This is a genomic window from Sporomusa malonica, assembly GCF_900176355.1.
GTDB lineage: Bacteria > Bacillota > Negativicutes > Sporomusales > Sporomusaceae > Sporomusa > Sporomusa malonica.
Genome location: NZ_FWXI01000002.1, coordinates 115,343 through 173,013, shown reverse-complemented (window position 1 = coordinate 173,013; position 57,671 = coordinate 115,343). Strand labels below are relative to the sequence as shown.

Sequence of the window (57,671 nt, the reverse complement as noted above, 5' to 3'; positions counted from 1 at the left end):
ATACTAACTATGTTTTCGTTTGTAATTTCACCGCAAACTTTTTTTGCATTATCAAGAGATTCTTCTGAAACGTCAACTGCCTGAATTGAAATTGGCACCGAGATGTTTTGTAATGCTTGTAAATGCCTAGCACCCAAGCCTCCCACTCCAATTATGGCAACATTATAATAATTCATAATTTTGACTCCTATAAATTGTATATTTCCGGTTTGTATTTATCCATATTCTTTTTCAAAAAATCAATCGTTTCAGCAATACCTTCACTGAAAGTATACTTAGGCGACCAGTCAGTTAATTGCTTGATTTTCTCGTTAGATCCCAGAAGCCGATTGACCTCGCTCTTTTCAGGCCGTAATCGCTGTTCCTCACATTTAATTCTAGCATTAGGATTAATTTGACGAATGAGCTCGTTTGCTAAATCACCGATTGATATTTCATGTTGAGTAGCAATATTGATTTCTTCTCCGACTGTTTTGTCAGATTTCAACATAGAGATAAATCCCAATGCAGTATCCTTAACATAGTTAAAATCTCTTGTCGGAGTTAGAGCTCCAAGTTTTAATTCTTCCTGACCACACAATAATTGCGTAATAATCGTTGGAATTACTGCTCTTGCCGACTGTCTTGGACCGTATGTGTTGAAAGGTCTTACGATCGTTACTGGCAGTCCAAAACTTCGATAAAAGCTCTCCGCTAGACGGTCTGCTCCTATTTTCGTGGCAGAGTACGGAGATTGCCCTTGGAATGGATGTTGCTCATCAATAGGTACATACTGTGCAGTGCCATAAACTTCTGATGTAGAAGTTACTAAAACCCGGCTTGTATTTAAGTCACGTGCTGCCTGAAGCACGTTCAGAGTTCCCTTGATATTAGTATCCACATAAGAATCAGGCGAGTGATAGCTGAAGGGGATAGCTATAAGAGCGGCAAGATGGAAAATAACGTCAGCACCTTTCATCGCTTCACGTACGCCATTCGGATCACGAATGTCACCTGCGAACACATCAATCTGAGACAACTTATCCTTCGGTAAGGTATCAAGCCATCCCCACGAATTAAATGAATTATAATAGACAAATGCTTTTACATTATATCCTTGCTCTAACAAGGTTTCTGTTAAATGACTGCCGATAAAACCGTCAGCACCTGTTACTAATACCTTCATAATATATCCCCTTTTTTTGATATATCTGTATTAACTAATCGAACATTACCACTCTGTGCGTAAGGTGAGCTTAAATAGAAATATGTTAGTGAAACTAGAAATAGCAGATATCCCGAAGATAACTCCCCCTTCAGGCTAACTACTCCCACTCCTTCAAAAACGACGTACGTAAAAAACGTAAAATACGTAAATTTATATCTTGATCTCCTTGTAATATTTAACATCATGAAGAATATGCTAAGAAAAAATAGAAAACCAGCAGTAAAGATTGCATCTACCAAAGTATTGTGAGGATCTGAATAATTCCATGGATTAATATATCTGAACTGGTCAAGTCCCAGTCCATAAAACAGCACATCTATATTTTGGGGTTGTTGCAAATAATCATAAGAAAACGCAAAAATCATTGATCTATTATCCTCAGAATATAATGTTCCAGCTTGAATCTCTTCGAAGGTACTCGATAATCTATTTAATACCATTGGGTTATTGAGCAAAATACTACCAGCAACAAATGCAGCTATTAGGATAAAAAGAAATTTCTTTATCCCACCTTTATTGTATAATAATTCTGTCGCAATAAGTAAAATGGCAATGGCAAAGCCGCCTCTACTAACATATATGACTGACATTATCGAACCTGCTATTAGAAAAAAATAATATTCTTTTATTTTGCCCATAGTTTTTAGTAACAAGCAAAAACAAAAAATATATGCAATAAAAGAGTTAGTCCCGAACAAACTAAGACCATCTCTTAATGTCATAAGATCTACTATATAATTGTTTTCACTAATTTTATATATATAAAATACAAAAGCAATAAGTACATAATTAAACATCATTACCGTAATGGTATCTATTTTTTCATTTATTCTTTTTCCATAGTATATTATCAAATAAAAAATAAATATTAAACTGATATACCTATCTATTGAGTGAATTAATAGATATTCTGTTTGCAGTAACGATGTGAATAGCGTTGGAATTAATAATGCTAAGCCCATAAAACCTATCAATCCTGGTGTCCTAATTGTTGCTTTATTACTCCGTTTCAACAATAAGGTATAAAATAAAACAATTACATACAATCCAAATGTGAACAAAGGTATGGGGCAGTCCCATCGATTCATGAAAGCATAGTCTAAAAATTGAGTTATAGGCCAATAAACGATAGGATCCTTATATTGTCTTCTATATTTCATTACCGAAATACTCCTTTGATTAATAAAACTACCGCAATACCTTATTTTCGCTTTTCAATTTATAGTAATGTTCTTTGTTTCTGTATTTGAAAACTCGTGCAGGGTGTCCCCCAGCAATTGCGCAGGCAGGAATATCATTTACAACAGTGCTGCCTGCTTGAATTATTGCACCTTCACCAATTGTAACCCCGCCAAGTATATTTACTTTTGACCCTATCCATACATTATCCTCAATTACAACATCCTTATAAATATATGTTTTATCATATGGAATCGTTTCACCACTATCAAAATTGTGATTTTGAGATATTATCATACAATCAACCCCTGAATGGAAATTATTTCCAATGACAATTTGTCCTCCACCAAACATTTTCATCCCATTAAAACTTACATTATCACCTAAAATTGTAGTTGGTGTTACAAGTGTATATCCATTAACTATTAAATCCTTACCAACTTTTTTTGCGATAGCTTTCACTATCTTAGTAAAAATGAATCTTTTGATTATTTTTCTAAGCTTATTAACTAGTTTTAATGTTTTATACATAGCTGCTCCCTTTCCTTTACTATAAATAGGCTTTAAAGTGTTCCAAATATCTTCTTTTATAATCATCTGGATAAAAACTTATAATATCATTTTGCTGACAACGTTTGTTAACTAAATAATCTTTTATGTTTTGAGGATTATCAATCCAAACACCTAAGTTCTTATCAATTTCCGATGAGGAACAAGCATCGTTTATAATGAAAACAATTCGCCCATAACTAATAGCTTCATATATTACGTTAGAATGTATTGTAACTACATATTTACACATCTCTAAATAATAGTATATATTGTTTTCTTCACCAATAACTATATTTGCATCTCTTAATTTGTTTCGCTGTGATAATAATAAATTCTCGCGAGGGTGTGGACGATAAATAATATTAGCTTCATTTCCCATTATTCTTTTTAACTCAATAACAAATGAAATACCAAAATCATTATCAACCCATTGAGAAACATACAAAAAGTTACTATGTATATCACTATATGTTGCTATGGATCTACTCTTTTCCTTTTCTTTGCTAAAAAAGGGGAATCCTAATACTGGGGTATCAACCGATAACGAAACATATTGCTTGTAATATTCACTTAATAAGCCGATTTCATCTGGCAAATATTCACTATATCTAGTCCGATTTAAATCTTTTTCTTGTATACGATATTGAATATTATCTATTGATATGTTGCCATGCTGTAATTCGATAACTTTAATACCACGTTTTTTTGCAATATTTATCAAATAGCTATTCATTTCACCATATACAGCACAGTGGACAAATATTATTTTAGGATTGTATATATTTAGCAACTTGTTTATCTGTAAAGAAAAAGCTTTAATTCTACCACATATGCTCTCAACTTTTCTTTTTAAAAAAGAGATTTCACTGGAAGAAAGATTAAATACTTCGCCAACATAAAGGCAAAACTCATTTATCATTTTTCGATTAGCATTGACATCAATTCGACCAAAAGTTTTATAATATAATTCTTCATTAATTCTAATTAAATCATAGAATTTAAACCCATTAAATTTTCGTGGCATGCATAAATTCGCAGTCGTTGAACTTTCGATTGAAATGATTTGATCATTAAATAATTCAAAAGTATAGTCATAAATAGGATTTATATAAACATTATCTGCTTTTACAAAATTATTCGTTGAAATGAATGCAAGCGCATTTACATTTTTATGTGTCTTATAGGGATTGTACTTTATAATATAGGGAATCTTATTTAAAATCGTTTTAATCTTTTTGGAAAATGAAATTGTCTGTTTTGCTTTTAAAAATTTTTTATTCTTTTTAGATAATAAAAGCAATACTTCGCATCTAACTGCTGGCCACACTTTACTTTTATTAAACGAAAATTCATAAGACATTAATATCTCAAAATGCTTCTCTTCAATATTTAATATAACATCATTGATAGACATGATTTTTCTCCTCACAATGTACATATAAAACCACAGTATTCTTTAGATTCTGCTTAATTTACTGGTATGCATTTTATTTATTACATTTTTAACATAGACCTTGTATTTGTAAATAAGTATACATATGATGACGAATAGGTATAATATTTTATAACCTATTGGCAGATACACTCCAATAAAATGAGATAAACCGACAGCCAAAACAACCTGTAAATTAATTGATAAATAATTAATTTTTAATTTAAAGTATTTCCGACTTTGCCAATATGCAATAATGGATAAAGAAAAATAGGCTAGTATACATGTTATACTTGGCCCATATATTCCAAGCAATGGTGTCAACAGAAAGTTCATCGACAATGAAACTATAGCACTTATCCAACTAGCAACTGCGATAAACTTTGTTGCTGCTTTATAATAGTAGAGGATATTTGTATAAATATAATATATTCCCTGAAAAATAAATCCTATTGAAATCAGCGAAATGATATCAGTTGCTTTATAATATTCAGGATTTATAAACAAATAGAAAGCTTCTTTGCTAAACAGACAAATGCTTACCGATATTAACATCAAAAAATAAACTATCATTTTTGAAGATTCCGATAGTCTATTTATGGACTGCTTATCATTTCTTTCGTACTGTGCACATGCCCAGGGAAAATACGCATGATTTATTGTTGCTGCAATAATACTAACAATCCCTGCTATTTGGATACCGACATTATAAATACCGACCGTGGATAAAGATGCATATCTATTTAATACTAATCTGTCAGTCATTGACATAGTCCAAGTAGCAAGCGTATGTGGAAGTATAGGCAATCCATATTTTAGACTGTCTTTTAACAATGAAGTATCTAGGCATAAGATTATTTCCTTTCTTAATCCTATAATTGAAATTATGAAAAAAAGAATACTTACTGCAGCTTGGATTCCAATTACAGCAACCGCACCTTTGTTAAATACTACAACAAACAGTATGTTTAATGATAATAAAATAATCGTGTTTGCGATAATATTTGCGCTTCTTCTAAATGCATTGTTTTGCATCTGCAATACTTGTTGATAAACAACATAGATTGGAGTAAACACAATATTGATTATCCCTAATAAAATAAAAGGATAGAATGGAACGCTTTTAGCCAAAGGCTCAATTAGATATTTGTTAAACATAATTAATATAGCAGTAAAAACGACACTAACAATCAGAAGAAAACAAATAATTGTTCCAATAAAGCGTTTACGTTTTATCTCATCATCTTTATATTCAAAGTAAAACCTACCGGCAGAAGCAGTCTGCCCTAAAGCATAAAAGGCAGTATAAAAACCACATATTGTCGTTACAATTCCAACTATCCCATATTCCTCACTTGACATATGTTGTGTATACACTGGCAACAATAAAAATACTATACCTTTTTGTATAACAGATGCAATAGTATATACAAATGACTGCTTAAATAAATTTGATATAGACAACGAAGTAGTATTCTTCATAGCTTCTCCTTATACAAAATTCATCGTTATTTGAATGACCCTGCCGCGATTTATGCACATACAGAACGTACGGAGGTGTCCTGTATGAAAAGATTTGTACGGTTATGGCGGTCAATCGTGTAAGGAGAGAGCCGAAAGCCCTTCACTGGGCAAGTCCACTCACACTAGGCTTGATACTCTAACTACCTCTTCGCCTCATTAAGTAGCGATGATACAAATCGAGATATGCAGGAATATTTATACCTACTTTAGTTAAATGGTTAAACGCTTCTCCGATTTTTTTCTCTTTTATTGCTACAAATACTATTTCAAAATAGTGTGCAGAATATAATCTCTTTCTTATATGTCTGTCATACAAATCAAAATGCTTCTTTGTGCTATCAAAAAAAGCTTGTTTAACTTGAATAATTTTCTCTGTATTTGGTCTATTTTGAGCATCATCTCTATGAATTTTGATTAAGTATTGTGATATTAACTTAATCTTATAGTTGATTAAAAAATCTAAAAATAATTGTATCTCCTGATGTCGCAATAATGTTTCATCAAAACCACCTGAACCGCTGAGAGCTTCTTGTCTAAATAACACTGTATCCGTATGAATAGATACTGAACGCTCCAAAACCTGTTTGTGAAGATTGTCATCATTATATATAGTACTATGCTTTTGTAAAACATCGTTATAATAGTACATAGCCAGACAAGACACAGCCCCATATTCTGCTGGCAGCGTATCCAAAATTTTTTTTTGTATTTCAATTTTTTCTAAGAGCCATTCGTCATCATCATCTAAGAAAGCTATATATTCGCCATTTGCAGCAGCTATTCCAATGTTTCTAGCTACTGCACCATTTCTATGGGTTTCCTGTTGAATATATCTTAAGCGATTGTCTTCTATGGAATTAATTTTTCTTTGTACTTCCATACTAAATTCATCATTTGGGTAATTGTCATCTACAACAATTAATTCTATATTCGTATATGTTTGATTCAATACACTATGTATAGCTCTTAATAGCAAGTCGCTTCTTTTATATGTTGGAATAATACAACTTACTAGTCCATGATTCATACTTTTTAATCCCTTCTAGCATTTAATTAAATTATAATTAAATCATTATGTTAAAGTCAGGATCGTAATTGATTAACGCTTTTGCCGTAGAAATCATAATCATCTAGTGTTTTTACTATTCTAGGCATCTGCACTCAACAATTTTTTGAAAAATTTCTTCTCAACGGCATAAATACGCCTACCAACGATCCTATACCATACGAACCATGTAACATTAAAAATAAAAACGGTATCGCAAGTCTATGTGACATTTCTTTTGATCTCTCAAAAGCAAAATAGCAACCAACTGATAAGTGTAATACTATGCCAAGTAACATAAGAACCAAAAACGATTTAGAAAAAAAACCCAATGCAAAACACCCTAGAAGAGATAATACAAAACCAAAAGGAACGAAATGTCTTATTGCCATTTTTCCCGGATGACGTCTAAAATTAATCATTGTCCACTTTCCGTTCATAAAACCCTGTTTCATCATTTTACTCATTGAGTCACGTGAATAATAAGTGGTTTTTATTTCGGGATTTAAATAAAACTTACCTCCATCCGCTCTTATACGTCTATGCATATCATTATCCTGCGTTCGCTCAAGTTGTTCATCAAAGTACCCTAATCTTTCAAACACTTCTTTTTTGTACAACCCAAATGCGACAGTATCAACATATCCCGCTTCTTTCATATATCTAAATTTCGATCCGCCCACTCCAAATGGGGAAGACAGGACTTCTTTTATGATCTCACCCTTTTCAGTCAATGTTTCAGTATTCATAGCTCCACCAACACAGACTGCATCTTTTACTGACAGCATAGTTCTCATACTATTAAATAGATAATCTTTATCAGCATAAGCATGTGCATCAATTCGTATAACATAGTCACCTTGAGCATTCCTGATACCTAAATTCCAACCTGCCGCTAAGGATAACTTGGGATTTGAGAAATATCTTATTTGAACTTTGGTTTCAGTCTTAATAGACGTATCTGTATTATTTTCATCTATACATTTAGCGTACTTCGCCTCTGTCTCTTTCGCAATATCTAATGTCTTATCCGTTGAAAAACCATCTATAATTAACACTTCATAGCAGTCGGCAGGATAGCTCTGCTCCAACAATGATCTAAAACACTGCTCAATATAACATTCTTCATTTCGTGCTACTATCATTGCAGAAATAAAAGGCAACGCCGTCATAACCAATGCCCCTTTGGGTATTATTTTTACATTTCTACTGATAAATTTTGTTGTCTATTTTGTTACCGTTTCCTTCTTCAATACTCCTGAGCTCCCCTCAACAATCCCCTCGGCCCTCAAAACGCTAATGATGGTCCTATAAAAACACTTAACATCCATGGAAAAGCTCATATTCTGAACATACTCTCCATCCAATTTAGCTTTAACTTCTATGGTCAGCTCATCCCTACCATTAATCTGGGCCCAACCGGTTAACCCTGGTCTGATATCATTTGCGCCATATTTGTCACGTTCAACAATCAGGTCATACTGATTCCAAAGTGCCGGCCGGGGGCCAATTATACTCATTTCTCCCCTTAATATATTAATAATTTGTGGTAGTTCATCCAAGCTTGATTTCCTAAGAAAATTACCAATTCCAGTTATAAATTGGTCAGGATTTTGCAGCATGTGGGAAGGCATATCTTTAGGAGTATCAGTTCTCATGGTTCTGAACTTTAATATATAAAATTCGATTTTATTTTTACCTATGCGTTTCTGTTGAAAAAATACAGGTCCCTTAGAGTCTATTTTTATAATAACTGCGATAAATAGAAAAATAGGCCAAAGTATAACGATTGCTATAAGAGATAATATAACATCTAAAACACGCTTAAGTGTTAGGCAAAAACTCATTAAAACACCACACTTCAGTAAATTTTATTTTCTGTGTTCATGACTTGGTACGGAAAAAATCAAAATACGAGGAATCCGGCATGAATCGCCAAAATCATCCAATTTAATGAAAACAGACAGTATTACTGATGCTAACTGTCTGCACGTTTTCTTTCTGCAACATGATTATCAGCTTATATTCGTTGCGACTTAATACTTCCGCTTGTAATCGTTGTAGCTGCTGATGTAAATATTCAGGGACTGTTATTGTGACACTAACATCAGACGAAAGTTTAGCAATCTGCCGGCAACCGCAACCACTAGCTCCGGTAACCTACAGCCCCTACAACCTGCTCCTGATCAAGCTTAACCTCTCACGCCGCAGCGAAAACTTTCAGTCCACACACCCCGTAATTGCGGTACAGTCACCTTGCCGTAGATGCCCGTAACAAACTGACCGTACAGCCTGTCGTACGAGACTGATAAGCATATCGCTAAAAAATACCTACAAGTGTCCAAACGGGACGGTTCTCACCGACAAGAAATCTAAAAAATTTAGAATGAGTAAAGAAACCTTAATTCCTAACTAGCAAAAGTATGTTCTGCTTGTTGTTGCACAGGAACACCCGTAGGATCAACCTTTACATCACTCTTGGCAGTGTTAATACACACATCACAGTATTTTTCTCTAGCTTTATAATAACTCGGGACTAACTTACCAAGTATTGAGATTATTTCTTCTGAACTACTTGCCCTTCTTAAATCCTCTAAACCCATTTGAAATTGCTGCACATCTACCGACTTAAGATTCGCTACAAAGATCTTCTCATGCTTAGTTGAGGTTGTACCTTCCTCTGCAGTAAGCAGTTCCTCAAAGAGTTTCTCACCAGGTCTTAAACCGGTAAACTTGATTTCAATATCCTGACCACGCTCCAATCCTGAAAGCTCAATCAGGTCAGATGCCATGTCAACGATTTTTACCGGCTCACCCATATCAAGAACAAATACCTCGCCACCACTCGCTAACGTACCAGCCTGTAAGACCAGCTGTGTCGCTTCAGGAATTGTCATAAAATACCGCTTCATATCTGGATGCGTTATAGTAATCGGCCCACCCTTAGCAATCTGTTTTTTAAATAGCGGGACAACACTACCGCGACTACCCAGGACATTGCCAAACCGTACTGCAGCAAACCTAGTATTACTTACACTGTTGATGTTCTGAATAACTAGTTCAGCAACTCGTTTTGTCGCGCCCATTACACTGGTGGGATTTACTGCCTTATCAGTAGATATCATAATAAATATACCCGTACCGGCTTTATCGGCTGCTTCAGCAACAGTTTTTGTCCCGAATATATTATTGCGAACAGCTTCTACTGGTTGTGATTCCATTAAAGGAACATGCTTATGGGCAGCCGCATGGAAAATTACCTCTGGTTTTAAGCGGGTAAAAATATCATTAATTCTGTTTTTATCCCGAACGTCTGCGATGATAGGCTTGATGGTAAGTCCACTATATTTTTCACGAAGCTCTCTGTCAATTTCGTAGATACTGTTTTCGCCCTTACCTAATAGTGCGAGCTCACTTGGTGATAACTTGGCAATTTGCCGGCAGAGCTCAGAACCAATCGATCCACCTGCCCCAGTGATTAAAACGCGTTTTCCTGTGAGACAACTAGCAATTTGTTCCAAGTCGAGTGTAACAGGTTCTCGGCGTAACAAATCTTCCAGATCAACATCCCGCAACTGGTTTACAGTTACTTTCCCTTCCATGAGCTCGTAGATACCAGGCACGATCTTAACCGTACAACCTGTTTTTTTACATCCCCGAATAATTTCACGCAACTGAGATCCGCTCAGCGAGGGAATAGCAATTATTATCTCATTTACCTTGTATTTAGCCGCTATGGGAGTAATATCCTGAGAATCCCCCAAAATCTTCACACCAAACAACATCTGATTATGTTTATATTTATCATCATCAATAAAGCCAATCAGTTTTTTCGTATCACAGTAACGCTGGTTGATTTCCCGGGCAATCATAGCACCGGCGTCCCCAGCGCCAACAATAAGAATATGTGAGGACTCCTCTTGTTGCTTTTGACGAATAAAATGTAGAATGCGGATAAATAGCCTGCTGGCACCGACAAGGATAATAACTAGTAGCCAGCTGATAATCGAGATACTTCTCGGAATATTTGCACTGATAATATTCATATACACGCTTATAACTAAGCTGCTTATTGTTACTGCAAATATAATTCCTAACAATTCATGAATACTAGCATAACGCCATAATCTCTGATATAAACCGAAAAGATAGAAGATAGCTAACCTTATCAGAACGATCTCAGGCAGATATTTAAAAATAAGTTCAAAGTAGCGATTATCCACTGTACCTTCAAAACGAAGGTACAGTGCAATAAACGGCACAAATGCGACAATTGCTGCATCTACCAGCAATAAGCACAAGGAGACCATTCTACGTCGCATAAGACCACTCCTCAGTCTTACTTAGCATTTTTTCCCTCATTACCGTAATAATAATAGTAATATGCATGTTCTTCCTCAATTTCGACCTTGTTTAAGATAACGCCAAGGATATGACCATTAGCTTTGAGTAAAAGTTCTTTGGCTTTTTGTGCCATCTCCGGCCTGATTACCCCAGCGCTCAGCACCAACAGGATACCATCTACACTGGAGGCTAATACACAGGCATCGGTAACAGCAACCGTTGGAGGCGCATCAATAATTACAACATCTGCCAATTCTTTCAGACAGCCAATGAGTTCACGCATTTTGGCTGATCCAAGCAGTTCCGAAGGATTAGGCGGAATCGGCCCACTGGTCAACACCTGCAGATTATCAATACCAGTATCCTGGATCAATTCTGTTACCGGGCGTTCCTCCACAAGAATATTGGTCACACCCCTGTTTTTCTTGCCGAAAATTTTATGCTGGACCGGCTTACGTAAGTCACAGTCTACAATAATTACCTTCTTGCCAGACTGCGCCATAGCGACTGCTGTGTTGGCAGTCGTAGTTGATTTACCCTCACCTGGCCCGGCACTAGTAAACATGATGACCCGCAGGTCACTATCAACTTTTGCAAACTGAATATTCGTCCTCATTGTACGATAAGCTTCGGCGATCGGGGACTTCGCGTCCTCATGGACAATGAGCTGTCGTTTCTGAACCATAGTTCACCTCTTCATACGTGTTAGTGCACTTTTAGGCTTGGTGCCCAATCTTAGCTTTAATTAATTCCATTACTCGCGCAAACCAGCTTGTACTGCGTGATGTTGTATCACTATCGAAGTCAGGTATACTCCCAATTACCGGTAAATCCAGGTATTCCTTGACATCTTCAGGTGTTTTGATGGTTTTATTAACAAATTCAGTAATGAAGGCTGTACCGACTCCAACAAAAAGACCGAGAATAGCTGCAATTATTATATTAAGAGCCTTTCTAGGTTTGATTGGGTTATCTGGTGAAATAGCTTTGTCAATGATCTGGACATCTGTTGGTTCCATTACTTCACTTATACGGGCCTCTTCATAACGTTTAGCCAGCATGATATAAATTTCCTGGGCTACATTGGCATCACGGGCCACCTTGATCAACCCTTGTTCCTTCGCCGGCAATTTGCTAATATCCCGACTGCCTTCCGTGATAATCTGGTCAATAGCCTGCTTTTGGGCAGATGCGACTGCAATCTCAGTTTGTGCTAGTATTTTAGTCTCCAAAAGGCCTTGGTAAATCGGGTTAACAGAAGTCGATTCATGATTAACAACTCGGGTGATCTCAGCGTTCAGCATAGACCGCGTTTCAGTAATAGCCGCTTGTATTGCTGCTACTTTCGGATGCTTTTCAGTGTAGTTTGGGACTAGGCTTACTAGTTGGATCTCTAAATCTGACAGTTTCGCCTTATATTGCTGAATCAGCGGATTGTCAGCTACAGTTCCTGGGCTTTGATTGCCAAGTTGCTGTTGAGCACTGGCAAGTTTAGCTTGAGAGGAGGCCATGGTAACTTTATTGTCAGCATCAAGTTTGTCGATAGTAGCAAGCCGATCCAATAATACTTTGGATTCTTGAGAAGGATCTACTATTTTTTGCTCTTGTTTGTATTTTAGCAATAGGGATTCCGCTTGTTCCAGTTCAGCCTTGGACTCTTTAAGCCTCATCCCAATGAAGTCTTTGACTGTTGACTGCTCGGTTCTAACGAGTTCGGTCATTCTCCCCAGAAATACCTCAACAAGTGTATTAGCAACCAACTGAGCTTCCTCCGGCGAGCCAGCCTGTACCCTAATGTCTAATATCTCAGTATCTTTTACTGGCTGAGTTGTAATCCTTTTTAGCATGCCTTCATATGTAGGTATTTGTTCCTTACCGGCCTGCGTTTTGTCAATAACAGTCTCAACCACAGTTCGGCTTTTGAGTATCTCCGCATAAGTAGACATTAATTGCTTGGTCCCAGCAGGACTGCCCATAGGCAGGTCGGACAACAAAGAGCTTGCCAGCCCTTTTGGCTGCTTAACCCTGATTGAGGTTTCCGCCTCATAAGTCGGGGAAATAAGAAAGCTGACTACGGCGGCTATGATTGTAAAGAGCATTAACGTACCAAAAATTAGTTTTCGTTTCTTTTTTAAAGTCTTAATTATATCTCTTAGATCCAGTGTGGTTTCGTCCACTGCGCTACCTCCAAATATGATTTTAAATATAATTAATTATTCATTTATTTCATTAACCTGATAAACGGCCGAAATCCACGGAAGGATATCTTTGGCGAATTCAATTCGATTGTTTTTCGTCAGGTAAACAATATCGCCGTCATTTAAGGTAACGTTTTGCGATATATCTCCTTTTTCCAACAGATTAAGCAAATTGACTTTTAAAGGAGTACTGGTCTGCTCTTTGCGAATAACATATACTTTCTTCTTAGCAGCGTCTCTGGTATAGCTGCCTGCGCTGCCAAGCGCATCAATCAAGTTATGTTGTTTCTCAATCTCATACATGCCAGGTTTTAAAACCTCGCCCAACACGTACACGCGGGTAGTCCTAAACTTGATCACATTTACACTGACAATTGGGTCTTTTAGGTATTGGCCTAGTTTAGTTGTTATTGTGTTTGCCAGTTCACCAGGGGTTATACCAGCTGCCTGTAGTTCGCCAGACAAAGGAATCGCAATCTTACCGTCTGGTCTAATTGGCAATTGCTCAATCTTGAGTTCCTCAAATCCCCACACATCGATGGACAGAACATCTCCAGCCCCTAGTTGATAGTCTTGGGCCACTATGTGTTGCGGCAAAATCATTACTAAAAATAAAATAATTAATACATATACCGATCGTCGCATCTGTTTCCTCCTTGGTAGTCTTTTGTTCTGTGTAAGCCTAAGTAGTCTTATAACATACTTCTGTATTATTAGACATTATTCCCCTAAATCCTGCTATGGCAATCTTGTAAAGATCTTACATCAAAAAATGAAAAAGCAACCTGGATTCATTGTCCAGTTGCTTTTATTGCTGATTTACCCTCGATTATTCTAACATCCTTTTATCAGCTTACTTTTAATCAATTACAACTGCTATTACAAATATATTGTTTTGAAAAGAGTGGTACCTCTAAGAAGTTTTGAGGCTTTTGTCCTAAAATGTTGGACTATAGCTATATACCACAGAAAAGTTAGAAATTCCTTTTAAAACAATGTATTTTATAAACATTTTATTTCGACACTATTTTACAGGACTTATGCATTTGCTGTCAGATGATACCAGAGTGGAGCTTTTGTTTACAGCGAAAACTCTTTTTGTCCATCCCACATATCTCCTCCATTAAGAAAAGTAGCAGCCGTACAGCCTTATTCAGATTACCTTCCACCCCTCTTCCTAATATTTTTTTTTGCAAATTTAATATAATCTTCCATTGCTATTACGAGGGTAAGATATTGATCTGGTGACGGACTGCTCGCACTACAGGTTCCTATCATATCTTGATACATTGTGTCAATCTGATAGGAACTGTACCCCAAATCAAGTAGTTGCTGTTTAAGCGATTCCAGGTAATCGGTTGTATTCATTTCATCCCATCCTCAAACAGTATTGAGACTATAGTGCTAAACATCTAGGAATAAAAGATTAATGCTAATAATAGTAAACTGAGTGCGCACAACTAAGCTTCCTCCCAAGTTTGGCTTTTGGCGATCAGGCCGAACTGCCACGCCTTTATTAACGCCTGCGCGCGGCTGCGCACCTCTAACTTGCCAAACATGTGGTGGGCATGGGTTTTCACAGTGCTGAGCTCTACCCCCAGATCCTGTGCGATCTCCTGATTTGACAAACCTCTTGCCATCCTAATTAGAACAGCTTTCTCCTTACCAGTAAGGTCAGGCATGTTAGGCAGTTGCTTCTGCCAGGCAGCTTTTCTCTCTAGCCACTCTGCCTGTAAAACACTATGTAACTCAGCATTACGCAATGAAAGTGCAGCCAGAGCGGCAAACCGTTCCAACAGGTCGATTTCCCGGACAATAGATGCTCTGTTCCTTGAAGAAAATCCTAGCCCAATAACACCAATAACGCCACTGTCCAACAGCAGCGGAATCCCCAAAACAGAGTGGACAATATCCCAACCATAAGGGCGGTCGTCAGCCCGTGAATGCCATTGCTGAATATTTTCGACCATTAAAAGCTGTCCTGTTTTCCATACAGTGCTGGACACTGATGGTTCTTGCCTGGTTCTCGTCACTCCCTGGTAGCACTGATAGAGGCCCTGCCCGTATTTCAGTTCTAATTTATCTAGTTCCTCATTTACTACATAGAAAAATCCGTGGGGAGTTTGGGTTAACTCGCACGCTATATGCACGATGATCTGGTACATTTCCTGTAGATTCAAACTCCGCGCCAGCAGCATGGCGATGTGATGCATTGAATCTAAATCTACCCTAGAGGTTTCTTGATCGCTAGTCAAATCCAGAGTTTTTTTGCCATCACACATATCTCCTCCATTAAGAAAGGTAGCAGCCATACAGACTTATTTAGATTACTTATCTCAGCACGTTTTAATGCACTTAATAGCAAACTCAATGTAACTCTGTAATCCTTTTACTAACTCTCTTTCTTGCACTAGCGTGAGGTTATTCAAATTCACATTGCCTACTATCTCCTGGATAATACTATGGATTTGATACGGAAAATATCCAAGGTTATTAAGTTGCTTGATCAATTCAGTTATTTCGTGATTCTCCTCCACTATTAAGTCACATCCATTTCTCACTGATTCTCATCTTTATTGTTGCAAGACTTTAGTCCTAGTTAAATAGAACTTTAATCCTACTGTTCTGTTTATTATAATGAATATGAAATCAAAATGCCTCAATCTTTAGGTTGATATTTGGAAAAAATTACTTTTTTATGCAATATTTAGCCAATGTACGACACGAGACGGTTCGTCGTTGTAGCATATATTCTTCCACACGCTGACTGCGACTAGCTATCTTGGAATTAAATGTCCGGCTCTTTGGTATCTTGCTAATGAAAAGAACACTACCCCGAGTTTAATTGGGGTAGTGTTCTTTCTGCGGAATTTTTATTGAGTGGATTTTAATCTAATTATTAGACTTCAAGGTTTTTAACTTGGGGCCTAGTAACCGCTTATAGGCTTCCACACCAGGCTGGTCAAAAGCATCAACGTTAGCCAGCTCGCCTTCATATGCGACAGACAACGCCAACAGGTATAAGAGTTCACCCAAGTGAAACGCGCCAAGAATGGGTAGGATAAAAGTGGCATTAAATCGATTGTCACTGATAAGCGCTGCCGCATTCGCTTCATATGCAGCGTTAAGCGCCTGACTAAGCTGTAATGCTGCTATCTCCGATAGCTTGGGTGCCGTTGGGAAGGCATCAGGTATCACCGGGTCTGTGTACCAACTCGCTATCTGCACAAACTGAACTACCTTATCATGTTTACCATCCTGATGCTGCTGGGTCTGGGCATGCATATCTGTGGTACCGACTGCAACGATTGGCGTGCGACCATAGTATACTTCCCGCCCTGTACGGTCATTCCGCTTACCCAGTGATTCGGCCAGCAGCTGGATATACCACTCTGCCACAGACTTAAGATAATCGGCATAGGGCATGAATACCTCAATATCCCGCCCGTAGTTTTCGGCAGCCAGATATTTGAGTGCTGCGTTAAGTAGGGCCGGGTTATGCCAGATATCCTCTGTTTTGCACGCCTCGTCCATCGAACGTGCTCCCGCTAAAAAGGCATCAATGTCAAACCCAATGCAAGCTGCCGTAACCAAGCCAACTTCAGAAAATACACTGAACCGACCGCCGACACCGTCCGGCACACTGAAAATCGGCCAGCTTTCTTCTGCTGCCAACTTGTGGAGCAGTGTTTCCTGCGCGCCCTCAATGGGATCAGTCACAGCCACAACTTGCACCTCAATGGTGGGAGCTGCCTGCTTAAGGGTGTCATATGCTACCATGAAGGTGGACATGGTATCCAGCGTCGAGCCGGATTTAGAAATGACGACAAGCATTACTTGATACGGACGGGTGGAATTGCCATTAAGCTTAGAACTAGCTTCATACTTAATCTGTTCGATCAGCTCAACAGTACGGCGCGGGTCAATATTATTACCGCTAAAGAACAGCTTAGGGTAACCCTGCCGCGCTTCACTACCCTTGCTGTTCCAGAACTCACCGCAATGCACGTCAAACAGTACCTTGTTCCCCAGGTAAGAGCCGCCAATACCAAACGTGATTACGGCATCCACCTTATTTCTCAATGACTCACCAAATTCTTTGAGCCGGGAAATAGACTCAGGGCTATTCAGGTTTCCGTCCTGTACATAGGGAAGCTGGCTAAATAATACCTTTTCTGGTACTCCATCTTTTGACAAATGCCCACGTACTTCACCAGTTGCCCGCATATGCTCAATCGCTTTGTGGGCGGACTGAAGGCGGTCTGTAATCGCCGTAACGTCAGCTTGGGCCACCCGTCCTTCGCCGTAAAGGTTGGTATAGTCGAAAGTAAAACCTGATGGTAAAGTAAGTACTGTCTCCTGATTAGACATTGAACCCATCCTCCACATCGTCGTACGAGATTGCTTCGTCGTACCTCCTCGCAATGACACTAAGGAAAGCTATCGCCTTCCCCCCTCTGGTCATTGCGAGCGTTAGCGTGGCAATCTCACCCCTCGTGTTATTCCTCAACTTGCGTTGCTGCGTATTCCTTCCCTAACGGCCCGACAGTCCTCAGCAGATAACGCAAAAATTTATCCCTAAGTTCAGGGCGCTTCAATGCAAATTCAACCGTCGCTTCAAGATACCCTTGCTTATCACCAACATCATAGCGGCGGCCTTCAAAATTGTAGGCATACACCGGTTTAAATGCAGCCAGCCGACGCAAAGCGTCTGTTAGTTGGATTTCCCCACCGCGTCCGGGCGGCGTATCTTCAAGCAGATAGAAAATTTCCGGTTCTATGATATACCGGCCCAAGACAGCAAGTTGGGATGGCGATTCTTCAATCGATGGCTTCTCTACCAGATCAATGGCACGCCATATATTGTCCTTGACCAGTTCAGGCTTAACAATTCCATAGCTTGATACCTTTTCTTTAGGTACTTCCTGTACACCAAGGATGGTACCCTGATAGTCATCATAGGCATCCATGAGTTGCTTGAGACAAGGTACATTGGCATCAATAATGTCGTCACCCAAGAGGACCGCAAACGGCTCGTTGCCAACAAACTGTTTAGCACATAAGACGGCGTGTCCTAGCCCCTTGGCTTCCTTTTGACGTACATAGTGGATAGTTACTTCAGACAGTTCTTCTACAAGCCCCAGCAAGTCATACTTGCCCTGGGCCTTCAACGTCATTTCAAGCTCGAACGCCCGGTCAAAATGATCTTCAATGGCCCGTTTGTTACGACCGGTGATAATAAGGATCTCTTCAATCCCTGACTGAATGGCCTCCTCGATAATAAACTGAATTGCAGGTTTATCCACAATCGGTAGCATTTCCTTAGGTTGAGCCTTGGTAGCCGGTAAAAACCGGGTACCAAGACCTGCAGCAGGAATGACTGCCTTTCTTATTTTTTGTTGAGATTTAGGCATATTCTCAGTCCTTTCTATCTTCCGCACTAGTAGAAGGGCTACGAAAAGTGCGATTGCTTCGTCATGCTTCCTCGCAATGACCAGATTTGTCATTGCGAGCGCAGCGTGGCAACCCCTACCCCTGTATCAGTGTCAGCAATTCCTCTGTCTTTTCTTCCATGAGTTTAGCATCACACCTGGATTCAACATTAAGCCTCAGCACCGGTTCTGTATTGGACATCCTGACATTAAATCGCCACTGTTCATACTCAACACTTAGCCCATCAACTCTATCTATCTTTAGAGCCCCTGGCGTATACTTTTCCTCAATCTTTTTGATCACTGTCTTGGCATCCGCGACAGTGTTATTGATCTCACCACTGACCGGATAACATGCTGTTCTTTCGCGCATCAGTTCAGACAGAGGCTTACCCTCACGGCACATAATCTCAAGTACCAAGAGCCACGGAATCATGCCGCTGTCGCAGTAGGAAAACTCTTTGAAATAGTGATGGGCTGACATTTCGCCGCCATAGACGGCGTCTTCTTTGCGCATCCGCTCCTTGATAAAAGCATGACCGCTTTTCGATAAAACAGGTATCCCGCCAGCGTTCTCGACCAATTCAATAGTATTCCAGGTCAGGCGTGGATCATAAATGATCTTGGCCCCAGGATAACGTCTGAGGAAAGCCTGAGCCAAAAAACCGACAAGGTAATACCCTTCAATAAAACCGCCTTGTTCATCAAACAGGAAGCAGCGGTCAAAATCACCGTCCCATGCAATACCAATCGCAGCGCCATGATCACGGACAATCTTTGCAGTAGCCTCACGGTTTTCAACCAACAGCGGATTGGGGACACCGTTCGGGAAACCGCCGTCAGGGTTGTGATGGACTTTGATAAATTCAAACGGCAAATGGGGCTCCAGGGCGTCAATGACTGCACCGGCGCCGCCGTTGCCGGCATTAACAACAACCTTCAGGGGTTTTAGGAGTGTCTTATCGACATATGTCAGCAGATGGGCCACATACTCCTGCGTAATATTGACATAACTGACCTGACCTGGTGTAACCTCCGGGCTTACAGGCAAGAACTCACCTGTCACCACCTGTTCTTCAATCTCTTTCAGACCGCTGTCACCACTGATTGGCCGCGCGTCCTGACGAACCAGCTTCATCCCGTTATAGTCCTGCGGGTTATGGCTGGCCGTAATCATAATGCCGCCATCCAGCTTCAGATGTGCGGTGGCAAAGTAGATCTGCTCAGTGCCGCACACACCAATATCAACAACGTCACAACCGGCTTCAGTCAGGCCTTTTACCAGCGCGTTTCTAAATGCCGGTCCGGAGAGCCTGATATCATGCCCAACGGCCACTTTTTTTGCCTTAAAAATATCAATATAGGCCCGTCCAATGCGGTAAGCCATTTCTTCATTTAACTCATCCGGAACCCGTCCCCGGATGTCATAGGCTTTAAATGCGTTACGTTTTATCTCCATCTCTTCACGCTCCCTTTCTTTACAACCATATACTATATACCACATTAAATAAAAATATTCCTGTACAACTATAAGCTGACAGGAAAATTTTTCAATTCAGCAAGACAGGCTGCTAAATTTTCTTTATTTATTTTTTCTCGTTTCTGGTCTACAATAGATACAAGAGATACTTGGCCTAACAGGCGAGGATGGTGAGGTGAAGGAATGGAAATACAAGAGCAGCTTAATCAGATGCAGGCCATGATGGAACAGCTGGTCAAAATGGTCGGACACAACAACTCAGTAACCGAGGAGCTTGTCCAGCGCATGGACAGGCTGGAGGTCAGGATAGGCAGCCTGGAGGCTCATGTGGGGAGCCTGGAAACCCGTATGAAAAATGGTTTCTCGGATGTTGTTCAGATGATTACTGTCCTTGGTCAGAAGGTTGATAAGATCGATTCTACCCAGGTCCTGCATTCTGATATGCTGCGCAGACTGGCTGCAGATACCGCTCAGCATGAGGCGGAGATCATCCTGCTTAAACGTGCCAAGTGACAAAAAAATCCTGACAGCCATGAAGCTGCCGGGATTTTTTTATTGCCGGACTAGACCCGCCCGTATACATCATCAAAGCGGACGATATCATCTTCCTCCAGATAGGTGCCGTTCTGAACCTCGATGATCTCCAGTGGCAGCTTACCCGGGTTTTCCAGACGGTGTTTGGTGGAAGGCGGAATATATACACTCTCATTAACATGCACCATCTGCTCCTGCTCGCCGATCATCACTTTGGCAGTGCCGCCGATAACAATCCAATGCTCGCTGCGGTGATAATGCAGTTGGAGACTAAGCTGCTGACCAGGAGTAACAATAATTTTTTTCAGCTTATAGCCAGGTCCTTCACCAAGCACAGTGTAGCTTCCCCAGGGCCGATACATTGTGGTGTGCTCATCCACCTCGCGACGTCCGCGAGCTTTGAGCTCAGCCACAACGTCTTTGACCTTTTGGGATTCGCCGCGTTTAGCGACTACAATAACATCATCGGTTTCAACGACAAGCACATCTTCCAGACCAATCCCAGCAATAAGGCGGTTGCGTCCCAGCATTAGTGTGTTAGTGCAGTCAATAGGCAGACAATCGCCTTTAAGGGCGTTACCAGCATGATCTTTTTCCAGTACGTCATAGATGGCGTCCCATGATCCGATATCATTCCAATAAGTAGTCAGCGGTACCATAACGACCTGAGCTGATTTTTCGGCTACCGCATAGTCAATCGAGATCCTTGGCATAGCGTCAAACTTATCGATAACCTCAGGTAACGAGGCCGACACAAGCTGATAAATCTCCGGCGCATGTTCACGGAACTCTTCCATAATGCGACCAATGGTAAAAGCAAACATACCTGAGTTCCAGTAATAGTTGCCAGCTGCAAGATAGCTCTCGGCAGTGTCCTTATCCGGCTTCTCGCGGAAAGACACAACTTGGTAGCCGACTTCAAACGTTTCACCAGCCTGAATATAGCCATAGCCTGTTTCAGGTTTGTCTGGTTTGACGCCGAAGGTCACGACTTTATCCTGTGCAGCCAGTTCGATTGCCTGGCGGACGTTTTTGATAAAAGTATCTATAGGATGAATAATATGGTCTGCGGGAGTTACAAACAAGACCTCGTGGGCAGAAGCCCCTAATTCATCCTGGCAGAATTTCGCAGCCAGTGCTATCGCGGGGGCTGTGTTACGAGCAACAGGCTCTAATAGTATATGTGCGCTGCTTGCACCACAGATAGCCAATTCAGTTTTGACGTGGTGGATATATTCTTTGTTGGTTACAACAATAATATCTGAAGGTTTTACTAAAGGTAAGAAGCGTTTGATCGTTTGAGTGACAAGGGAATCGGAATTACCAAGCCTCAGGAATTGTTTAGGAAGGCAGGTACGGGAAAGAGGAAATAAGCGCGTACCACCACCACCGGCAAGGATGACTAACTTTATTGCAGCTGATTCCCTTCTTGATTGGTTCGAGTAAGGCAAAACAAATCGCCTCCTTTAAATTGGTCTATTGTTATTATTATACCATCTAATGCCAGATGTGCAAAAATCAAATATATTGAACCTGTAGCGGCAGTGCGCGGGGGATTTAAGAATCTAATTTATTGAATCAATTAGCATTTTATTAAAGGGTTTTCCAGCTATTAGTCGAATTTATATAGATTGTACCTAATTCTGGCTGCCGTCTTTGCGTTAGCTTTTTCTTTGGAGGAGATGCCTTTGTTTTCATTAAAAGATCGCGTATATTATAACACTACATCACCAACGTCTGTTTGCTTAACCGTATTTGCGCTTTCAGCCGCTTTGGGTTGGATGTTGCCGCCGGATTACGGTAAGGAGAACGGCCCGGTAGAATTGCTGCAGGTTGTTGTGTTAGGTTTAGCCGCCGCTGTAGCCGTAAGTGCATTGTTTCAATCCAACTTGCCACCATCACGCCGCAAACTATACGCTTTGTCATCTATTATCTGGTTAATCGCCATCGCTAGGGAACTTAGCTGGGGACGGACTTTTTACGTGACTAGTTCAGGGTCTATACCACCGTTGAAAACGCTGTGGTTCGGTCCTTTGGTATATCCTACTATTGGTGTTATAGTCATCATTGCTTTCGGTTACTTCTTTACCCAAGGACTACATAAGGAGTTATTCAGCTGGTTAAAGTATGATACCATTCCAGTGCTGGATATTGTTATCGTCATAGCTGCTATCTTTATCGCCGATATGATTGAACATCATAGTTTGGGGTTATTTGGACAGAGAACTACCCTTTTAGAGGAATTAGGCGAGTTGGTTTCATATTGCGGGATTCTTAGTTTTATGATTAATATAATCTATAATAAGCGTTTTGGAGTAAAAGGCAATCATCTAAGTTCAATATTATCGTAAGGTTGAATAATAAACAAGGAATCATGTTGGATACGCTTTTATGCGTGCCAATGATTCCTTGTTTTTATTTTAGACCGTATTTCCAGCGTTGACGCTGACTTTCGAAATAGACTAATGTTTTGAAAAGTCCCCACGGCGGGCAAGGGAGGTACGGGTATTCGTTGTTATGAAACTCATAGAAAATATGCCAGAATTGCTTTGCTGCTATTTCATGATTAAATCGTAGCAGCTTAAAAATCATGCTAAACAACACTGCATACTTAATCTTGATAAACTTCTGCACTGGGATACGTTGATCCACGTCCAGCGTATCGCTTTTACGGTGATCCCATCTATCAATAAGGATAAGGTCACATTGAAAACGCCGTACCAGATTGCGTGATAAACCCGTATTTAGGTGGTAATACTTAGATAAAGACTCATTAATACAGATACCAGTTCCTCGGTATAACAATTTGAGCCACAAATCTCGGTCTTGCGCATTCAGCAGACTAGTATCGCAACCACCAACGGCCTCGTAGGCGTCCTTAGAGATTAACACTGAGGAGGTCTGGATTTTGTTGCGCCGAAGGAATGCTTCATGGTTCCAGATAGAATAAGCAGGAGTTTCACTTACAGGAGCAAAATCTTTTTCTTCACCGATGCGAATGATTGTTGGAACGTTTGTAACAAGGACAATATCTGGTATGGAATTACAAAATTGTATCTGTATTTCTAGTTTTTTCGGATGCCATTCATCATCTGAATCCAAAAAAGCGATCCATTTCCCTTTCGCTGATCGTACTCCGGTATTTCTTGCTGCCCCCGCCCCAGCATTTGTCTGAGAAATATATTGAACTAAATCGCCATATTTCCGAATTTTTTCTGCGGTATCATCACTCGAACCATCGTCTACAACAATGATTTCATACTGCTGATAGGTCTGATTAAGTACAGATTGAATAGTTCTTTCAATGGTCTGTCCCGCATTGTACGCCGGGATGACTACACTGACAATAGGATGTTGCTTACCCATATAATACTCCTTATAGATAATATAAAATAACTAAGATTATTTAAGAAGTTCTTTTACTAACAATCGATAGCTTTCATTGGATAAAGCACGCAGCATTCTTTTGGGATTTTTTAATAAGAATAATCGAATCTTCCTTCGGTAGTACTGCTTGCGAACAAGATAGCTTAAAAAGTCTACCGGTGGCCGGGATTGTATTTCTACCGCTATTTCTGCTATTTGCAAAAAATTAACTTCACCTATGTTACTCACTAATACATCCAAAGCATCTGTTAATGCTGCTAACCGTTCTTCGGCAGAACCTTTTTTTGCTGTACTCGCATACTCTCTGTTAAAATACAGCTGATCCATCATCTCAAATTTAAACCCTAAGTGAGCGAGATACAACATAGTTGACATGTCTGAGGCAGCCCTTTGGTGTTTACTCAGCAAAAATCCGCCTGCCTCTTTAAAACTGAGCTTGCTATAGCATGTTCCAGATGGAGTAAGCCCGCTATAAAAGAATGGGATATATGCGGCCGCTCCTGTAAAAATAGTGTCTAAGCTAAAGCCTGACATACTCATATTCTTCAAAAAATCTCTAAAATGACTTCGTCCCCACAATATATATTTTTGCGGAAAATCGCGCTGTTGCACTTTCTCATGCAAAATCTGCAAAGCATTTTCACACAACTTATCATCAGCATGACAGAACAAAATATAGTCTCCTTGAGCATGCTCAAGACATAAATTGTGATTTTCATACATCGTAACAGTTTCCGGATTACGAATTAATCGAAGTTTATCTGTGTCCTTATTGCAAATCTCTTTTAGAATGATTTCAGATCCATCATTAGAATGATTATCAAGGACTAATATTTCATAAGGCAAGTCATAGACCTGCTTCAGGCAGCTATCAATAGCATTATTAATTGTAACTTTATTATTATAAGTTGGTATTGCGATTGTAAATAACATATTCAGCCTCTTTCCCGGCAGCCATCTCCAGAACCTTACTTATGATTTAGTAATCGCGCCACTCCCTCTGCCAGGGAAACTTTCGGCGCCCAGCCAGGAATTAGTTTGCCTTTATCCCATGTTTGCATGACTTCACGTTCCCGATAAGGTCTGCCTCCCCATCGAATCTCTAACGCCTGTCCGCTGACAGCTTCAAACACCGTAACTAAATCTTTCAGCTTTATTGGCTTGCAGGAGGATACAGCATAATCACCAGTATACTCACTTGTACTTGATACAAGATAATTAGCCGCCAACAGGAAAGCATCCAGCACATCGTCAATATATACCAGATCAATCTGCTGTTCTCCTGGAGACATATCCAGGGGAGTCTTCTTGTTCATTTGGTTCAATAATAGCTGCATTAATTTGGGTCTCTGATCCCCCGGCCCATATGTATCAGATAACTTCAGGGTGATTACTTGCAGGCCTTTTGCTTCTTGATAATAACGCAACATAGCCTCAAAAGCCTGTTTGGTAGCGGCGTACAAGCATACAGGATTATATGCCTGGTTCATATAATGCTGCCAGGAAGTTCCAGTATTAATAAGATTCTTAACTCCACTCTCAACCATCGCATTCACCAAATGCGCACCAAATGCTATGTTGCTATCAATAAGAGGCGCAATATCTTCATATTTGTGTTGAGACAAAAATAGCGAGGCCAAGTGGAATACGACATCAGGTTTGGTTTGACTTACTAGTGCATTAAGATCTGAATAATTGTCTCCAATCTGATGAAATATAAGCGAATTCGTATTGTTGTCCAAATTCTCTACCTTCGATGAGTCCCGCACTAGAACGTGGACATTCCAATGTTCATCAGCAAGGCGCCGTGCTAAGCAATTCCCGATGTATCCAGTTCCACCTGTAACTAACGCCGTTTTCATCATGCACTGCCCTCGTATCTAAATGGTGATTTAAAATCCTTAAGGTCAATGAAATCACTGTCTCTCGCAGAGATAATTGGGGTCGAGTCAGGCCAGGAATAACCAATTGAGCTCCATGATATACCACAATCATGCTCAGGAGAGTATACAGTGGTTACCTTATAGAGCATAATGGCATATTCAGACTGTACATAAAATCCATGTGCCAGCCCGCGAGGAATGTAAATCATATTGTGCAGATCCGCGCTTAGTTGAAAAGCCTCGAATTGACCATATGTTGGCGAACCAACGCGTAGGTCGACAACAACATCCAGCACACTCCCTTGAACACAGTAAACCATTTTGATGTGATCCATTGGCGGAGCCTGAAAATGCAGTCCGCGAAGAACTTTCTTATGAGAGCCGGAATAGTATTCTTCTGCAAAAGAAGTGATCAGACCGTAATTACTGAAGATCTCTTCATGAAAGGTTTTAACGAAGACTCCTCGATGATCACAATGTACATCTGGCAGTAATTCAAAGCATCCGGGTATTTTGCATGTTTTGATTCTCATACTTACACCTGATCAAAGAAAGCATGTAGCTCGTGAATCATATAATCTAACATTTTAGTTGACATGCCGGGATATACACCAATCCAGAAGGTCTGGTTCATGATAATATCTGTGTTGCTTAACTCCCCAACTACTCTGTAACCTTGCCCAGACTTGCGCATCTCATCAAAGCAGGGGTGTCGAAGAAGGTTACCTGCAAACAGCATCCGCGTCTGGATCCCTCTTCCCTCCAGATAGGCTATCATTTGGTTTCTGGTAAAATTAACATCTTCCTTAATTGTGATTAAGAAACCAAACCAACTTGGCAGAGAATCAGGTGTTGGTTCAGGCAGAATAAGTACGTCTTGGAGGTCACTCAAGCCATCTCGAAGTATCTGCCAGTTTTCACGACGTTTATCAATGAAATCAGGAAGCTTATCCAACTGAGCACAACCAATTGCTGCTTGCATATCAGTAACCTTAAGATTGTAGCCGAAATGAGAGTATACATATTTGTGATCATAACCTGAGGGGAGTTCACCAAACTGTTGGCTAAAGCGATGTATACAAGTATCATCTTTACCCGACGGACACCAGCAATCACGCCCCCAATCGCGAAATGACTCTACAATACGTTTTAGCTCAGTATCGTTAGTGTAAACAGCTCCCCCTTCCCCCATAGTCATATGGTGGGGAGGATAGAAGCTTGACGTTCCTAGATGCCCCAGAGTGCCTGTGTATTTCCACTCACCATCGTAGCAATATTTACTCCCGAGCGCATCACAGTTATCCTCAACTAACCAAAGACCGTGCTCATCACAAAAACTTTTAACAACTGTCAAATCAAATGGATTCCCCAGCGTATGGGCAATCATTACCGCTTTTGTTTTGGTTGATAACGCTTCTTTCAACTGATTTACTTCAATATTATAACTAGGGATGGCAACATCCACAAAAACTGGGACAGCGCCGAATTGAATGATGGGGGTAACAGTGGTAGGAAACCCTGCGGCTACTGTTATTACCTCATCGCCTTTTTTTATCCTTCGGTCCCCTAGCTTATGTGAAGTCAGCGCCATAAACGCAAGCAAATTGGCTGATGACCCTGAATTTGTCAAAGAACAGTGCTTCACTCCCAAAAAGTCGGCAAACTGTCGCTCAAATTGCTCAGCATATCGGCCAGTGGTTAGCCAAAAGTCCAAAGCGGAATCAACAAGATTGACAATTTCCTTTTCGTCGAAAACACGCCCCCCATAGGAAATCCGGTCCCCAGGCGTATACTCTTGTGCATCCTTTTTATGCTTATATTTGTAGAAACGAACAGCTGCCTCAAGAACCTGCTGTCGCATCTCTTTTTCTATCTTGTCATTATTTTCCACTATATCGCCTCAGTTTCGCATGTAATCTTCTATTTGCTGTATGCAGACACGCCCCATGTCTTGATTATCCCTGTATGCCCTAAACCATTCGACTACCTTTTCTAAAGCACGCTCAAGTTCCCACTGAGGATGCCAGCCTAGTTTTGCCTTGGCCTGGGAGCAGTCGAGCTTTAAATAATTTGCCTCATGGGGATGCGAACCGGCGTCAATTTCGTAACCTTCTGTATTCCCATACTTGTGACAAAGTCTCTCTACAATCCATTCAACAGGCTTGGCATCATTTTCATTTGGGCCGAAATTCCAACTGCTGGCATATGGTTCGCCTTCTTCAAATAGCTTTTGGGCGAGTGCAAGATAGCCGTGTAAAGGTTCCAAGACATGTTGCCAAGGTCGGATGGAATGCGGATTACGAATTCTGACATGTCTACCTTCTTCAAATGCCCTGATGCAATCAGGTATTAACCGATCAGAGGCCCAGTCTCCTCCACCTATTACATTTCCAGCTCTTGCCGTAGCAATGTAAGCATTTGAAAAAAATGATTGCCTATACGAAGAAGTAACCAGTTCAGAGCATGCTTTACTACTTGAATAGGGATCGTATCCTCCCAAGGCCTCATGCTCACGATAACCCCATACCCACTCTTTATTTTCGTAGCATTTATCGGTTGTCACATTAACAACCGCTTTTATACCACGCGTACTGCGTACTGCTTCTAGGACATGCACTGTCCCCATCACATTTATTGCATAAGTCTCCACTGGATTTCTATAGGAATCTCGTACCAAGGGCTGAGCCGCCATGTGAATCACTATATCACTTTCGCTTGCTTGCATTGCAGTATGCAATTGTTGATAGTCACGGATATCGGCTATAACTGACTTAACTAAGCGGTTAACGTGACAAACATTGAACATGCTTGGACTTGTGGGCGGCTGTAACGAGTACCCTGTAACCATTGCCCCCATATGGTGCAGCCATAAACTCAACCATGAACCTTTGAATCCGGTATGACCGGTAATAAATACTTTCTTTCCGCGCCAAAAAGATGGATTAACGATCGGTTTCATTCTTCTTCTCCTACTACCAGACTCTCCACGGTGCCTTTTCCGACTTCCATAAATCATCAAGTGCAATTTTATCCCTCAGCGTGTCCATCGGTTGCCAAAATCCCTCATGTTTGTAAGCTACGAGTTGCCCATCTTTCGCAAGATTTTCTAAAGGCTCTCGCTCCCAAACAGTATCATCACTTGCAATATAGTCAAAAATCTCCGGCTGGAGTACAAAAAATCCAGCATTTATCCACGCGCCGTCCCCTTTTGGCTTTTCTTGAAACCCTTTAACATTACCTGTATCGGAAAAGCTAAGCGCACCAAACCTACCTCCTGGTTGTACAGAAGTAATAGTCGCCAATTTACCTTGTGATTGGTGAAATTTAACCAAATTTGCGATATTCACGCTGGCTACCCCATCTCCATAGGTAAGCATAAATGGTTCATTACCAACATGTGGCTGAATTCGCTTCACGCGGCCACCGGTCATGGTATTCATTCCGGTATTCACCAATGTAACTTTCCAAGGCTCGGCACAGTGGCTATGGATAACTTGTTGGTTTGAGTTCCGAAAATCAAACGTAACATCTGATTCATGCAGAAAGTAGTGAGCAAAATACTCCTTTATACAATATCCCTTATAACCTAGGCAGATGACAAAATCGTTAAAGCCATAATGTGAATAGATCTTCATGATATGCCATAAGATAGGCCTTTCCCCGATCTCGATCATGGGTTTAGGTTTTATATGTGATTCTTCGCCAATACGAGTTCCGAAACCACCTGCAAGAATTACCACTTTCATAATTTCACCCCATTATTTAACAGCCTCTCAAGCTTATCTACCGTAACTCTCAAATCATAATTATCCTTGATCATGTTTGCCGCTGACTCCATCAGTCTGCCATCTAAAGTATCGATCGCACTCTCAATTTGCTTTGCCCATTCACTAACGTCTTCCACAGGAAGCAAGAAACCACTTTCTCCTGAGATAATTAAGTCGTTATTTCCAGCAATGTCAGACGCAATGCACAACAGGCCGCAAGCCATTGCCTCTAATAGTGAGTTTGGCAGCCCCTCTCGCCGCGAAGGAAAAACAAAGACATCTGTCGCTCGGAGGTAGTCAAACACATTATCAACATCGCCCAAGACAACTACCGACTGCTCCAGAGAGTTCACCTTAATACTATTGCTAATGTACGATTCTAGGCTGTCTTTCTGTCCTTGGCCACTACCTAACATTACCAGCAATCCGTTTTCCTTCGTGTATGCTGATTTACTCCAGGCTGCCAATAAAGTATCTAGTCCTTTAAGTCGGGTCAGTTTGCCGGTAAAAATAAATATACGTTTATCAACAGGTAGTCCCAGTATATTACGAAGTTTAATCTTATCTTCAGAACTCGCAGGATAATATTTTAAAGTATCAATCCCATTAGGAATATCATAGATATAATTTTTGGAAAAACCGTTTTTCTCAAGCTCTTTTCTAATCTCACTGCTTATCGAGATAACGCCGTCAGCCTGTTGTAACAGCTTGAGCTTTCGTTCACGAAAGGGTAACAACTTTTGCATGAGTTCCTTAATCCTTGAAGCAGGCTGTTTTAATACATGCCCAGTAGTTGTTACTTTGATGAACACTTTTTTCTGAAAGTACTTTCCAAAATTTATGGACATTGAAGCTAGTCTCCCAACTCCATGTACATGAATCACATTGAAATCATTTCTATATTTATATAATTGCAACAAGAGATCAACAGACGCTAATCCGCGTCTGTTTAGGCGGACTATCTTCAGCCCATTCAAAACTTCATGAGCGGGTGCCTTACCGCTCCCCTTAGCAATAATTAAAACGCTGTGTCCTCGTGCCATTAGCGAAGCTGCAACTTTTTGCGCCTGTAGTTCAGGTCCGCCAAAAGGCTGTTCGAAATTATTGAGGACCATGCATATTTGCGCCAATATTTCTCACCTTCTAACTACTCTTCTTAGGATAATGGTACATTCTTACTCGTCCCTTCTGCTAAAAGGGCAGCTACTTTAGTCTTCACACTTTGCAGATGACTTGCATCAGGTTGACGCCAACTACCCTCTGCCAAATAATAATAGCGAAGATAATACAAAAATTTATCGATAAGCCTATCGTCAGGCTGCTGATTTACCACAGAAAGTACTGTGGACAATTTAGCAGGCTCTGCAGCATGCACAGTTAATCCAGGGACATTATAGAAAGCCTTTCCCATTGTTATTACCGGTTTATGCTGGACAAGCGCCTCGATGCCAACTGAGGAATTGATCGTTAGGATCCCTGCTGAAGAATTAATGAGCTGTGGAGTCGGAAAATAACGAAGAAAGATAACGTTTCTTTTTGCATATTTCTGTCGTAATTCTTCATAGTTGATTCTGCCAAAATCAGAAGGGTGTTCTTTCACAACTAACTCAATGCTATCGTTGGCTTCTATATTATACTGTTCAACTGCAGGAACAACGTAGTCCAGAAGTTCTGCCATTGTTTTGACATTCGAAGAGTTTAGTAGAACCTGAGTATCATCATGAACTTGAAATGGTACGAATATATATTTGGCAGGTAGTTGGATGTCTTCCACCTGACCCTGCGTTTTATTCTTTACCAGTTTGTGATACCATTTGGCCTTCAGAGCTCGAATAGCGGGCCTGGCCTCATAAAGCTGGCGCAGTTTTTCTGGTTCTATTTCAATCTCGTCATAGAATGAACGTGGTTTTCCCACTAGACTATTGGCATAATTTACACCTTGAGGATCTACTGTTGTAGTATTAGGTAAGTACCCATTCTCAAAAAACAATGTTTTCTTGCCAAGGTTTTTAGCAATTTTAGTTGCTGCAGCCAATGGGATTAGAGTGCCATTCCAGACACATACAAGATCAATGCTATGCTCATTTATATACTTATGAAAGAATTTTAAGGCTCCATAAGCCTGAGCTTCCAGTACTTGTTTACTATGAAGAAACCGCCTGATTAGGCCAAAATTTCGATACTTCCCCTTTATTAATAAAAAGGAGATTATCTCCTCAATGTCTTGTTCCTTAATACCTATTTCCGTAGGCAGCGATTCTAGTGATGGCTGGGTAAGTATATCCATTATCGTTGATGAGGAATAGTCAACGTGATAAATCTGATTAGAATCCTTAAGGTAATTCCCTAACGTACGAAAGTAGCGTCGTTGATGTCCGTTCAATGAAATGAACAGTATCCGTTTATCGAAGCGAGCGATGCATATCACCTCTTTTTATAATGTCCATCAAAGCTACATAAACCTCATCGGCATTGATACCAGCAAGGCAATCCAGCCCCTTCGGACACTTGCGCCGCCAGCATCCGGCACACTGCTTGTCAACCAGGATCACTTTATGAGATTCGCCATAAGGACCATTACGTATTTTGTCTGTTGGTCCCATTAAAGCAATTGTCGGCGTGCCAAGCGCAGCAGACAAATGCATCGGCCCGGTATCGCCGCCAATAAAGGCCTGGGCATGTTTGATTATATGAGCCAGTTGTTTGAGTGTAGTTTTCCCTACTAGACTAACAGGCGGTATTTGGGTATTTGCTAACAATCTTTCAAGCAACGGGATTTCTCCTGGTCCACCTACGATTACCGGTGCAGTCTTACCGTCAGCCTGCAGATGGTCACAGATTTCAGCATATTTCTCAGCCGGCCATATTTTGTTAGGCCAATTAGCACCCAGTGCCAGCACGACATATGGAATATCGGCCATAAGCCCTGCATGTGCCATGAGAGCGCTGGTTCTAGCGGCCTCCTCCTCGGTGATAACTACCGGAAACACAGGTTTACCAACTGTGCAGCCTAGCGCCCTTACGACATCAAGGTAACGATCAACAATATGCCCTTCAGCATAATTGCCAATAATCCGCTTGCTTAAGAGGCTACTGCCTTCGCGCGCGTTTTCATATACTAGTCTGGTAGGAGCACCGCTTAGATAAGCGATTACAGTACTTTTAAATAAACCCTGCAGGTCAAGAGCTAGATCAAACTTGCGTGACCTCAGATCATTTATAAATCCCGGAGCATACTGGATCAAATTGCCAATTGTCTTAAACTTTGCTTTTTCAAAAACGATTAGATCGTCTATATATGGGTTATTGGTTAATATGTCGTAGGCCGCTTTTTCCACAACCCAGGTAATTTTAGCTTGTGGAAAGCATTTCTTCAAGGCTGCCGCTACAGGCAGAGCGTGGATTACATCACCAATTGCACTAAGCTTTATGACTAAAATATTCCTGTAATGCACTTCTTGCCTCCGATAAGGTGAGACACTCTTAATTTGTTTTCTCACCGCTCAATTTCTTGATTATATTACTGGACGATCGGCCTGATACCTCCGGCACTAATACCGTGCGTCCGCCATATGCAGCAACTACTTTGCTCTCTGGCAGACTATCGATTGTATAATCCCCACCTTTGGCGTAGACATCAGGTTGAACCTCGGCCACCAAGCCTTCGGCTGTAACCTCATCAAAAATAATTATATAATCCACGGCCGACAGACCAGCAAGCACTTCAGCCCTGTCATCCTGGCCATTAATCGGTCGGGACTCCCCTTTGAGGCTTTTTACTGAGTTGTCGCTGTTTAAACCGACAATTAAACAATCGCCCAGCTCCCGGGCGCTTGCTAAATAACGAACATGCCCAGCATGTAATAAATCAAAGCAACCATTTGTAAATACAATCTTTTTCCCACTTGCTTTTAACTCTTTGGTTATTACGGCAATATCCTTGCGGTCTACAATTTTCATGAGTAATATTCTCCAATCGCCGCTTTAAGCTCCTGCGGGGTGGTGGTAGCAGTCCCAGGCTTACGTACAACAACACCGGCAGCAAAATTCGCCAGGGAAGCTGCATCTACATAGTCAGCGCCGGCAGCCAACGCAAGCATCATCGTGGCCACAACTGTATCACCAGCACCTGTTACGTCATAGACCTCACTGATATTAGTTACCGGAATATGAGTGTTTGCACCGTTGCGGTTATACAAGGTCATCCCATCCGGCCCCTGTGTAATCAGAATTACCTCAGCCTTGAGACGTGCCAACATTGCTTCAGCAGCCTGTTGTAGTTGTGAGTTGTTTTCCAGCACTTTTAAACCTAAAGAGGCAGCGGCCTCGGATTCATTTTGTTTGACTAGTTTGATCCCTTCATAGGCCATAACGTTATAGCGTGAGTCAACGATAGACGGAATGCCCGCCAAGTTGCAGGCAGCAATTGCCTGTTCCCGAATGGCGGGCGATACTGTCATGCTGCCATAATCGCTTATAATTACAGCAGACATAACACCAATGTTTTCTTTTATATAATTAAGAAGTATTTTCTCAATATCAGGGCTGAGTGGGTCTTTACTTTCTCGGTCTACTCGAACTATCTGCTGACGTACGGTAGCCTGTCCGCCAGCCATAATACGTGTTTTTGTAATGGTTGGTCGGGAAGCATCAACAATAAAGCCATCAGTATTAACTTTCTTGTTGTTTAGAGTACTGGTTAGCTGCTTACCGGCATTATCTTGACCGACTACGCCAACAGCATAAACTTGTCCTCCTAGAGCAGCTGCGTTATGAACAGCGTTAGCCGCGCCGCCAGGCACTACGGTTTCATGAGAATGCTCAAGGATAAGAACTGGTGCTTCGCGGGAAATACGGGATATTTTGCCTTCAAGGTAGACATCTGCTACCATATCACCGATAATCATGATTTTCTGATTTTGAAGCTTGTCGATATACTGCATAAGGCTCCGAGACATGGGCGGAACGACTCCTTTCAGAGTTACAATGATTCTCTACCACTTGACGGTACTAACGTCAAATCTAATTTGATCACGCTTAGCACGATAGGTAACTTTAGCTTCCCAGCAATGCAAATTGCGATACCAACTATAATCAATATCGGCAACTTTGTCGTTATCTAGGTCATAGCTGTGACTGACCCCGATAGCGTTCATCTTGTCGATCTTATAGGTAAAGCCTGATGCTAATTCACGGGATAAGTCGGTTTGATCATACTCAAATAATGCATCATTATTTTGGGTATAGTGATAACCAACCCAAGTATTGAGGCGTTCAGACCATTTTTTATCTACCGTTGCATCAAACTTCCACATATCTCGCCTGGAATCATCATAGCTTTCACGCACATGTTGAATCCCTGTTCCTATATTTAGGGTTACACTTTCGCCAAGTTTAATCGTATCATGCTTAAAATATAAACTATAGTCCTGATGCCAACTTGTCTTCTGCGAATCACTCCACTTTCCATAGGCAGCAGTAAAGGTATAGCTTACTGGCAGCTTGCCTAACCGATGTGGGTAATAGGAAAACTTAAATTCGGGCTCTTTCTTAATCCAATTACTATCATCATCGCTAAAATGTCCTTGAGAGATACCAACTGAGTAGTTAGATTCGCGATCAATTAGTCCATAGTTTGGCTTAAAATGAGCCCTGGAGTAGTAGTCCAGGTTAACATAGGCAGCTAATTTGTTATTAAACGGATATTCAATTCGCTGCTTAATAAACACACCGTCATCACTATCATAACCTAATTGTGGAAATACTACGCTGTCATTTTCCGGGGTTAAAGACTGCTGGTATTTAGGAAGAGAAAAAATCACCATGTTCCCAATCCAGAATTTAGCGTTATAGGCAATCATTTTGTTTCCAGGCCAGATTTCAATTTTATCGGCGCTGATATGGTAGTCAGGCACGGTGGCTGGGCAGTTGGTGGCCGTGCCGTCGTTAATGATTAGCTTATCCGGGAACATGCTAATATTATTGCCGGAAATATAGCTTTTTTCGACTTTGCCTTTAGCTTTATCCATGCTGCCTGTTTTGAGCTTGTAGTTATATAGTGTATTTATTCCTGTAAGGGTTTTTCCTGGCTCGGAAAACAGAGCTTTATCCTTAACCCATATTTCACTTAGTTTGGTATTGCCGTTAACTTGTTCAGCTTCTACGCGCCGACCGTCATTAGTAATTACGACATTGCCTTTGGCAAGTATCTCACCGGTTTCGTCGCTGAAGGATAAATCATTAGCCTCGATTACAATCGGAGCCTGGCTAGTTATCGCTTGCTTAGGTTTTGTCTCCTGGGCCTGGCTTTGATTAGCACCGCCAAAGACTATAGCGAAGGCCATTAGCCCAAGGATAATTTTATTATTATTAGGCATAGTGCTTAATATTCTCCTATTAGTAATATATTATGGGCGAGGCGTGTATCCTACTTTGTATTCTACATATCCCCCGTCATTCCTTCATGCTCTGCCTAGTAATATGTAGAAAAGCCGCACTTAGGCGGCTTTTTTGTTAGTTTTTCGCGATTATTTTACTCTAATACCATAAACTTCAACATCATCTTTGGTCTGGATATATAGCTGAGAGCCAATAGGGATATTAGCCTCTTTACCGCTAATGAAAGCACCACCAAGGATGCCCACCGGCCCGAGGACAATCATACCTGCCACACTGGCTCCTGCGGCCTTAGCCATTGATTTTGTTTCCTGTTTGGCTTTTTCACCAAGGATAGTATTTACTGTACTACCATCGATTGCACGAACATTATCAAAGCTTATCTCAAGCTTGGCGTCGCGGCCAAAATTCTTTGATTGGTCAACTTTTACTACTTTTCCGGTTCCGCTAGCGCCCTTTGGAAGAACAAGCACACCGCCGATATACACATCTTCCGCAATCCCTAAAGCTACAGTATCTCCCACACGGCTTTGCTTACTGCTCAAGGTTGAAAGGGTTTTAATTTTTATAAGAGTGTCTTTTGCGAGTATAGCAGCTACCACTTCAAACCGGCCGTCTGTATAAGCAAGGTTTAGTAATTTGCTAAGGCGCTCATCCATTGATCCTGTTGACGGGCTGCCATTCATCGTTGTTTCAAGGTTTTCGATTCTTGTTTTGATAGGACTGTTGCTTACACGATGGGTAAGTGTCCATTCAACGCCATTGAGTTTAGTAAGGATTGACGGGGTTTGCTCGGTTGATTCGAAGGTGTGTGCATAAAGTTTATCCACACGGGGCAATACCGCTTCATGGGCTTCTTGTCCGTATATGTCCTGTTCAAGTTTATTTACCCGGTCAATAAGTGCTCCTGTTTGACTTGCACCGTATATGTTTCTTTCGACAGCTGCCAGTTTGCCAATGACCGTAAGTTCGCTTGTTGATTGGGCCGATACAGGAATGGCCAGTAATGATGTTAAAAGCATAGTGACGGTAATTAACGCTATTAGTTTATTTTTAAACATGCCAGTTTCCTCCCTGAAAGATTTAGATGTTATTAATTTCGGCACATAGGAGAATTTTCCTGCCGTTTTTAGGGAAGTAGACTAAGAAGTTTGTCACCGCTGGCATTAATAAGGGATAATATTACGCTATAAATAAGTAAAACCGCTAACATACGTTAGCGGTTTTACATTATTACTAATTAGAAAGTGTAAACTAAATAAGCAAGTAAGTTTTCTTTTGAAGCAGTTTCATCATAGTTTTTCATGTCGTTGTATTGAAGTGTTAACACGCCATTTTTAAAGACGGTGTATTCAATACCATACTCGTAACCTTTAACGTCGTTGGATGCTTTACCAGCAGCGGCGGTGAAATCATAAGTTGTCAGGCCTTTGATATCGAAGCCAGCTTCAGCTTGTCTGTAGCCAACCCAAGCACCAAAGGAGTTAACTTCGTTTGCTTTGGCAACGCCGTATTTTACTTTAGCCATCGTAGCTTTGGCATCAATATCATTGACATCGTTTTTAGCAAATTCTCCGGAGATAGCGAACTTACCAAAACCATTGTAGCTTATGCCAGCAGCAGTGGTTTCATATAATGCAGTAGCATCCTTGTCCTCGATGTATGAAGCAGTTACATTGAGGTTTTTAGCTACGTCAGCAGAAATATTGCCAATAGTGTAGTTCGCAACAGCTTTCTTGAAAGCGCCAGCAGTAACTTTGACGTCTTTACCAGCAGTTACAACCAAACCATCGTTGTTACTGGTAGTATCAGCAAGCAAGCCTTTACCAAGGTAGATAGGCTGACGGCCGAAGTTATAATTTACTCCTGCCACTTTACCTGTAAGGTAAGCTTGATCTAATGCTACAGTACCACCAGTACCCCATGCTGATTCGGTAGCAAGACGACCTTTAAAAGTTACACCATCAGCAACAGGTGCAGTCATCATTAAACGTAAACGAAGCAGATTCTCGTTGCCGCCATCTTCAGTCCACTCATAACGCTCACGCACTTGGCCAGTGAACTTAATTTTGCTGGCATTCTTCTCAAGGTTGTCTACACGAACGCCAAGGTTGTTAAGTTCTGTGCCAAATTCAGCTTTCAGAGCTTCAAGAGCTTTCTTGGTTTCCGCGTCCATTTTGTCGCTGTTAGCCATAGCTTTGCCTACGATAACGGCGATTTCATAACGGGTAAGAGTTTTGTCACCTTTGAAGGTGCCATCGCCATAACCGGAGATTACGCCGGATTTAGCAAGCTTGTTAACAGAGTCATACGCCCAGTGTTTAGCGGGTACGTCGACAAAAGGATTAGCAGGAGCTGCGAGAGCTGTTCCTGCTACGCTCATAGCAAATACTGCTGCCAGAGCCATAGCTGTTTGTTTTTTCATGTGTGTTTTCCTCCTTAGATTTTAGGAATTTTATTTTTTTGAGCTTCTAAGGAGAGACTATTATGAGTGTCCATGTTTCCTCATTACATCTCTCAATATCTGCCTTAGTAATATATTCTACATTGTCTAGTTATTTCCTGCTAGCTAAAGCGAAATTTGTCGAAAAAATAATTAAAACTATACATATTCAAATATAAAAACCGCTAACTAAAAGTTAGCGGTTTTCTCAGTCTTAATTAGAAGCTGTAAACTAAATGAGCAAAGAAGTTTTTCTTATCTTTGTCAACACCAGCAGCGGCTTCTTTCAGTTCCAGATCATTGTACTGAACTGTAAATACACCATTTTTAAATACAGTGTATTCAACACCAAACTCAAGACCTTTGACATTATCGAGATTACCAAAGCTAGCGTCTTGTCTTGCAGAGTCAAGAGTGGTAAGTTCACCTACATCGAAACCGGGATCAGCGTTTCTATAGCCAGCCCATACACCCAAAGATCCTACTTGATCTTTCTTAGCAGCGGCATATTGAATTTTTCCCATCCAAGCTTTTGCTTTTTCTCCATCGAAAACCTTAGCTACATCAGAATCATTTTGACCAAATTCACCACTAACGGTAATATTTTTGATACCTGTGTAGTTTAAGCCAGCAGATGTGGTTTTATAAGCAACAGAATCTTTATCTTTAAGGTAGGATACGCTAAGATTAAGGTTATCACCTAATTTTGCACCCACGTTAGCAGCATAGAAGTTCAGATCAACATCTCCACCAACATAGGCAGTGGCAGTGCTTTTGAAAGCACCTGCAGTAACTGTAACATCTTTACCACCAGTTAACAGCAAGCCATCGCAATTGCCGCTTGTATCTGCAATTAGACCCTGTCCCAACCAAATGGGTTGGCGACCAAAGCTATAATCTAACCCTGCAACCTTGCCAGCGATATAAGCTTGAGTCAGCGAAGTTGTCGCACCAGTACCCCAACCCGAAGCAGATTGATAACGTCCATGGAAAGTTACCTCATCAGCAATTTGGGCGGTCATGTTCAAACGCAGACGAGTGGTAGAAGTATTATCAACATCTTCCTGATAATCATAGCGTTCGCGAACTTCACCAGTGAACTTCACTTTGGAAGCATTTTTCTCCAGGTTATCTACACGAACGCCGAGGTTGTTCAATTCTGCGCTGAATTCAGCTTTTAGAGCGTCAAGGTTTTTCTTGGTTTCAGCGTCCATTTTGCCGCTGTTAGCCATTGCTTTGCCAACGATAACGGCGATTTCATAACGGGTAAGGGTTTTGTCACCTTTGTAGGTGCCATCGCCATAGCCGGAGATTACACCAGCTTGAGCAAGCTTGTTAACGGAGTCATAAGCCCAATGTTTTGCGGGAACATCCACGAAGGGATTAGCAGGAGCTGCTAGAGCTGTACCTGCTACGCTCAGGGAGAATACTGCGGCCAAGGCCAAGGCTGTTTGTCTTTTCATTTGTTTCTTCCTCCTTAGGTTTTATAAAATATTTTTTCGAGCATCTAACCTAAGAAGAGAATTACTGAGTGTCCACGTTTCCTCAATGCCTCTTCCTTCGGTCTGTGCTCATATCTTAGCGCCTACTTATTTTCGGCGGGAAGACCAAGTGGATTTAAAAATATGAAGATTTTACCTTCTCTGATTTAGTGTATTCTACGTCTGGGTATAAATTCCTTCTTATTATTTAGAAAAATTTAACAAGAAAATAACATTTTTTTGCACTGGTCAACAAAATTCATAGAAAATATGGCTGCAGGGAGGCCATGGGGTGAGATTGCCACGCTAGCGCTCGCAATGACGATTTGGGGAGTATGATTATAGTCATAGTCCTGAAAAATAGCGCTCGGCAAGAATTACGGCAACGTAATCATCTACCGGGACTGGTGGCACTTGCATGCTGGTGGGTATGAGGCGTTTTAAGCCTTGGGGCGGATTATTGACCCAGTAGCGTTTACGGGCCTCGTCTGTGGAGTGATGCTCGTTGACAGGAGTGATGGTGAGCTTTTGACCGTTGACTGCGATTGCGGCAAGTGACTTTCGTGCAGTCTGGGATGAGGTACCGTCGCCAATGACTGCGGTTGTTAGGTTGTAGGCTGCAGCCAAGGTTGCCACTGTGGTGATGAGTTCGGTAGTAGGGATAATTGCTTTATGGATGATGCCAAGTTCTTTATGTACTACGGCAATACCACACTTTTCCCGGCCTGGGTCGATAGATAAGACTAGGTTTTCCTGCATTAGGTTTTGCCCCCTATCACTATATGCTGTTCATTAGTAAAGGTTTCCTCTTTTTGATGATACCACAGAATACTGGACAATACAAAAAGGACGCCACGAGGGGCGTCCTTTTGCTGCGGAATGCTTTATTAGAATTTAACGTTAACAGTAGCTTGGGTACGGGCGATATCTGTACCATCTTGTTTTTCGAAGTCTTGGTATTTAACAACCAGGTTAGCATTTTTGTCAATTGCTTTTTCAAGCTGGTATTCCATACCTTTGAAACCAGCACCAATTGAAGCTTTGTCCATATCGTTTTGAAGAGTGGAGTAACCAGTCATCATTCCATTGTCAACATCGCGATACATTGCGGACAGACCAAGTTTGTTAATTTTCACGCCATATGCGGAAGCCTTAGCGTCATCACTGTTTTGATAGAACTCGGCATTAGCAGTTACACCGTTTAACAGGTTGAAGGAAGTGTTAGCACCATAGAACTCGGTAGCATCTTTCTTCATATAGTTAGCAGTTACTTTAGCGCCCATCAGATTAGTACCATATTGAGCTGCCATGATATCTGCACTGCCATCGCGGCCAGCAACTAATTTCAAGCCACCAGCTTGAGTTGCAACAGCGTTCAGGCTGGTATCAAACAGGAAGCCATTACCCAGCTTAAGGTCTTGACGACCAATGGTGTTAGTCAAACCAAGAGCATTGAAGGTTACGTTAGCAGTGTCAAGAATGATATTGCCTTGAGTACCACCTTGAGCAGGTTTAACATCGTAGCCGATATTGCCAGTGGTCAGACGAGCGTTAAATTTGAGGTTATCGCTAATTTTGCCGTCAAAGTTTACACGAGCACGGAAGTCGGTATCTTGAGTTGTGTTATCACCGTAACGAACACGAGCGTCACCGGAGATTTTAACCATGTTGTCCACTTTTTTGTCAAGAGATTCAATCTTTACGCCCATTTCGTTCAATTCGGTAGCGAACTCTTTGGACAGTTTGTCAACGGTTTCTTTTTGGTCGTTGTTCAGACTCTTTTGCATTGCAGTAGCGATCATGGAAGCCATTTCGTAACGGGAAACAGTTTTGTCACCTTTGTAGGTGCCGTCGCCGAAGCCTGTTACTACACCGGCTTTAGCCAACTTGTTTACAGCGTCATAAGCCCAGTGTTTTGCAGGAACATCGGAGAATGGGTTAGCGAAAGCCGGAACGGCGAAAGCTACTGTAAGTGCAGTTGTAACTGCTACTTTAAGAAGTCTTTTGTTCATTTGAAGTATCCCCCTTGAAATTTAATTTATTTTAAATTTGCGGGTGTTGCCACCGACATATCGGGAGGTCTACCCGCTCAAGGGGGATGGCATCGAATGAGTTTCCACGTTTCCTCAATCTGTCCTTCCTCTCTTTGCAGGGCTTTTTTCTCGATACGCACCTGCCGCATTCCGCAGGATTTATCTTAACATAATGTTGAGACATTTTCAATGTTTATAGGTGGTTTTGCCGCATGTAGTTTTTGGTAAAACCCTTATTTTACGGCTTATTATTCAACATTGAAAGTTATGTCTCTTGTAGTTATGCAATTTACATAACTAACTTTCATGTTACTATGTATTCTGCAAAAAAAGAAAGAATCCTGCTTAATAAACAGGATTCTTAACAGGTATATTATGTTAACTTTTTAGAGACCGCTTTTGATGCGGATCTCAATTTGCAGCGGACCTGCTGTGTAGGTGTCGGTTTTAGCGACCGCAGTGAGTTCTATTTTGCCGCTGTAGCGTTTTACCCGGTTGACGCTCTCAAAGAGCTGTGCGCCGCTCATGCTGCCTACTGTGCCCTGAATAGGGTCTGGTAATATTCCTTGATTAACAGCGGTCGTGTTTACTTTCTGCAGGAAACCCATAACAACCTCTTCTGCCTGCTGCGCGTCTCTCGGAGCGTTAACGACTTCGCTGTATACAACCTCGCCCTTATTATACACCAGGTGGTTAGGAAACAGTTCAAGTCGCCCAATTACCGGTTCACCATATACGGTATTACCCACTGTTGAGATCCGGACAATGACTGCCTGATTGGTTTCAGCAATCAAAGCTGCCGCTTGGTCAAACTCAGAACGGGCAATCCAGAGCACTTCAAGTTTTTTGTCAGCTACCCCAAGTTTATCAAGAATCAGTACATTGGTTTTGTATACTGACTCACCCAGCATTTTGGCCGTATCTTCCGGAGATTTGCCACCCTCGATAACTGAGGTTGACAGCACTTCGCCGGTTCTGAATACAACTGTACCTTCCCGGACAATCTGGAGACCTTTTTTCAGGCTAACGGCCAACTCGTTCAGACGGTCAACATCTGTCTGCAGCGCTGTCTTGGCTGTATTCAGTTCGTTCATCTTGGTGTTAAGACCGGCAATGCGGCTGTCAAGTTCGTTTTTTGTTGCCTGGAGACTCTTAATATCACCTTGATATTTGGCAAGGTCGCGCTGCGCCAGGGAATAGTCTGACTGCAGCAGGCTTAAGGCTGCTGCTGCCCGGTCACGCTCGCCTGTTACTTCATCAAGTTCTGCCATAATTTGTATTAAATGTGCGGCTGTTTCTTTTACTTTTGTATTGATTGCAATATATTCCTGGGTTTTGGTCTCAAGGGCCGCGCGACTGAGTTCAAGTTCATTGGTTTTAACATCCACTTCACTGTTTAGGGATACCAGTTCCGCCTTGAGCTCTTCCATGCCAAACAATGCAGTACGGACGTCCCAGGATATGGCAGTCATTACACCTAAGGTAGTCGCCGAGATAAGAATACCGGTGACGATGGTGACAATGATTGAGGTGTGTTTTGGCCTGAGGCCAAAGATACTGAGTTTTTTCTTACCGACTTTAGTTCCTAGTTTATCACCAATATAGGCGATGGCACCGCCCATAACGGCAATTATGGCAATTAGGGCTAAACCGTACATGATATCCCTCCTCTCTCGGGGTTACAGGGGATTCACCAATTGTATTAACGGGAAGCCTTGTATATCAAATATATGCCTACCAGTGTACCCACTATGTTAGGTATCCAGGCTGCTATAAATGGGGCAATCGCTCCGCCCTGACCTAATGCGGTTGAGACGGTCAGTACTGCATAGTACATGAAGATGATGATGATACTCAAGCCAAGACCGATAGAGGAGCTCGAGCGGTTAGGTGACAGTCCCAGGGGTGTTCCGATCAGCGCAAAGACAAAGCTCGCCATCGGAATGGCTACCCGTTGGTGCAGTTCGACCTCATAGTTGCTGGTTTTTGCGTATTCTTTTTTCAAAACAGCAATCGTCTGCTTCAGTTCCTTCATTGACATTTCATCAGGCTTTTTTTGCTCGCGGGATATAGCTTTAGGTTCTTTGTTGATCGGCATAACTTGCTCTGTAAATTTGAGGGTGCGGCCCACCTTGCCATCAGACGACAGGTCAGTGATTGTGCCGTTGTACATAATCCAGCGGTCAGTCGTCCATACGGCGGTCTCGGCATTTTCTACCCTGACAAGCTTGCCGGCTTCAAACTCCTGGACAGATACTTTATTCATAGTGTTGGTATCTGACATAAAGTTCTGCGCATAGGTCAAGCGCTCTATCTGGCCTGCTTTAACGTCTTTGACAATAATGTGCTCTTGTGATTTTGGGCGGGTATTTTTTTCGATCTCATAGCGCACAATGTTACTATAACCAGCGTTAGCAGCAGGCACAACCTCTTCGTTAAGCACGATGGCGGCAAGGCTGACAACGAAGGCCGTAATCATCACAGGTACAGCCAGCCGGTAGAAACTAAGACCGCCTGATCTCATGGCTGTTATTTCGCTTGAACCAGACAGACGACCAAACGATAGCAGCGCAGCCAACAGCATGGACATCGGAAAAGTGAGGACAATAATCCCAGGCAGACTGTAGAAAAACAGCTTAGTTACGGTGGGGATGGATGCGCCATATTTAGTTACATATTGGGCAATTCTAAAGAGTGTGCTGGTGCCAATAAAAACACTGGAAAAGGCAGCTATGCCGAAAAAGAAGGGCCCCAGCAGCTCTTTGAGAATATATTTGTCAAGTATACGCATGGAAGTCTCCCTTACAAGCTGAAGTTGTGGCCGAGGTAGTACTGTTTCGCGACTTCACTGTTGGCAATGGTGTCGCTGTCGCCAGCAATGAGGATTTGACCTTCGTTAAGAATATAGGCTTTATCAACAATACTTAGGGTTTCTCTAACGTTATGGTCGGTAATGAGCACACCGATGCCACGCTCTTTGAGATAGCTGATAATGGCCTGAATGTCAGCTACGGCAATCGGGTCAACACCAGCAAACGGCTCATCTAAGAGAATGAAGGCCGGATCAGTCGCCAGCGCACGCGCAATCTCGACCCGGCGGCGTTCGCCACCTGATAATTCAGAGCCGTAGCGTTTACGCACATGGGCTACGTGGAATTCTTCGAGCAGGCTTTCCATCTTGGTTTTGGCTTCAAGCTTACTCAGCTTGGTTGTTTCTAAGATGGCCATAAGGTTGTCTTCTACTGTGAGTTTGCGGAAAATAGACGCTTCCTGCGGTAAATAGCCGATGCCATAGCGTGAACGCCTGTACATGGGCATATGCGTGATTTCTTCGCCGTTAATGAAGATCTGGCCGCTATTGGGTCGCTCAAGGCCGACAATCATGTAGAAGGTAGTTGTTTTCCCCGCGCCGTTGGCACCTAGAAGGCCAACGATCTGTCCCTGGTCTACACGCAGGCTGACACCGTTTACTACATTACGGGTTTTAAAGGTTTTTATCAAATCGCGGGTTTCGATATACATATCGCAAATATCCTCGCTGCTAGTAAGAGTTTGTGGAAAGAATCTATTGCGGAGTAATGATAAGTTTCGTGCGACCGCCTTGTCCCTGCGCATCCATAGCCTTTTCGTCAAGACGCAGTGTCAGTGTTTCACCTGTCAGGATGTTGCCGTCCTGGACGGCGTGCGCATTGCCGTTTAAGATAACTTTACTCTGGCCTTTGGGTTCACCATAGTAGGTGGCCGTATTAGCCGTTGCATCCAGTTTACGCACCGAGCTGACAATATGGACTGACCCGGTACCGGTAGCGCTATTTTCGGCAATGAAGGCTTCGATTTTGTCAGCAGTCATGGTACCGTCAGGCATTTCAATTCTCCCGTTTTCGGGTACCAAGGCATATTGGGTATCGGAAAAATACTCTATCCTGGGACCGGTAAGACGCTTATCCCCTTTTGTCAGGATGGCATCACCGATAGCAATTAGCTGGGTATTGTTTTTGTATGTCTTTACTTCAGCAGCACTCAGAGTAGTATCTTCTTTAACTGCCGTTACGCCACCAGTAAGATGACCCTCTTGGCTTTTGGTATTATACCGGGCTTTTGCACCAGTCATCACGGCTTGGCCTTGGGTGATACGAACGGTACCACTGGCAAGCATAATACCACTGGCAGAGTCATAGTCAATTGAATCAGCCACAATCTCGACAGGAGTTTTGGCAACAGGCTCTGGTGCAGCCATGGTGATCAGACTGCCTGCGCTAAAAACTATAGCAGTCATAACTGTTAGTAAAGCATTTTTTCTCATTGTGTCATCCCTCCTGTGATTACCTTGGCTTTACCGAAGACTTTGACTTTTTCCATTTTGGCGTCTGTTATGATATTGTCACCCGTAATAATGGTACCATTCCGGGTCAGCGACACACCACCTGTGCCGGTAAACCCCTGGGGTTCTCCAGACCATCGGGCTTCAGCCGCAGTAAATACTGCTCCATCACTTGCTGTGGCTTTGACATCACCTTGCATGGAAATATCATGGGTTTTGGTATCAAGGGTGGCACGTTTGGCAATAATATCAATCTTACTGCCGTTGTCCTGATAGAATATACCTTTAAGGTTGTTAAGATAAACTACTTTTCCATTCACATCGGCCTCAATTGTCTCAGCGCTTAGTTCCCACAATTTTTTCCCATCCTGCTCTTCAACAATGGAGCTGCCGGCAAAAGTAATGTTAGCAGGCTGAACTGGGGCTGCCTGCGGGTCTGTTGATGCATCGCCTGAGGTCCCCCCCCAGAAGAGATAATAGAGCCCCCCAGCCAGGATAAGTACCGCACACGCAATACCTACATACATTTTTTTTGTCAAGGAGACTTCACCTCAGTATTCCAGCGCTTTTTAAACCACAACCATTCATCAGGGTAGTTTTTGACTGCTGATTCAATGATTTTGGTCATACGTTCAGTCAGGTTATATAGATCGGCATCAGGGTTGCCGGTATCTTCATAGTAAATAGGCGGTTGCAGTAGGATGCGGTGAGTACCGTCAGGGTTTCGGACAATAAAGCCAGGTACAACAGGTGACTTAAACTTGCGGGCAAAAACGGCTGGCCCAAGATGAGTTGCCGCCGGTTTGCCTAAAAAGTCAATAAATACCCCTTCATGGCCGGCGTCCTGGTCGGCGAAAAACGCCAAGAGCTTGCCCTTCTTTAGGGCTTTGGCAGCTCCTATTATTTCGCTTGTACCGCTGGCAAAGATTTCTATACCGAACATTTGGCGTTGTTCGTTCAATATACGGGTATGTTGGTCGTTTGGCTGGCGTTTCACGATGTCAGCCACCGGAAAGCCTTCCAGAGCCAAGGCTGCGCCGAACCATTCCCAGTTGCCAAGATGGCCTGTCAGAAACACAACGCCTTTTTGCTGTGCTAAAGCTTCTGTGAGGTAATGGCGGTTTTCAAAGGTAACATAGCGTTTGAAGTTTTCTCGGGTCAAAGCAGGCATATGGAGGACTTCGAGAAAAGTCTGTCCCAGCTTGAGAAACGAGTTTTGGATTATTGTTTCAGCTTCAGTTTGAGGTAAATCGAGACGCTCTTTGATCTGTTTAAGTGCACGGTTACGCTGCTTTCTAGCCACACGGTAGTAGAGACGTCCGAGCAGTCTGCCGGTAGCGAGTATCACTGAGTGCGGCAGCAGGCACACCAAGCGGCTGGCCAGTTTCCATATGTGATATTGCCATTCATTTGACATGTGTCTGCTCCTTTCTTGGTTGTGGGATTAGTGTCTACTGATTAAGCGAAAACCGATCTGTTCTCATATACTCGGCAATAATACCATCCCATAAGCCTTGCGCTTTTAAAATATATTCAACGATATCACGAACAGCGCCGTTACCGCCTTGGCGGGTTGAGATGTATTTAGCCACTGCCTGTACTTCGGGCACGGCATTGGCAACAGCGCACGGCAGGCCGACTTGTACCATGACGGGAAGATCATTAATGTCATCGCCGACATAGGCAATCTGATCTAATGCAATTTCATGTTTAGCCATGAGTTCGCGCAGCGCAATGACCTTGTCCATAGCGCCTTGATATACATCGCCGATTTTGAGTTCGGCACCGCGGCGGCGGACGATTTCGCTTTCGCGTCCGGTGATGATTGCCGTCTTTATCCCTGCCTTGTGGGCAAGGGAAATCCCCATACCATCCTGACAGTGAAAGGCTTTTAGGGCTTCGCCGTCCTGGCTAAAGATAATATGCCCGCCGGTCAATACACCATCAACATCAAAGATGAGTAGTTTGACCTTTTTTGCACATGAGACACTATCCATTATACCACTCCTTGACGCAATAAGTCAGTAAGGTGAATAATGCCAATCGCCCGAAACTGGCTGTCAACTACTGGCAGCAGGGTGATGGGGCGTGGTTTGTTCTTTTCCATGATATTTAAAGCATGGGCGGCCAGCTTATCTTTAGTGATTGTTCGTGGCTTTCTGGTCATCAGTTCAGCAACAGGTTTATCTAAGAATTCATGTCCTTTTTCCAGACTGCGGCGGATATCACCGTCAGTTAGGAGACCTAGTAATAGCATGGTATCCAGGCTATCCACAACGACTACCGCGCCAAGACCGTGGGCTGTTATGGCAAAGAGGGCTTCTTTTACTGTTTTGTCTGGTGATACTACAGGCATATCCTCACCGCTATGCATTACATTTTCCACAGTCAGCAAGAGTTTGCGGCCTAATGCTCCGCCCGGATGGTATAGAGCAAACTCTTCAGGAGTAAAGTTACGGGCTGACAGTAAAGCAACAGCCAGCGCATCTCCCATTGCCAGGGTTGCTGTTGTACTGGCTGTGGGTGCTAACCCTAACGGGCAAGCCTCCTTCTCTACACCTACATTAAGAAAAACATCAGCGTTTTGCACAAGGGTGGATTGTTCGCGGCCTGTCATGGCAATAATGGGGGCGCCAATCCGTTTCAGTGTAGGCAAAATACTGATGATCTCATTGGTTTCACCACTGTTAGAGATCGCTAAGATGATATCACCTGCAGTTACCATACCAAGATCGCCATGAATGCCTTCAGCCGGATGAAGAAAAAAGGCCGGCGTACCTGTGCTGGCCAAAGTTGCGGCAATTTTTTTCCCAATAAGTCCGGATTTGCCCATGCCGGTAACTACTACACGGCCTGAGCAATTTAGGACCATCCCCATCGCAGCAGCAAACTGATCATTGATCCGCGGAATCAGTGCACGGATGGCGTCGGCTTCAAGTTCTAAGCAGGCACGGGCATGTTCGATAGGCATTAGAACCCCTCCCTATTTATGTTTCTTAACTACATGATCAATGGCTAATACATCTTTCAGCAGATCTTCCAGCTTGTCTACATACAGCATATTACAAGCATCAGACTTGCCTTCGGGTGGGTTATCATGGACTTCCATGAACAGCATGTCAATACCGGCCGCTGTTGCCGACCTTGTCAGATAGGGGACAAATTCTCTCTGTCCGCTTGAGCTGGTCCCTGCACCGCCAGGCAATTGGACACTATGGGTGGCATCGAATACCACAGGATAGCCAAGTGACCGCATAATTGGCAGTGAGCGGAAATCTACTACCAGGTTATTATAGCCGAAGGTTGCGCCGCGTTCTGTCAGTAAAATATTGTGGTTGCCCGCTTCTTCGATCTTGGTAATCACGTTTTTCATATCAAGCGGTGCTAAAAACTGGCCTTTTTTCACATTGATGACCTTACCTGTCCGGGCTGCCTGATAAACGAGGTCAGTCTGGCGACAGAGAAAAGCCGGTATCTGGAGGATGTCGAGCACCTCGGCTGCTTCGTCAATCTGAGTAATGCAATGGATGTCGCTGACTACCGGCACTCCCAGTTCTTTTTTGATATGTGCAAGGATACTCAGGCCTTCTTTAAGTCCAGGCCCGCGGAAGGAGTTGTATGCTGAGCGATTGGCTTTGTCATAGGATGCTTTGAAAATATAGGGGATGTTGAGACGATCAGCAATTTCTTTGATGGCTCGGCCAATTTTCAGGGTGCGTTCAGGCTCTTCAATAACACAAGGTCCGGCAATCAGGGTAATGGGGTTTTGCGCACCTACTGTGATATTTTGAATTTGTACTGTATTCATAGAATCGGCCTCCTGATTTTTTATTTGTAAAGCAATCTTATTTCTTACCTAAATTCTTAAAGTAGGCGTTGACCTTCTCTAACTCTTCCGGCGTGTCAACACCGATGGATTTAAAATCAGTCTTAAGCACTTTAATTTTGTATCCATGCTCAAGCGCTCTAAGCTGTTCCAACGACTCGGTCAATTCAAGCGGCGTTGGCTGCAAGGCGGCGTAGTTAAGCAGGAAGTCCCGCCTGTAGGCATAAATGCCGATATGTTTATAGACTGGCAGCGAACCGCCAGGCAGCTTGTTATTCCTCGGATAGGGCAATAAGGAACGCGAAAAATAGAGTGCATAGCCTTCCAAACTTGTCACAACCTTGACGGCGCTGGCCAGGTTGTATTCTTCTTTGTCCATCTCGGTCATAAGAGTTGCCATATTTAGCTCTGGCTGACCGTCAAACGCACTGGCTAATAGGTCTATGATCTCAGGCGCAATCAACGGTTCATCACCCTGAACATTGATAATTATATCTGCATCAGGATATTTACCAGCGACTTCGGCCAAACGGTCAGTGCCTGTCAGGTGATCAGGTGAAGTCATGACTACATCCCCGCCAAACTCTTTAACCGCAAGATAGACCAACTCATGATCGGTCGCTACCAGCACGGTTTCAGGGCGGTTTGCTTGTTTGGCCCGTTCGTACACATGCTGAATCATTGGTTTACCGGCAATCATAGCCAAAGGCTTTCCTGGCAAACGCGTCGATGAGTAGCGTGCCGGAATTACACACAAGATTTTCATCAAGATAACCCCCAATATTAGGAACCTGGATTTGTCACATTCTTTATCATGTCCATAAGTTCGGCATAACTGTCATGAAACCTGACTTCAATGGACAGAACATACACCGGCAGCGGCCGTTCAGAATGAATAAACTCGGAAGGAATTTTAACAGCATCTTTGTCCGTAGTAATCAGTGCCTTTACCTTATTATCAACGGCCTTTTGCATAATCCACTGCATCTCAGCCATAGTATAGTTGTGATGGTCTGGAAACTGCACAGCATCAATTACCGTGCCCCCCAGATCAGTGATCGTCTTTTCAAAAGATGACGGGTTGCCAATGGCCGAGAACGGCAAAACAGAGTGGCCTTGAATACTGTCAAGTGGTACTGTTTCTGGACGGACACCCTTATACCACTCTTCAATTTCGATAAAACACCGGGGTGTGTGGGTGCTTTCGACAACCAACGCTTGCTCGTTATACCTGGCTAATGTTTCCCTGATGGTCTCCCGTACGTTACCTGTCGACTGATCAATTTTGGTTAAAAGAAATGCATGAGCTCTGTCTAAGTTTGTGAGCGGTTCCCGCAGCGTGCCCCGCGGCAGCAAGAAGTTGTTGCCAAAGACGTTAAGGGTATCAATAAGCACAATATCAAGATCGCGCTTAAGCTGCCAATGCTGATAGGCATCATCAAGAATAACTACCTCTGCGTTCAGGTTATTAACGGCATAACTACCAGTAAGGAAACGGTTACGACCTATGATTACCGGTACTCCTGGCAAATTTTTGGCAAGGAGATAGGCTTCGTCGCCGGCCTCGGTCACTGTCATGTAAATTTTGTTGCCGTCAGACACGACACCAACCTGCCCCTTCCAGCCAGACCGATAGCCTCTATTGAGAATGGCCACCCTGTATCCCATGTCTCTGATGATGGCCGCAAGGCGTTGAGCCGTTGGGGTTTTTCCTGTGCCACCTACTGTGATGTTGCCCAAACTAATCACCTTGCAGGGCAGTCTGTGACATTCCAGTATACCTAACCGGTACATGCCAAGTTTTATCGAGACGCCAAGGCCATAGATGAAAGACATGGCGCGGAGTATGCCAAGCAGCACGGCTGCCCAGAACCCGTGCTTTTCGCCGTGCACTAATTTATAGAGATATACTTGGAGCGCTTCACGCTGATGCATCATATAGTGTTCCGCCTTTTCGCCTTTCTGTCCTTAGTGGGTTTGCGACAACCCACAAGTTTGCAGTACTTCTTTTAGATGTAAAGCGCTTTTACGGGAAGCGCCCTGATTTTCATTGATAATTAACAAGGCTTCTTCGCCCATCTTCCGGGCTTTTTCAGGGTTGTTTAACAGGGTAAGTATGGTTTGGGCCACGCTGGAACTGTCGCTGACGGTAAGACAGGCGCCCCGTTCAGATAGCATGGCATAGGTATCTTTAAAGTTAAACATATGCGGCCCAATGAGAATGGGCTTACCGTGAGCAGCCGGTTCAAGGATATTATGCCCACCGCGTGGAACTAGGCTGCCTCCAATGTAAACTATATTGGCGACACCATAAATCTTCCCCAATTCGCCAATGGTGTCGATAATAATCATGTTGTGCGTGTCTGAGCTTAGCTCTTCTGCCAGCATTGTCCGCCTGACAGGCGTAAATTTATGCTTAATCGCCAGTTCAATAAGCTCTCCAGCCCTCAGTATATCGCGTGGAGCGACAATGAACTGTGCGTCCGGAAATTTTGCAATAACTTGACTAAAGGCTGTAAACAGCAGGTCTTCTTCACCCTTATGCGTACTGCCTGCTACGATAATTGCCCCTGCTTGGTTTAGCTGTAGGGCCTGATATAGTTTTTTCTTTTCTGTACCATCCATTGCAGTATAACTTTGGTCAAATTTAGTATTGCCTGTTACAACGACCCGCTCAGACTTGGCGCCAAGCTGGGTAATATATTGGGCATCAATGTCAGATTGCATACAAAATTTCACAATGGTATCAAGCATATCTTTAAGAACACTCCTGAAATACGAGTAGCGGCCCAGACTTTTTTCGCTAATCCGGCCGTTGACCATCATTACAGGTATATTCAAGTCTCTGGCAGCTTTCAGGAAGTTCGGCCATAGCTCGGTTTCGACAAGTAAAAACACGCGCGGACGAATCTTGGTAATCACACTACGGCTGAGGTAGGGAAGGTCAAGCGGAAAAAAGATGATGCCATTGGCTTCAGGGATGATTCGTTTTGCCATATCATAGCCTGCTGCAGTAACGACAGATACCAAGATTGGCATCTCAGGCAGCTCACGCCGGATCTCCCTAAGAATCGGACTGGCCGCAACAATTTCACCGACTGAGGCAGCATGCAGCCAAATGGCGTCTTTACCTGCCAGCCGCTTCATTGTTGCCTCAGGCAGCCAACCAAGACTTTGCTTCAAACGCTCGGCAAAGCCTCTCTCATGGATGCTCCTTACGATAAACACGGGGATGGCCAGGATTACGAGTAGAACTGCCAGGATGTTGTAAATAAGATACATGTCGATACCTCTTTATCGGAATTCCACAAAACCATGTTGGTAAAGGTGGCATTTACTTATCAGCAAACTGGACTTGGTATAACTTGCTGTACAGTCCACCAGCAGCTACTAGCTCAGTGTGGGAACCGCGTTCGATTATGCGTCCTTTTTCCATTACGAGGATGGTGTCTGCACGTTGTACTGTTGATAGACGGTGGGCGATAACGAAGGATGTGCGGCCAACCATCAATTTGTCAAGCGCTTCCTGTACCAATTTTTCGCTCTCGGCATCCAGAGCAGAGGTCGCTTCATCCAAAATAAGCACCCGGGGGTCTTTGAGAATGGCTCTGGCAATGGCGACGCGCTGGCGTTGTCCACCTGATAGTTTGGAACCACGTTCACCGATTTGGGTATTATACTGCTCAGGCATCGCCATGATGAAATCATGGGCGTTAGCCGCTTTGGCAGCAGCAATGATTTCTTCTTTGCCGGCATCCAAATCGCCATACAATATGTTATCATAGACCGAGCCATTAAATAGGACTGTTTCTTGTGGCACAATGCCAATTTGCTCCCGTAACGACTTCAGTGTAACTGTCTTAATGTCATAGCCGTCAATAGCTATCAGGCCGCTTTCCGGATTGTAAAAGCGGGGTATAAGGTTGGCGATGGTTGTTTTGCCTGCGCCGCTTGGCCCAACAATGGCAATCATTTGCCCAGCTTCAGCGACAAGCGATACATCAGCAAGCGCCACTTCTCCAGGTTTATAGGAGAAATTCACGTGGTCAAAGGCTACCCGGCCAGTAATGGGCGGTAAAGCCTTGGCACCAGGCATGTCTTGAATCTCGGGTTCGGTATCTAACACGTCAAACACCCGTTGGGCAGCGGCAAGCGCCCGTTGGATATTGCCATACACGCGGCTTAAGCGTTTAATCGGGTTTGTAATGTTAACCACATAAATCAAAAAGGCAATCAGTGAGCCGGCAGTAAGGCTGCCATTAATGACTTCACGTCCACCATACCAAATGATAATGGTAACGCCAATAGCTCCTAAGAATTCAACAATTGGCGTTAAGGTAGCACTCAACTGAGCTGTCTTCATCTGTGCCCGGAAGTTTGAGTAGTTTTCCCGGCTAAAGCGGCTTATTTCATAGTCTTCGCGAACAAAGGATTTGATGACCCGCACAGCCGAGATTGTCTCCTGCAGGACCGAGGTGATGTCAGCCGCCCGCTCCTGAGTTACGCGACTGGCAGTTCTCAGACGTTTGCCAAAAATACTGATAGCCTGAGCCACCAGCGGCAGCGTAATAAATGTCAGTAATGATAGCTTCCAATGGATGTAGAACATAGCCCCCATTGAGCCAATAAGTACTGCTGATTCTGTTACAAGCTCAATAACGCTTTCCACAAGCGCGTTTTGGAGAGCTGCCACATCATTGGTTATGTAGCTCATAATACTGCCTGTCTGGCGTTTCTCATAATAAGACAGCGACAGACGCTGGAGATGGCGGTATACCGACTCACGAATATCAATAACTACTCTCTGTCCGATATAGGACATTAAATAGGTCTGCCCAAAAAAGAAAAACCCGCGCAATAAAAACACGGCCACAATCCCAATCGCGATCGTGTTCAGCATCTGTAGATCTTTGGCTGCCAGCACATCGTCAATCACATTTTGAATAATCCAGGGAATGAAGAGGTTGGCGGCAGACGCTACCAGAATACAGATAACTGCGACAATAAACCTGGGCAAATAAGGTCTAATATAGTTTAACAGACGTAAGTAGAGTTTCATTTAGGTACCTCACGTGCTCCGCGGGACGCTACTTCTAGTATGACCTCAGCCACTCTTTTTACCGCACCGGTTTGCCCAAGCTTCTCTTTTACCTCAGCTAAATCTGCCAGTGCTTGTTCCCGCACGGCTGCATCTGTGAGAAGTTTTAGCGTCTCAGCAGCAATCGCGGCTGGGTTTGCTGCGTCTTGTATCAGCTCAGGCACAATCCTGCGTCCGGCAATAATATTCGGCAAACCTATATTGGGTATTTTAACCAGTAATTTACCTAGCAGGTAGGTCAGTGCTGCCATTTTATATATGATAACAGTAGGCGCCCCCATTAGCGAAGTCTCAAGTGTAGCTGTTCCTGACGCAGCTATAGCAGCATCAGACAAGCCCATTAAGTCATAGGTATAGTCAGTTGTCAGGGTCACCTTCACACTATGTCTGTCAAGAATATTTTGTAGCATTTCCCGGGAAATTGTCGAGGCAACCGGCAGGAAAAACTGGCAGTTAGGCAGCTTTTCGACAACTACCTGACAAGCCTCCAACATAACCGGCAAGAGCTTGATAATCTCCTGCTGACGGCTGCCTGGCATTAAGAGCACTACCGGCTCATCAGGACGGACGTTAAAGTACCGGTACGCCTCTTCTTGCGTGAGCGCCGGTTTTACGATATCTGCCATGGGGTGACCCACGAAAGTAACATCTGCGCCAGCGGCACGGTAGACGTCAGCCTCAAACGGAAATATGGCTGCAATCTTGTCCACCAGCTTGGCCACTTCTTTGGCCCGGCCGCGCCGCCAAGCCCAGGCTGAGGGGCTAATATAAGACACTACCGGAATACCCTTTGCTTTTGCAATTTTTGCCAGCCTTACATTGAAGTCTGCGTAATCAATAATAACAAGCGCATCAGGGCGTTCTATGTCCATGAGCGCTGCGAGGTTATCTCTTAGTTCAAACAGTTTGCCGAGGTTTTTGATGACCTCAACAAAACCAATGACTCCCAGACCGGCTATGTCATAGTTAATATTAACACCAGCCGCCTGCATTGCCCTGCCGCCCATGCCAAAGAGTTCAATATCCGGCTGTAATAGTTTCAGGGCACCTGCTACACTGGCACCATGGAGATCGCCAGATGCTTCACCGACTGAGAGCATAATTTTCATGGTATGTCCTCCTGAATGATCTACATAGCTGCAATGGCAATTCCGTTATTGTCTGCCAAATCGATAACTTGCTGCTTATCAACCAAAAGCGTTTTCCCTGCCTCAATAACCAGGGCTGCTGCGCCAATTTCAATCATAGCTTTAAGGGTATCCGGACCCACACTGGGCACGTCAAAACGCAGGTCTTGCTGAGGCTTGGCAGCCTTTGCAACAATAACACCGCCCCGCCCTAACTGACCGCCGCGTCTGATGCAGGCATCTGTTCCTTCAATGGCCTCAACGGCCAGAACAGCCCTGTTTTTAACAACAACGGTTTGTCCAATATCCAAGCCGCCAATTTGCCTGGCCATAGTCAAACCAAACTCCATATCTCCCTGCTCTTCCGGGGAAGGTTGGCGTTTGGTAAGTATACCTGCTGTTGGCATCAATTGACGGATGAGTTCTGTCTGGTCAAGAACACCAATGCCTTCGCCAGCGAACTCCCGCACTAACGCCAACATGACAGTATCGTCATTTAAATCTTTGAGTCCGGCCAGCAGCCTCTGCATACGGGCATCAGGCCGTGCCGCACCACTGAATAGGTGCTCTTTGGTTACCTTACCCAGCAGGGTAACTTGGTTAACTGCTTCCTGCTTGAGTGTTGCAAGCAGCTTATCTAGCTCACCTAAGCCGACCGCATAACACCGGTCTGCTGCCTGAGCTAATTCATCATCCACGCCAGGCGCAACTGCTATCGCTACCACGGCAAAGCCCATGCCGCGAGCGGCACGGGCAAATTCAACCGGTAACCGGCCAACACCGGCAATAAGTCCTATTGTATTCATTCTGGTCCCCACCTTATGTAGCAGGCGCGGTTTAACCGCATCCTGCACTATACTAATAGCTGGTAAGTCGCTCGTCTATAGGTTTTGCTGAGCAACGCTTACATATACGTTAATCGTTAAGGTCCTTGCGTCCGCGACAAATACCACGTTCGGCGTTACGGAGAAACCGCAGCATA

The 57,671-nt window shown here is 42.8% G+C and carries 54 protein-coding genes (2 of these 54 running past the window's edge); 2 read left to right on the top strand and 52 right to left on the bottom strand.

Annotated features, from left to right (window positions below):
• The 17 genes from B9A22_RS02775 to B9A22_RS02685 all read right to left on the bottom strand — a co-directional run.
• A protein-coding gene (locus B9A22_RS02775) for a Gfo/Idh/MocA family oxidoreductase (protein WP_084574078.1) crosses the window boundary here: on the bottom strand, nt 1–176 show its 5' portion. Its footprint begins 805 nt before the window's first position; 176 of the gene's 981 nt are visible here — the first part of the coding sequence; its start codon is at nt 174–176; the stop codon falls past the left edge of the window.
• An 11-nt stretch (nt 177–187) separates the two neighbouring features.
• Entirely contained in the window at nt 188–1,165 is a 978-nt protein-coding gene (locus B9A22_RS02770; RefSeq protein WP_084574077.1) for an NAD-dependent 4,6-dehydratase LegB, read from the bottom strand.
• Nucleotides 1,162–2,367 carry a hypothetical protein gene (locus B9A22_RS02765; protein ID WP_084574076.1) on the bottom strand — a complete coding sequence of 402 codons (1,206 nt, stop codon included), beginning with the start codon at nt 2,365–2,367 and terminating at the stop codon, nt 1,162–1,164. Before B9A22_RS02765 ends, B9A22_RS02770 begins: the two co-directional genes overlap by 4 nt.
• A 28-nt stretch (nt 2,368–2,395) precedes the next feature.
• Nucleotides 2,396–2,983, bottom strand: coding sequence for an acyltransferase (locus tag B9A22_RS02760; RefSeq protein WP_217805861.1), 588 nt, complete (start codon nt 2,981–2,983; stop codon nt 2,396–2,398).
• Nucleotides 2,937–4,352 (bottom strand): hypothetical protein, encoded by a 1,416-nt coding sequence (locus tag B9A22_RS02755; protein ID WP_084574074.1) that lies wholly within the window; start codon nt 4,350–4,352, stop codon nt 2,937–2,939. Before B9A22_RS02755 ends, B9A22_RS02760 begins: the two co-directional genes overlap by 47 nt.
• Before the next feature lie 42 nt (nt 4,353–4,394).
• Entirely contained in the window at nt 4,395–5,852 is a 1,458-nt protein-coding gene (locus tag B9A22_RS02750; protein WP_084574073.1) for a lipopolysaccharide biosynthesis protein, read from the bottom strand.
• Between the two features lie 178 nt (nt 5,853–6,030).
• Nucleotides 6,031–6,921 (bottom strand): glycosyltransferase family 2 protein, encoded by an 891-nt coding sequence (locus tag B9A22_RS02745; protein ID WP_084574072.1) that lies wholly within the window; start codon nt 6,919–6,921, stop codon nt 6,031–6,033.
• A 134-nt stretch (nt 6,922–7,055) separates the two neighbouring features.
• A complete protein-coding gene (locus B9A22_RS02740) occupies nt 7,056–8,111 on the bottom strand; it encodes a glycosyltransferase family 2 protein (protein ID WP_084574071.1) in 1,056 nt (351 codons plus the stop codon).
• Between the two features lie 54 nt (nt 8,112–8,165).
• On the bottom strand, nt 8,166–8,786 hold the full coding sequence (locus tag B9A22_RS02735; RefSeq protein WP_084574070.1) for a sugar transferase: 621 nt from the start codon (nt 8,784–8,786) through the stop codon (nt 8,166–8,168).
• Between the two features lie 561 nt (nt 8,787–9,347).
• Nucleotides 9,348–11,261: a nucleoside-diphosphate sugar epimerase/dehydratase gene (locus B9A22_RS02730; RefSeq protein ID WP_084574069.1), complete on the bottom strand. Its 1,914-nt coding sequence runs from the start codon at nt 11,259–11,261 to the stop codon at nt 9,348–9,350.
• Nucleotides 11,262–11,278: 17 nt separating this feature from the next.
• Nucleotides 11,279–11,968 carry a CpsD/CapB family tyrosine-protein kinase gene (locus B9A22_RS02725; RefSeq protein WP_084574068.1) on the bottom strand — a complete coding sequence of 230 codons (690 nt, stop codon included), beginning with the start codon at nt 11,966–11,968 and terminating at the stop codon, nt 11,279–11,281.
• A 31-nt stretch (nt 11,969–11,999) separates the two neighbouring features.
• The gene (locus B9A22_RS02720; RefSeq protein ID WP_084574067.1) at nt 12,000–13,460 is read right to left on the bottom strand and encodes a GumC family protein; all 1,461 of its coding nucleotides are present in this window, start codon (nt 13,458–13,460) and stop codon (nt 12,000–12,002) included.
• 36 nt (nt 13,461–13,496) lie between these two features.
• Nucleotides 13,497–14,126 carry a polysaccharide biosynthesis/export family protein gene (locus B9A22_RS02715; protein WP_084574066.1) on the bottom strand — a complete coding sequence of 210 codons (630 nt, stop codon included), beginning with the start codon at nt 14,124–14,126 and terminating at the stop codon, nt 13,497–13,499.
• Between the two features lie 815 nt (nt 14,127–14,941).
• Nucleotides 14,942–15,763 carry a GAF domain-containing protein gene (locus B9A22_RS02705; RefSeq protein WP_176215361.1) on the bottom strand — a complete coding sequence of 274 codons (822 nt, stop codon included), beginning with the start codon at nt 15,761–15,763 and terminating at the stop codon, nt 14,942–14,944.
• A gap of 610 nt (nt 15,764–16,373) precedes the next feature.
• A complete protein-coding gene (locus B9A22_RS02695; RefSeq protein WP_371360885.1) occupies nt 16,374–17,852 on the bottom strand; it encodes a glucose-6-phosphate isomerase in 1,479 nt (492 codons plus the stop codon).
• Between the two features lie 128 nt (nt 17,853–17,980).
• Nucleotides 17,981–18,895: a UTP--glucose-1-phosphate uridylyltransferase GalU gene (gene galU, locus B9A22_RS02690; RefSeq protein WP_084574359.1), complete on the bottom strand. Its 915-nt coding sequence runs from the start codon at nt 18,893–18,895 to the stop codon at nt 17,981–17,983.
• A 115-nt stretch (nt 18,896–19,010) separates the two neighbouring features.
• Entirely contained in the window at nt 19,011–20,372 is a 1,362-nt protein-coding gene (locus B9A22_RS02685) for a phosphohexomutase domain-containing protein (protein WP_084574061.1), read from the bottom strand.
• A 204-nt stretch (nt 20,373–20,576) separates the two neighbouring features.
• On the opposite strand from B9A22_RS02685, the gene B9A22_RS02680 reads away from it, so the two are divergent.
• A complete protein-coding gene (locus tag B9A22_RS02680) occupies nt 20,577–20,906 on the top strand; it encodes a hypothetical protein (protein ID WP_084574060.1) in 330 nt (109 codons plus the stop codon).
• A gap of 50 nt (nt 20,907–20,956) precedes the next feature.
• Here B9A22_RS02680 and B9A22_RS02675 read toward each other — a convergent pair whose 3' ends face one another.
• Nucleotides 20,957–22,339: a mannose-1-phosphate guanylyltransferase/mannose-6-phosphate isomerase gene (locus B9A22_RS02675; protein ID WP_084574358.1), complete on the bottom strand. Its 1,383-nt coding sequence runs from the start codon at nt 22,337–22,339 to the stop codon at nt 20,957–20,959.
• Between the two features lie 276 nt (nt 22,340–22,615).
• On the opposite strand from B9A22_RS02675, the gene B9A22_RS02670 reads away from it, so the two are divergent.
• Complete coding sequence (locus tag B9A22_RS02670; RefSeq protein ID WP_084574059.1) at nt 22,616–23,278, top strand: hypothetical protein; 663 nt, start codon at nt 22,616–22,618, stop codon at nt 23,276–23,278.
• A 64-nt stretch (nt 23,279–23,342) separates the two neighbouring features.
• On the opposite strand, the gene B9A22_RS02665 is transcribed toward B9A22_RS02670, so the two are convergent.
• The 34 genes from B9A22_RS02665 to lpxA form a co-directional block, all read right to left on the bottom strand.
• Nucleotides 23,343–24,293, bottom strand: coding sequence for a glycosyltransferase family 2 protein (locus B9A22_RS02665; protein ID WP_084574058.1), 951 nt, complete (start codon nt 24,291–24,293; stop codon nt 23,343–23,345).
• 36 nt (nt 24,294–24,329) lie between these two features.
• Nucleotides 24,330–25,247, bottom strand: a complete 918-nt coding sequence (locus tag B9A22_RS02660) for a glycosyltransferase family 2 protein (protein ID WP_084574057.1) — start codon at nt 25,245–25,247, stop codon at nt 24,330–24,332.
• A gap of 35 nt (nt 25,248–25,282) precedes the next feature.
• Nucleotides 25,283–26,179: an NAD-dependent epimerase/dehydratase family protein gene (locus B9A22_RS02655; protein WP_084574056.1), complete on the bottom strand. Its 897-nt coding sequence runs from the start codon at nt 26,177–26,179 to the stop codon at nt 25,283–25,285.
• Entirely contained in the window at nt 26,176–26,730 is a 555-nt protein-coding gene (gene rfbC, locus B9A22_RS02650) for a dTDP-4-dehydrorhamnose 3,5-epimerase (RefSeq protein WP_084574055.1), read from the bottom strand. The genes B9A22_RS02655 and rfbC overlap by 4 nt, the downstream gene beginning before the upstream one ends.
• Nucleotides 26,731–26,732: 2 nt before the next feature.
• A complete protein-coding gene (gene rfbH, locus B9A22_RS02645; protein ID WP_084574357.1) occupies nt 26,733–28,058 on the bottom strand; it encodes a lipopolysaccharide biosynthesis protein RfbH in 1,326 nt (441 codons plus the stop codon).
• A 39-nt stretch (nt 28,059–28,097) separates the two neighbouring features.
• Complete coding sequence (rfbG, locus tag B9A22_RS02640) at nt 28,098–29,156, bottom strand: CDP-glucose 4,6-dehydratase (RefSeq protein WP_084574054.1); 1,059 nt, start codon at nt 29,154–29,156, stop codon at nt 28,098–28,100.
• A gap of 13 nt (nt 29,157–29,169) precedes the next feature.
• Complete coding sequence (gene rfbF / locus B9A22_RS02635; RefSeq protein ID WP_084574053.1) at nt 29,170–29,943, bottom strand: glucose-1-phosphate cytidylyltransferase; 774 nt, start codon at nt 29,941–29,943, stop codon at nt 29,170–29,172.
• On the bottom strand, nt 29,940–31,079 hold the full coding sequence (locus B9A22_RS02630; RefSeq protein ID WP_176215360.1) for a glycosyltransferase family 4 protein: 1,140 nt from the start codon (nt 31,077–31,079) through the stop codon (nt 29,940–29,942). Before B9A22_RS02630 ends, rfbF begins: the two co-directional genes overlap by 4 nt.
• 41 nt (nt 31,080–31,120) lie before the next feature.
• Complete coding sequence (locus tag B9A22_RS02625; RefSeq protein WP_139796139.1) at nt 31,121–32,251, bottom strand: capsular polysaccharide export protein, LipB/KpsS family; 1,131 nt, start codon at nt 32,249–32,251, stop codon at nt 31,121–31,123.
• A 115-nt stretch (nt 32,252–32,366) separates the two neighbouring features.
• The gene (locus B9A22_RS02620; RefSeq protein WP_084574050.1) at nt 32,367–33,419 is read right to left on the bottom strand and encodes a glycosyltransferase family 9 protein; all 1,053 of its coding nucleotides are present in this window, start codon (nt 33,417–33,419) and stop codon (nt 32,367–32,369) included.
• A 28-nt stretch (nt 33,420–33,447) separates the two neighbouring features.
• Nucleotides 33,448–33,924 carry a D-glycero-beta-D-manno-heptose 1-phosphate adenylyltransferase gene (gene rfaE2, locus B9A22_RS02615; RefSeq protein ID WP_084574049.1) on the bottom strand — a complete coding sequence of 159 codons (477 nt, stop codon included), beginning with the start codon at nt 33,922–33,924 and terminating at the stop codon, nt 33,448–33,450.
• On the bottom strand, nt 33,921–34,922 hold the full coding sequence (locus B9A22_RS02610; RefSeq protein WP_084574048.1) for a bifunctional heptose 7-phosphate kinase/heptose 1-phosphate adenyltransferase: 1,002 nt from the start codon (nt 34,920–34,922) through the stop codon (nt 33,921–33,923). Before B9A22_RS02610 ends, rfaE2 begins: the two co-directional genes overlap by 4 nt.
• 36 nt (nt 34,923–34,958) lie before the next feature.
• The gene (locus B9A22_RS02605) at nt 34,959–36,341 is read right to left on the bottom strand and encodes an LPS-assembly protein LptD (protein ID WP_084574047.1); all 1,383 of its coding nucleotides are present in this window, start codon (nt 36,339–36,341) and stop codon (nt 34,959–34,961) included.
• A 150-nt stretch (nt 36,342–36,491) separates the two neighbouring features.
• Nucleotides 36,492–37,421 carry a hypothetical protein gene (locus B9A22_RS02600; RefSeq protein WP_084574046.1) on the bottom strand — a complete coding sequence of 310 codons (930 nt, stop codon included), beginning with the start codon at nt 37,419–37,421 and terminating at the stop codon, nt 36,492–36,494.
• 179 nt (nt 37,422–37,600) lie between these two features.
• Nucleotides 37,601–38,785 (bottom strand): S-layer homology domain-containing protein, encoded by a 1,185-nt coding sequence (locus tag B9A22_RS02595; RefSeq protein ID WP_084574045.1) that lies wholly within the window; start codon nt 38,783–38,785, stop codon nt 37,601–37,603.
• 236 nt (nt 38,786–39,021) lie between these two features.
• Complete coding sequence (locus B9A22_RS02590) at nt 39,022–40,266, bottom strand: S-layer homology domain-containing protein (RefSeq protein WP_084574044.1); 1,245 nt, start codon at nt 40,264–40,266, stop codon at nt 39,022–39,024.
• A 363-nt stretch (nt 40,267–40,629) separates the two neighbouring features.
• Nucleotides 40,630–41,043 carry a RuvC family protein gene (locus tag B9A22_RS02585; RefSeq protein ID WP_084574043.1) on the bottom strand — a complete coding sequence of 138 codons (414 nt, stop codon included), beginning with the start codon at nt 41,041–41,043 and terminating at the stop codon, nt 40,630–40,632.
• Between the two features lie 128 nt (nt 41,044–41,171).
• On the bottom strand, nt 41,172–42,296 hold the full coding sequence (locus tag B9A22_RS02580) for an S-layer homology domain-containing protein (RefSeq protein WP_084574042.1): 1,125 nt from the start codon (nt 42,294–42,296) through the stop codon (nt 41,172–41,174).
• A 407-nt stretch (nt 42,297–42,703) separates the two neighbouring features.
• Complete coding sequence (locus tag B9A22_RS02575; RefSeq protein WP_084574041.1) at nt 42,704–43,975, bottom strand: DUF3084 domain-containing protein; 1,272 nt, start codon at nt 43,973–43,975, stop codon at nt 42,704–42,706.
• Nucleotides 43,976–44,019: 44 nt separating this feature from the next.
• The gene (locus tag B9A22_RS02570) at nt 44,020–45,108 is read right to left on the bottom strand and encodes an LptF/LptG family permease (protein ID WP_084574040.1); all 1,089 of its coding nucleotides are present in this window, start codon (nt 45,106–45,108) and stop codon (nt 44,020–44,022) included.
• A gap of 11 nt (nt 45,109–45,119) precedes the next feature.
• Entirely contained in the window at nt 45,120–45,839 is a 720-nt protein-coding gene (gene lptB / locus B9A22_RS02565) for an LPS export ABC transporter ATP-binding protein (RefSeq protein WP_084574039.1), read from the bottom strand.
• A 43-nt stretch (nt 45,840–45,882) separates the two neighbouring features.
• Nucleotides 45,883–46,620 (bottom strand): LptA/OstA family protein, encoded by a 738-nt coding sequence (locus B9A22_RS02560; RefSeq protein ID WP_084574038.1) that lies wholly within the window; start codon nt 46,618–46,620, stop codon nt 45,883–45,885.
• Nucleotides 46,617–47,177 (bottom strand): LPS export ABC transporter periplasmic protein LptC, encoded by a 561-nt coding sequence (lptC, locus tag B9A22_RS02555; protein ID WP_084574037.1) that lies wholly within the window; start codon nt 47,175–47,177, stop codon nt 46,617–46,619. The genes B9A22_RS02560 and lptC overlap by 4 nt, the downstream gene beginning before the upstream one ends.
• Nucleotides 47,174–48,055 (bottom strand): lysophospholipid acyltransferase family protein, encoded by an 882-nt coding sequence (locus tag B9A22_RS02550; RefSeq protein WP_084574036.1) that lies wholly within the window; start codon nt 48,053–48,055, stop codon nt 47,174–47,176. Before B9A22_RS02550 ends, lptC begins: the two co-directional genes overlap by 4 nt.
• Nucleotides 48,056–48,089: 34 nt before the next feature.
• On the bottom strand, nt 48,090–48,635 hold the full coding sequence (locus B9A22_RS02545; protein WP_084574035.1) for a KdsC family phosphatase: 546 nt from the start codon (nt 48,633–48,635) through the stop codon (nt 48,090–48,092).
• Nucleotides 48,635–49,609 carry a KpsF/GutQ family sugar-phosphate isomerase gene (locus B9A22_RS02540; protein WP_084574034.1) on the bottom strand — a complete coding sequence of 325 codons (975 nt, stop codon included), beginning with the start codon at nt 49,607–49,609 and terminating at the stop codon, nt 48,635–48,637. The genes B9A22_RS02545 and B9A22_RS02540 overlap by 1 nt, the downstream gene beginning before the upstream one ends.
• A 12-nt stretch (nt 49,610–49,621) precedes the next feature.
• Nucleotides 49,622–50,446 (bottom strand): 3-deoxy-8-phosphooctulonate synthase, encoded by an 825-nt coding sequence (kdsA, locus tag B9A22_RS02535; RefSeq protein ID WP_084574033.1) that lies wholly within the window; start codon nt 50,444–50,446, stop codon nt 49,622–49,624.
• Between the two features lie 37 nt (nt 50,447–50,483).
• Nucleotides 50,484–51,230 carry a 3-deoxy-manno-octulosonate cytidylyltransferase gene (kdsB, locus tag B9A22_RS02530; protein WP_084574032.1) on the bottom strand — a complete coding sequence of 249 codons (747 nt, stop codon included), beginning with the start codon at nt 51,228–51,230 and terminating at the stop codon, nt 50,484–50,486.
• Between the two features lie 17 nt (nt 51,231–51,247).
• Nucleotides 51,248–52,402 (bottom strand): tetraacyldisaccharide 4'-kinase, encoded by a 1,155-nt coding sequence (gene lpxK / locus B9A22_RS02525; RefSeq protein WP_245823762.1) that lies wholly within the window; start codon nt 52,400–52,402, stop codon nt 51,248–51,250.
• Nucleotides 52,403–52,432: 30 nt separating this feature from the next.
• A complete protein-coding gene (locus B9A22_RS02520) occupies nt 52,433–53,746 on the bottom strand; it encodes a 3-deoxy-D-manno-octulosonic acid transferase (RefSeq protein WP_084574031.1) in 1,314 nt (437 codons plus the stop codon).
• Between the two features lie 52 nt (nt 53,747–53,798).
• A complete protein-coding gene (msbA, locus tag B9A22_RS02515) occupies nt 53,799–55,523 on the bottom strand; it encodes a lipid A export permease/ATP-binding protein MsbA (protein ID WP_084574030.1) in 1,725 nt (574 codons plus the stop codon).
• A complete protein-coding gene (gene lpxB / locus B9A22_RS02510; protein ID WP_084574029.1) occupies nt 55,520–56,671 on the bottom strand; it encodes a lipid-A-disaccharide synthase in 1,152 nt (383 codons plus the stop codon). The genes msbA and lpxB overlap by 4 nt, the downstream gene beginning before the upstream one ends.
• Before the next feature lie 20 nt (nt 56,672–56,691).
• A complete protein-coding gene (locus B9A22_RS02505) occupies nt 56,692–57,495 on the bottom strand; it encodes an LpxI family protein (protein WP_084574028.1) in 804 nt (267 codons plus the stop codon).
• A gap of 109 nt (nt 57,496–57,604) precedes the next feature.
• Nucleotides 57,605–57,671, bottom strand: partial view of an acyl-ACP--UDP-N-acetylglucosamine O-acyltransferase gene (gene lpxA, locus B9A22_RS02500; protein WP_084574027.1) — the 3' portion only. It continues 755 nt past the right edge of the window; only the last 67 of its 822 coding nucleotides appear in the window; its start codon lies beyond the right edge, outside the window; the stop codon is at nt 57,605–57,607.

Coding starts and splice junctions, on each gene's coding strand:
- lptB (WP_084574039.1), bottom strand. CDS start 45,839: ATGTATATCGAAACCCGCGATTTGATAAAAACCTTTAAAACCCGTAAT.
- B9A22_RS02655 (WP_084574056.1), bottom strand. CDS start 26,179: ATGATGAAAACGGCGTTAGTTACAGGTGGAACTGGATACATCGGGAAT.
- rfbC (WP_084574055.1), bottom strand. CDS start 26,730: ATGAGAATCAAAACATGCAAAATACCCGGATGCTTTGAATTACTGCCA.
- B9A22_RS02610 (WP_084574048.1), bottom strand. CDS start 34,922: ATGTCTCGGAGCCTTATGCAGTATATCGACAAGCTTCAAAATCAGAAA.
- B9A22_RS02745 (WP_084574072.1), bottom strand. CDS start 6,921: ATGAATCATGGACTAGTAAGTTGTATTATTCCAACATATAAAAGAAGC.
- B9A22_RS02570 (WP_084574040.1), bottom strand. CDS start 45,108: ATGCGTATACTTGACAAATATATTCTCAAAGAGCTGCTGGGGCCCTTC.
- B9A22_RS02750 (WP_084574073.1), bottom strand. CDS start 5,852: ATGAAGAATACTACTTCGTTGTCTATATCAAATTTATTTAAGCAGTCA.
- B9A22_RS02545 (WP_084574035.1), bottom strand. CDS start 48,635: ATGGATAGTGTCTCATGTGCAAAAAAGGTCAAACTACTCATCTTTGAT.
- B9A22_RS02725 (WP_084574068.1), bottom strand. CDS start 11,968: ATGGTTCAGAAACGACAGCTCATTGTCCATGAGGACGCGAAGTCCCCG.
- B9A22_RS02770 (WP_084574077.1), bottom strand. CDS start 1,165: ATGAAGGTATTAGTAACAGGTGCTGACGGTTTTATCGGCAGTCATTTA.
- rfbF (WP_084574053.1), bottom strand. CDS start 29,943: ATGAAAGTGGTAATTCTTGCAGGTGGTTTCGGAACTCGTATTGGCGAA.
- B9A22_RS02540 (WP_084574034.1), bottom strand. CDS start 49,609: ATGCCTATCGAACATGCCCGTGCCTGCTTAGAACTTGAAGCCGACGCC.
- B9A22_RS02595 (WP_084574045.1), bottom strand. CDS start 38,785: ATGAAAAAACAAACAGCTATGGCTCTGGCAGCAGTATTTGCTATGAGC.
- B9A22_RS02765 (WP_084574076.1), bottom strand. CDS start 2,367: ATGAAATATAGAAGACAATATAAGGATCCTATCGTTTATTGGCCTATA.
- B9A22_RS02585 (WP_084574043.1), bottom strand. CDS start 41,043: ATGCAGGAAAACCTAGTCTTATCTATCGACCCAGGCCGGGAAAAGTGT.
- B9A22_RS02665 (WP_084574058.1), bottom strand. CDS start 24,293: ATGGGTAAGCAACATCCTATTGTCAGTGTAGTCATCCCGGCGTACAAT.
- B9A22_RS02660 (WP_084574057.1), bottom strand. CDS start 25,247: ATGTTATTTACAATCGCAATACCAACTTATAATAATAAAGTTACAATT.
- kdsB (WP_084574032.1), bottom strand. CDS start 51,230: ATGAAAATCTTGTGTGTAATTCCGGCACGCTACTCATCGACGCGTTTG.
- B9A22_RS02735 (WP_084574070.1), bottom strand. CDS start 8,786: ATGAGTTTTTGCCTAACACTTAAGCGTGTTTTAGATGTTATATTATCT.
- B9A22_RS02590 (WP_084574044.1), bottom strand. CDS start 40,266: ATGAAAAGACAAACAGCCTTGGCCTTGGCCGCAGTATTCTCCCTGAGC.
- lpxK (WP_245823762.1), bottom strand. CDS start 52,402: ATGATGCATCAGCGTGAAGCGCTCCAAGTATATCTCTATAAATTAGTG.
- B9A22_RS02575 (WP_084574041.1), bottom strand. CDS start 43,975: ATGTACGGTTTAGCCCTAATTGCCATAATTGCCGTTATGGGCGGTGCC.
- kdsA (WP_084574033.1), bottom strand. CDS start 50,446: ATGAATACAGTACAAATTCAAAATATCACAGTAGGTGCGCAAAACCCC.
- B9A22_RS02730 (WP_084574069.1), bottom strand. CDS start 11,261: ATGCGACGTAGAATGGTCTCCTTGTGCTTATTGCTGGTAGATGCAGCA.
- B9A22_RS02505 (WP_084574028.1), bottom strand. CDS start 57,495: ATGAATACAATAGGACTTATTGCCGGTGTTGGCCGGTTACCGGTTGAA.
- B9A22_RS02625 (WP_139796139.1), bottom strand. CDS start 32,251: ATGGATATACTTACCCAGCCATCACTAGAATCGCTGCCTACGGAAATA.
- B9A22_RS02550 (WP_084574036.1), bottom strand. CDS start 48,055: ATGTCAAATGAATGGCAATATCACATATGGAAACTGGCCAGCCGCTTG.
- B9A22_RS02520 (WP_084574031.1), bottom strand. CDS start 53,746: ATGTATCTTATTTACAACATCCTGGCAGTTCTACTCGTAATCCTGGCC.
- B9A22_RS02600 (WP_084574046.1), bottom strand. CDS start 37,421: ATGTTTAAAAATAAACTAATAGCGTTAATTACCGTCACTATGCTTTTA.
- B9A22_RS02715 (WP_084574066.1), bottom strand. CDS start 14,126: ATGCGACGATCGGTATATGTATTAATTATTTTATTTTTAGTAATGATT.
- rfbH (WP_084574357.1), bottom strand. CDS start 28,058: ATGCGACAGCAGGTTCTTGAGGCAGCTGTTCGTTTCTACAAATATAAG.
- B9A22_RS02695 (WP_371360885.1), bottom strand. CDS start 17,852: ATGTCTAATCAGGAGACAGTACTTACTTTACCATCAGGTTTTACTTTC.
- B9A22_RS02685 (WP_084574061.1), bottom strand. CDS start 20,372: ATGGAGATAAAACGTAACGCATTTAAAGCCTATGACATCCGGGGACGG.
- B9A22_RS02560 (WP_084574038.1), bottom strand. CDS start 46,620: ATGAGAAAAAATGCTTTACTAACAGTTATGACTGCTATAGTTTTTAGC.
- msbA (WP_084574030.1), bottom strand. CDS start 55,523: ATGAAACTCTACTTACGTCTGTTAAACTATATTAGACCTTATTTGCCC.
- B9A22_RS02605 (WP_084574047.1), bottom strand. CDS start 36,341: ATGCCTAATAATAATAAAATTATCCTTGGGCTAATGGCCTTCGCTATA.
- B9A22_RS02680 (WP_084574060.1), top strand. CDS start 20,577: ATGGAAATACAAGAGCAGCTTAATCAGATGCAGGCCATGATGGAACAG.
- B9A22_RS02760 (WP_217805861.1), bottom strand. CDS start 2,983: ATGATTATAAAAGAAGATATTTGGAACACTTTAAAGCCTATTTATAGT.
- rfaE2 (WP_084574049.1), bottom strand. CDS start 33,924: ATGAAAATTGTAGACCGCAAGGATATTGCCGTAATAACCAAAGAGTTA.
- B9A22_RS02755 (WP_084574074.1), bottom strand. CDS start 4,352: ATGTCTATCAATGATGTTATATTAAATATTGAAGAGAAGCATTTTGAG.
- B9A22_RS02580 (WP_084574042.1), bottom strand. CDS start 42,296: ATGAACAAAAGACTTCTTAAAGTAGCAGTTACAACTGCACTTACAGTA.
- lpxB (WP_084574029.1), bottom strand. CDS start 56,671: ATGAAAATTATGCTCTCAGTCGGTGAAGCATCTGGCGATCTCCATGGT.
- B9A22_RS02705 (WP_176215361.1), bottom strand. CDS start 15,763: ATGTGTGATGGCAAAAAAACTCTGGATTTGACTAGCGATCAAGAAACC.
- B9A22_RS02630 (WP_176215360.1), bottom strand. CDS start 31,079: ATGGTCCTCAATAATTTCGAACAGCCTTTTGGCGGACCTGAACTACAG.
- B9A22_RS02740 (WP_084574071.1), bottom strand. CDS start 8,111: ATGACGGCGTTGCCTTTTATTTCTGCAATGATAGTAGCACGAAATGAA.
- rfbG (WP_084574054.1), bottom strand. CDS start 29,156: ATGAAACCGATCGTTAATCCATCTTTTTGGCGCGGAAAGAAAGTATTT.
- galU (WP_084574359.1), bottom strand. CDS start 18,895: ATGCCTAAATCTCAACAAAAAATAAGAAAGGCAGTCATTCCTGCTGCA.